64 protein-coding genes, 5 tRNA genes and 1 riboswitch (1 of these 70 only partly in view) are annotated in these 56,894 nt (G+C 45.7%); of the genes, 18 read left to right on the top strand and 51 right to left on the bottom strand.

The genetic code is table 11. The annotated features are described in order from the left end of the window. The 12 genes from AXG56_RS06860 to AXG56_RS06915 form a co-directional block, all read right to left on the bottom strand. Positions 1-115: the beginning of a SpoIIIAH-like family protein gene (locus AXG56_RS06860; protein WP_235601470.1), read on the bottom strand. Its footprint begins 431 nt before the window's first position; only the first 115 of its 546 coding nucleotides appear in the window; the start codon lies at positions 113-115; its stop codon lies beyond the left edge, outside the window. A 15-nt stretch (positions 116-130) separates the two neighbouring features. Further along, complete coding sequence (gene spoIIIAG / locus AXG56_RS06865; protein ID WP_008637064.1) at positions 131-760, bottom strand: stage III sporulation protein AG; 630 nt, start codon at positions 758-760, stop codon at positions 131-133. Further along, positions 753-1,355: a stage III sporulation protein AF gene (spoIIIAF, locus tag AXG56_RS06870; protein WP_008637063.1), complete on the bottom strand. Its 603-nt coding sequence runs from the start codon at positions 1,353-1,355 to the stop codon at positions 753-755. Before spoIIIAF ends, spoIIIAG begins: the two co-directional genes overlap by 8 nt. Positions 1,356-1,368: 13 nt before the next feature. Further along, positions 1,369-2,547, bottom strand: a complete 1,179-nt coding sequence (spoIIIAE, locus tag AXG56_RS06875; protein WP_062513746.1) for a stage III sporulation protein AE — start codon at positions 2,545-2,547, stop codon at positions 1,369-1,371. Positions 2,548-2,561: 14 nt separating this feature from the next. Further along, entirely contained in the window at positions 2,562-2,954 is a 393-nt protein-coding gene (gene spoIIIAD / locus AXG56_RS06880; RefSeq protein ID WP_008637061.1) for a stage III sporulation protein AD, read from the bottom strand. Positions 2,955-2,957: 3 nt separating this feature from the next. Next, complete coding sequence (gene spoIIIAC / locus AXG56_RS06885) at positions 2,958-3,164, bottom strand: stage III sporulation protein AC (protein WP_008637060.1); 207 nt, start codon at positions 3,162-3,164, stop codon at positions 2,958-2,960. 17 nt (positions 3,165-3,181) lie between these two features. Continuing rightward, complete coding sequence (gene spoIIIAB, locus AXG56_RS06890; protein ID WP_026577219.1) at positions 3,182-3,691, bottom strand: stage III sporulation protein SpoIIIAB; 510 nt, start codon at positions 3,689-3,691, stop codon at positions 3,182-3,184. Next, complete coding sequence (gene spoIIIAA / locus AXG56_RS06895; protein ID WP_062513748.1) at positions 3,636-4,613, bottom strand: stage III sporulation protein AA; 978 nt, start codon at positions 4,611-4,613, stop codon at positions 3,636-3,638. The genes spoIIIAB and spoIIIAA overlap by 56 nt, the downstream gene beginning before the upstream one ends. Before the next feature lie 156 nt (positions 4,614-4,769). Further along, positions 4,770-5,327 (bottom strand): elongation factor P, encoded by a 558-nt coding sequence (gene efp, locus AXG56_RS06900; protein ID WP_008637056.1) that lies wholly within the window; start codon positions 5,325-5,327, stop codon positions 4,770-4,772. An 18-nt stretch (positions 5,328-5,345) separates the two neighbouring features. Beyond that, positions 5,346-6,407, bottom strand: a complete 1,062-nt coding sequence (locus AXG56_RS06905) for a Xaa-Pro peptidase family protein (RefSeq protein WP_008637053.1) — start codon at positions 6,405-6,407, stop codon at positions 5,346-5,348. A gap of 2 nt (positions 6,408-6,409) precedes the next feature. Continuing rightward, on the bottom strand, positions 6,410-6,865 hold the full coding sequence (gene aroQ / locus AXG56_RS06910; protein WP_008637050.1) for a type II 3-dehydroquinate dehydratase: 456 nt from the start codon (positions 6,863-6,865) through the stop codon (positions 6,410-6,412). Positions 6,866-6,907: 42 nt separating this feature from the next. Continuing rightward, positions 6,908-7,423, bottom strand: a complete 516-nt coding sequence (locus AXG56_RS06915) for a YqhR family membrane protein (RefSeq protein ID WP_008637049.1) — start codon at positions 7,421-7,423, stop codon at positions 6,908-6,910. A gap of 313 nt (positions 7,424-7,736) precedes the next feature. On the opposite strand from AXG56_RS06915, the gene AXG56_RS06920 reads away from it, so the two are divergent. Further along, the gene (locus AXG56_RS06920) at positions 7,737-8,138 is read left to right on the top strand and encodes an SA1362 family protein (RefSeq protein ID WP_062513750.1); all 402 of its coding nucleotides are present in this window, start codon (positions 7,737-7,739) and stop codon (positions 8,136-8,138) included. Positions 8,139-8,165: 27 nt separating this feature from the next. Here AXG56_RS06920 and AXG56_RS06925 read toward each other — a convergent pair whose 3' ends face one another. The 3 genes from AXG56_RS06925 to AXG56_RS06935 form a co-directional block, all read right to left on the bottom strand. After that, the gene (locus AXG56_RS06925) at positions 8,166-9,053 is read right to left on the bottom strand and encodes a patatin-like phospholipase family protein (RefSeq protein ID WP_008637046.1); all 888 of its coding nucleotides are present in this window, start codon (positions 9,051-9,053) and stop codon (positions 8,166-8,168) included. Between the two features lie 120 nt (positions 9,054-9,173). Continuing rightward, complete coding sequence (mntR, locus tag AXG56_RS06930; protein WP_062513752.1) at positions 9,174-9,605, bottom strand: transcriptional regulator MntR; 432 nt, start codon at positions 9,603-9,605, stop codon at positions 9,174-9,176. A gap of 170 nt (positions 9,606-9,775) precedes the next feature. Next, complete coding sequence (locus AXG56_RS06935) at positions 9,776-12,349, bottom strand: vitamin B12-dependent ribonucleotide reductase (RefSeq protein ID WP_062513754.1); 2,574 nt, start codon at positions 12,347-12,349, stop codon at positions 9,776-9,778. Positions 12,350-12,703: 354 nt separating this feature from the next. Here AXG56_RS06935 and AXG56_RS06940 point away from each other — a divergent pair, with 354 nt between their 5' ends. Then, the gene (locus tag AXG56_RS06940; RefSeq protein WP_008637042.1) at positions 12,704-13,084 is read left to right on the top strand and encodes a rhodanese-like domain-containing protein; all 381 of its coding nucleotides are present in this window, start codon (positions 12,704-12,706) and stop codon (positions 13,082-13,084) included. 81 nt (positions 13,085-13,165) lie between these two features. On the opposite strand, the gene gcvPB is transcribed toward AXG56_RS06940, so the two are convergent. Genes gcvPB through gcvT form a run of 3 tightly spaced genes read right to left on the bottom strand, consistent with a single transcriptional unit; the run spans position 13,166 to position 17,094 of the window. Beyond that, positions 13,166-14,629 carry an aminomethyl-transferring glycine dehydrogenase subunit GcvPB gene (gcvPB, locus tag AXG56_RS06945; RefSeq protein ID WP_062513756.1) on the bottom strand — a complete coding sequence of 488 codons (1,464 nt, stop codon included), beginning with the start codon at positions 14,627-14,629 and terminating at the stop codon, positions 13,166-13,168. Continuing rightward, a complete protein-coding gene (gcvPA, locus tag AXG56_RS06950; RefSeq protein WP_026577217.1) occupies positions 14,622-15,971 on the bottom strand; it encodes an aminomethyl-transferring glycine dehydrogenase subunit GcvPA in 1,350 nt (449 codons plus the stop codon). Before gcvPA ends, gcvPB begins: the two co-directional genes overlap by 8 nt. Positions 15,972-15,993: 22 nt before the next feature. Then, positions 15,994-17,094, bottom strand: a complete 1,101-nt coding sequence (gene gcvT, locus AXG56_RS06955; protein WP_062513758.1) for a glycine cleavage system aminomethyltransferase GcvT — start codon at positions 17,092-17,094, stop codon at positions 15,994-15,996. A 165-nt stretch (positions 17,095-17,259) separates the two neighbouring features. Further along, a riboswitch (glycine riboswitch) is annotated at positions 17,260-17,348 on the bottom strand. A 177-nt stretch (positions 17,349-17,525) separates the two neighbouring features. Here gcvT and AXG56_RS06960 point away from each other — a divergent pair. Together AXG56_RS06960 and AXG56_RS06965 are read left to right on the top strand one after the other, a co-directional pair. Next, complete coding sequence (locus tag AXG56_RS06960; RefSeq protein ID WP_062513760.1) at positions 17,526-19,169, top strand: DEAD/DEAH box helicase; 1,644 nt, start codon at positions 17,526-17,528, stop codon at positions 19,167-19,169. Beyond that, the gene (locus tag AXG56_RS06965) at positions 19,166-19,972 is read left to right on the top strand and encodes a YqhG family protein (protein ID WP_062513763.1); all 807 of its coding nucleotides are present in this window, start codon (positions 19,166-19,168) and stop codon (positions 19,970-19,972) included. The genes AXG56_RS06960 and AXG56_RS06965 overlap by 4 nt, the downstream gene beginning before the upstream one ends. A gap of 202 nt (positions 19,973-20,174) precedes the next feature. On the opposite strand, the gene AXG56_RS06970 is transcribed toward AXG56_RS06965, so the two are convergent. Beyond that, positions 20,175-20,360 carry a YqzE family protein gene (locus AXG56_RS06970; RefSeq protein ID WP_008637028.1) on the bottom strand — a complete coding sequence of 62 codons (186 nt, stop codon included), beginning with the start codon at positions 20,358-20,360 and terminating at the stop codon, positions 20,175-20,177. A 49-nt stretch (positions 20,361-20,409) separates the two neighbouring features. Then, entirely contained in the window at positions 20,410-20,892 is a 483-nt protein-coding gene (locus tag AXG56_RS06975; RefSeq protein ID WP_008637026.1) for a shikimate kinase, read from the bottom strand. 98 nt (positions 20,893-20,990) lie between these two features. Here AXG56_RS06975 and comGA point away from each other — a divergent pair, with 98 nt between their 5' ends. From comGA to AXG56_RS07010, 7 genes are read left to right on the top strand one after another with little or no spacing between them, the layout of a single operon-like run. Then, a complete protein-coding gene (gene comGA / locus AXG56_RS06980; RefSeq protein ID WP_062513765.1) occupies positions 20,991-22,001 on the top strand; it encodes a competence type IV pilus ATPase ComGA in 1,011 nt (336 codons plus the stop codon). Beyond that, entirely contained in the window at positions 21,955-23,007 is a 1,053-nt protein-coding gene (locus AXG56_RS06985; RefSeq protein ID WP_062513767.1) for a type II secretion system F family protein, read from the top strand. Before comGA ends, AXG56_RS06985 begins: the two co-directional genes overlap by 47 nt. Before the next feature lie 20 nt (positions 23,008-23,027). Continuing rightward, positions 23,028-23,327, top strand: a complete 300-nt coding sequence (gene comGC, locus AXG56_RS06990; protein WP_026577216.1) for a competence type IV pilus major pilin ComGC — start codon at positions 23,028-23,030, stop codon at positions 23,325-23,327. Then, positions 23,314-23,760, top strand: a complete 447-nt coding sequence (gene comGD / locus AXG56_RS06995) for a competence type IV pilus minor pilin ComGD (protein WP_008637017.1) — start codon at positions 23,314-23,316, stop codon at positions 23,758-23,760. Before comGC ends, comGD begins: the two co-directional genes overlap by 14 nt. After that, on the top strand, positions 23,750-24,076 hold the full coding sequence (locus AXG56_RS07000; RefSeq protein ID WP_008637016.1) for a type II secretion system protein: 327 nt from the start codon (positions 23,750-23,752) through the stop codon (positions 24,074-24,076). Before comGD ends, AXG56_RS07000 begins: the two co-directional genes overlap by 11 nt. Further along, the gene (locus AXG56_RS07005) at positions 24,060-24,476 is read left to right on the top strand and encodes a ComGF family competence protein (protein ID WP_062513770.1); all 417 of its coding nucleotides are present in this window, start codon (positions 24,060-24,062) and stop codon (positions 24,474-24,476) included. Before AXG56_RS07000 ends, AXG56_RS07005 begins: the two co-directional genes overlap by 17 nt. Next, positions 24,436-24,834, top strand: a complete 399-nt coding sequence (locus AXG56_RS07010; protein WP_062513772.1) for a hypothetical protein — start codon at positions 24,436-24,438, stop codon at positions 24,832-24,834. Before AXG56_RS07005 ends, AXG56_RS07010 begins: the two co-directional genes overlap by 41 nt. A gap of 149 nt (positions 24,835-24,983) precedes the next feature. Here the strand turns inward: AXG56_RS07010 and AXG56_RS07015 are convergent, their stop codons facing one another. Then, positions 24,984-25,367, bottom strand: a complete 384-nt coding sequence (locus tag AXG56_RS07015) for a Spx/MgsR family RNA polymerase-binding regulatory protein (protein ID WP_008637011.1) — start codon at positions 25,365-25,367, stop codon at positions 24,984-24,986. 242 nt (positions 25,368-25,609) lie between these two features. On the opposite strand from AXG56_RS07015, the gene AXG56_RS07020 reads away from it, so the two are divergent. After that, positions 25,610-25,855 (top strand): DUF2626 domain-containing protein, encoded by a 246-nt coding sequence (locus AXG56_RS07020; RefSeq protein ID WP_008637009.1) that lies wholly within the window; start codon positions 25,610-25,612, stop codon positions 25,853-25,855. Positions 25,856-25,905: 50 nt separating this feature from the next. Here AXG56_RS07020 and AXG56_RS07025 read toward each other — a convergent pair whose 3' ends face one another. Further along, a complete protein-coding gene (locus tag AXG56_RS07025; protein ID WP_062513774.1) occupies positions 25,906-26,529 on the bottom strand; it encodes an MBL fold metallo-hydrolase in 624 nt (207 codons plus the stop codon). 159 nt (positions 26,530-26,688) lie between these two features. On the opposite strand from AXG56_RS07025, the gene AXG56_RS19010 reads away from it, so the two are divergent. Continuing rightward, positions 26,689-26,856, top strand: coding sequence for a DUF2759 family protein (locus AXG56_RS19010; protein WP_008637004.1), 168 nt, complete (start codon positions 26,689-26,691; stop codon positions 26,854-26,856). 49 nt (positions 26,857-26,905) lie between these two features. On the opposite strand, the gene fetB is transcribed toward AXG56_RS19010, so the two are convergent. From fetB to AXG56_RS07055, 6 genes are all read right to left on the bottom strand, one after another. After that, complete coding sequence (fetB, locus tag AXG56_RS07030) at positions 26,906-27,694, bottom strand: iron export ABC transporter permease subunit FetB (RefSeq protein ID WP_008637003.1); 789 nt, start codon at positions 27,692-27,694, stop codon at positions 26,906-26,908. Between the two features lie 14 nt (positions 27,695-27,708). After that, the gene (locus AXG56_RS07035) at positions 27,709-28,395 is read right to left on the bottom strand and encodes an ATP-binding cassette domain-containing protein (protein ID WP_026577212.1); all 687 of its coding nucleotides are present in this window, start codon (positions 28,393-28,395) and stop codon (positions 27,709-27,711) included. A gap of 139 nt (positions 28,396-28,534) precedes the next feature. After that, complete coding sequence (locus AXG56_RS07040) at positions 28,535-30,415, bottom strand: LTA synthase family protein (RefSeq protein ID WP_026577211.1); 1,881 nt, start codon at positions 30,413-30,415, stop codon at positions 28,535-28,537. Between the two features lie 289 nt (positions 30,416-30,704). Continuing rightward, on the bottom strand, positions 30,705-31,664 hold the full coding sequence (locus AXG56_RS07045) for an ROK family glucokinase (RefSeq protein WP_008637000.1): 960 nt from the start codon (positions 31,662-31,664) through the stop codon (positions 30,705-30,707). After that, entirely contained in the window at positions 31,661-31,879 is a 219-nt protein-coding gene (locus AXG56_RS07050) for a YqgQ family protein (protein WP_026577210.1), read from the bottom strand. The genes AXG56_RS07045 and AXG56_RS07050 overlap by 4 nt, the downstream gene beginning before the upstream one ends. 66 nt (positions 31,880-31,945) lie before the next feature. After that, complete coding sequence (locus AXG56_RS07055) at positions 31,946-33,349, bottom strand: spore germination protein (RefSeq protein WP_051348876.1); 1,404 nt, start codon at positions 33,347-33,349, stop codon at positions 31,946-31,948. Positions 33,350-33,551: 202 nt separating this feature from the next. Between AXG56_RS07055 and AXG56_RS07060 the strand changes: the two genes are divergently transcribed. After that, positions 33,552-34,412 (top strand): hypothetical protein, encoded by an 861-nt coding sequence (locus tag AXG56_RS07060; RefSeq protein ID WP_062513776.1) that lies wholly within the window; start codon positions 33,552-33,554, stop codon positions 34,410-34,412. On the opposite strand, the gene AXG56_RS07065 is transcribed toward AXG56_RS07060, so the two are convergent. The 4 genes from AXG56_RS07065 to rpmG form a co-directional block, all read right to left on the bottom strand. Next, positions 34,406-35,938: a rhomboid family intramembrane serine protease gene (locus tag AXG56_RS07065; RefSeq protein ID WP_062513778.1), complete on the bottom strand. Its 1,533-nt coding sequence runs from the start codon at positions 35,936-35,938 to the stop codon at positions 34,406-34,408. The two genes, AXG56_RS07060 and AXG56_RS07065, sit on opposite strands and share 7 nt — an antisense overlap. 95 nt (positions 35,939-36,033) lie before the next feature. Beyond that, complete coding sequence (locus AXG56_RS07070; RefSeq protein ID WP_008636994.1) at positions 36,034-36,225, bottom strand: hypothetical protein; 192 nt, start codon at positions 36,223-36,225, stop codon at positions 36,034-36,036. A gap of 81 nt (positions 36,226-36,306) precedes the next feature. Beyond that, complete coding sequence (locus AXG56_RS07075) at positions 36,307-36,876, bottom strand: 5-formyltetrahydrofolate cyclo-ligase (RefSeq protein ID WP_062513780.1); 570 nt, start codon at positions 36,874-36,876, stop codon at positions 36,307-36,309. A gap of 55 nt (positions 36,877-36,931) precedes the next feature. Continuing rightward, positions 36,932-37,081 carry a 50S ribosomal protein L33 gene (rpmG, locus tag AXG56_RS07080; protein WP_008636983.1) on the bottom strand — a complete coding sequence of 50 codons (150 nt, stop codon included), beginning with the start codon at positions 37,079-37,081 and terminating at the stop codon, positions 36,932-36,934. A 180-nt stretch (positions 37,082-37,261) separates the two neighbouring features. On the opposite strand from rpmG, the gene AXG56_RS07085 reads away from it, so the two are divergent. Together AXG56_RS07085 and AXG56_RS07090 are read left to right on the top strand one after the other, a co-directional pair. After that, entirely contained in the window at positions 37,262-37,648 is a 387-nt protein-coding gene (locus AXG56_RS07085) for a response regulator transcription factor (protein ID WP_008636981.1), read from the top strand. Next, positions 37,645-38,088: a hypothetical protein gene (locus tag AXG56_RS07090; RefSeq protein ID WP_008636979.1), complete on the top strand. Its 444-nt coding sequence runs from the start codon at positions 37,645-37,647 to the stop codon at positions 38,086-38,088. The genes AXG56_RS07085 and AXG56_RS07090 overlap by 4 nt, the downstream gene beginning before the upstream one ends. A gap of 31 nt (positions 38,089-38,119) precedes the next feature. Here AXG56_RS07090 and phoU read toward each other — a convergent pair whose 3' ends face one another. From phoU to AXG56_RS07170, 16 genes are all read right to left on the bottom strand, one after another. Further along, positions 38,120-38,779 carry a phosphate signaling complex protein PhoU gene (gene phoU / locus AXG56_RS07095; RefSeq protein WP_008636976.1) on the bottom strand — a complete coding sequence of 220 codons (660 nt, stop codon included), beginning with the start codon at positions 38,777-38,779 and terminating at the stop codon, positions 38,120-38,122. A 19-nt stretch (positions 38,780-38,798) separates the two neighbouring features. Beyond that, positions 38,799-39,554 carry a phosphate ABC transporter ATP-binding protein PstB gene (gene pstB, locus AXG56_RS07100; RefSeq protein WP_008636974.1) on the bottom strand — a complete coding sequence of 252 codons (756 nt, stop codon included), beginning with the start codon at positions 39,552-39,554 and terminating at the stop codon, positions 38,799-38,801. A 105-nt stretch (positions 39,555-39,659) separates the two neighbouring features. Then, a complete protein-coding gene (gene pstA, locus AXG56_RS07105) occupies positions 39,660-40,538 on the bottom strand; it encodes a phosphate ABC transporter permease PstA (protein ID WP_062513782.1) in 879 nt (292 codons plus the stop codon). Next, entirely contained in the window at positions 40,538-41,485 is a 948-nt protein-coding gene (gene pstC, locus AXG56_RS07110; protein ID WP_062513785.1) for a phosphate ABC transporter permease subunit PstC, read from the bottom strand. The genes pstA and pstC overlap by 1 nt, the downstream gene beginning before the upstream one ends. Before the next feature lie 79 nt (positions 41,486-41,564). Continuing rightward, the gene (locus tag AXG56_RS07115; RefSeq protein ID WP_062513787.1) at positions 41,565-42,539 is read right to left on the bottom strand and encodes a PstS family phosphate ABC transporter substrate-binding protein; all 975 of its coding nucleotides are present in this window, start codon (positions 42,537-42,539) and stop codon (positions 41,565-41,567) included. Positions 42,540-42,681: 142 nt separating this feature from the next. Then, positions 42,682-44,850: a penicillin-binding protein 2 gene (locus AXG56_RS07120; RefSeq protein WP_062513789.1), complete on the bottom strand. Its 2,169-nt coding sequence runs from the start codon at positions 44,848-44,850 to the stop codon at positions 42,682-42,684. An 84-nt stretch (positions 44,851-44,934) separates the two neighbouring features. Continuing rightward, positions 44,935-46,170 carry an MFS transporter gene (locus tag AXG56_RS07125; RefSeq protein ID WP_008636964.1) on the bottom strand — a complete coding sequence of 412 codons (1,236 nt, stop codon included), beginning with the start codon at positions 46,168-46,170 and terminating at the stop codon, positions 44,935-44,937. 103 nt (positions 46,171-46,273) lie between these two features. Next, positions 46,274-46,888 (bottom strand): superoxide dismutase, encoded by a 615-nt coding sequence (locus AXG56_RS07130; protein ID WP_008636963.1) that lies wholly within the window; start codon positions 46,886-46,888, stop codon positions 46,274-46,276. Positions 46,889-47,197: 309 nt separating this feature from the next. Continuing rightward, positions 47,198-47,270 (bottom strand) — tRNA-Phe (locus AXG56_RS07135). 16 nt (positions 47,271-47,286) lie between these two features. Further along, positions 47,287-47,379: transfer RNA gene (locus tag AXG56_RS07140), tRNA-Ser, on the bottom strand. Positions 47,380-47,391: 12 nt separating this feature from the next. Then, positions 47,392-47,468: transfer RNA gene (locus tag AXG56_RS07145), tRNA-Ile, on the bottom strand. Between the two features lie 3 nt (positions 47,469-47,471). Next, positions 47,472-47,547 (bottom strand) — tRNA-His (locus AXG56_RS07150). A gap of 21 nt (positions 47,548-47,568) precedes the next feature. Then, positions 47,569-47,645, bottom strand: a tRNA-Met gene (locus AXG56_RS07155). Between the two features lie 193 nt (positions 47,646-47,838). Continuing rightward, the gene (locus tag AXG56_RS07160) at positions 47,839-49,476 is read right to left on the bottom strand and encodes a Na/Pi cotransporter family protein (RefSeq protein WP_008638221.1); all 1,638 of its coding nucleotides are present in this window, start codon (positions 49,474-49,476) and stop codon (positions 47,839-47,841) included. A 209-nt stretch (positions 49,477-49,685) separates the two neighbouring features. Further along, positions 49,686-51,461, bottom strand: a complete 1,776-nt coding sequence (locus AXG56_RS07165; protein WP_062513791.1) for a methyl-accepting chemotaxis protein — start codon at positions 51,459-51,461, stop codon at positions 49,686-49,688. A gap of 93 nt (positions 51,462-51,554) precedes the next feature. Next, the gene (locus AXG56_RS07170) at positions 51,555-52,175 is read right to left on the bottom strand and encodes an NfeD family protein (RefSeq protein ID WP_235601471.1); all 621 of its coding nucleotides are present in this window, start codon (positions 52,173-52,175) and stop codon (positions 51,555-51,557) included. Between the two features lie 258 nt (positions 52,176-52,433). Between AXG56_RS07170 and ispG the strand changes: the two genes are divergently transcribed. Next, positions 52,434-53,540: a flavodoxin-dependent (E)-4-hydroxy-3-methylbut-2-enyl-diphosphate synthase gene (gene ispG / locus AXG56_RS07175; protein WP_193743888.1), complete on the top strand. Its 1,107-nt coding sequence runs from the start codon at positions 52,434-52,436 to the stop codon at positions 53,538-53,540. 38 nt (positions 53,541-53,578) lie between these two features. On the opposite strand, the gene AXG56_RS07180 is transcribed toward ispG, so the two are convergent. After that, positions 53,579-54,115: a hypothetical protein gene (locus AXG56_RS07180; protein WP_062513793.1), complete on the bottom strand. Its 537-nt coding sequence runs from the start codon at positions 54,113-54,115 to the stop codon at positions 53,579-53,581. Positions 54,116-54,323: 208 nt separating this feature from the next. Between AXG56_RS07180 and AXG56_RS07185 the strand changes: the two genes are divergently transcribed. Beyond that, on the top strand, positions 54,324-54,608 hold the full coding sequence (locus AXG56_RS07185) for a DUF2624 domain-containing protein (protein WP_008638227.1): 285 nt from the start codon (positions 54,324-54,326) through the stop codon (positions 54,606-54,608). Positions 54,609-54,646: 38 nt separating this feature from the next. Here AXG56_RS07185 and AXG56_RS07190 read toward each other — a convergent pair whose 3' ends face one another. Next, positions 54,647-55,540 (bottom strand): deoxyribonuclease IV, encoded by an 894-nt coding sequence (locus AXG56_RS07190; RefSeq protein WP_062513799.1) that lies wholly within the window; start codon positions 55,538-55,540, stop codon positions 54,647-54,649. A gap of 17 nt (positions 55,541-55,557) precedes the next feature. Then, the gene (locus tag AXG56_RS07195) at positions 55,558-56,877 is read right to left on the bottom strand and encodes a DEAD/DEAH box helicase (RefSeq protein ID WP_008638231.1); all 1,320 of its coding nucleotides are present in this window, start codon (positions 56,875-56,877) and stop codon (positions 55,558-55,560) included. Between the last annotated feature and the right edge of the window lie 17 nt (positions 56,878-56,894).

Consider the following 56,894-nt stretch of genomic DNA (forward strand, 5'->3'; position numbering starts at 1 on the left):
ATTCATCTTCCTGAATAAATGCCATTTCACCATTATCCGGGGAGGTCATGTAGTAGACGCTCAGGACGATCAACAAGCTCAACATCGTTAACAACCATACTGTTTGTTTTTTCACCAAGGGAATCCCTCCTTATTTTTTAGGCAGCACCGAAATACGGTGGGTAGGAACATCCAATACTTTAGAGACCGCCTCCACAACCCAGGCTTTCACTTTCATTTGATCCACCCCTTCAGCGGTCACAAATACGCCGCTTACTTCCGGTTTGGATGTCTGGGTGAGCAGCGGTACTTCCCGGTCTCCTTGCCTCACGAGCACTAGCTGCTGTTCACGAGAATAATCCTCAATTTCCCTTTCGCCTCCGTTCTTATCGTTTTCTTTCGTCGTCTGCTTCCCGATGATCAAGTTCTTGTCATACACTTTTTTATGAGTGGAGGATAAATTGATCATAATATCAACATTGCTCACCCCTTGAATATTTTCGAGCAGCGGAAGGAGCTGCTTCTCATATTCCGTCTCCAGTTGTGTGATGGAATCGGTCATTTCTGCCCCTTCCGCAGCCGCCTGACCGGTACCTGCCTGCTGGGCTGTACTCTGCTCCAGATCGCCGGGAGACGGCTGGTCCGAAGACTGAAACCAGTTGCTCGTCAGGATGATCAACACCCCGATAATTCCGAGAGCGATCAAATATTTGGGCTTATGGAGCTTTCTCCCTTCTTTACTAGACAAAGGTTGCAACAGCTTCTTCCACCATTTATCCATTCTCTTCCTCCCAGCGGATATCAATTTGTTCTTTGTCCAAGTCTAATTGTTCGGCCACCCATTGTTGAATTTCTTCATCGTTTCCCCGAGCTTCCGTTTGCTTTTCCTCTTTGATTGAAATGTCCACCTCTTCCACCGCTTCTCTTTCCTTTTCACTGGAAAGAGTTAAGGTCAACTTGTCCAACGTCTCCATGCCGTAGGGCTCCTGATAAAAGCTCATTTCCACATCAGCGAGAGTCATTTGATAGTTTTCCTCCAACGGTTGTTCCAGCTCGGCAGATAAAGCTTGGGTAACTTGTTCTAATTTATATGCATCTTGTCCCTCGAGTATTTCCTTTTTCTTCGATTCTATTTCTTCATCAAGCATCTCTCCATCCACTTGTTCGTCAAGCGCTGCATTCGTCTCCCTCATCAACACTTCAGGATCGACGTTCAATAACCGGAAAAGAGGCCCGAGGAAGATCAGCAGCAGAAGGATGGACATGACGAGCCTGGCATACTTCTTCATGACCCCGGAAGGCAAGAGCGCATCTGCTACAATCGCCAGAATAAGAAACAGCACAATTCTCGTAATCCATTCTACGAAAGCTTCCAAACTTAAAGCCCCCTTACCTGATCATCATCGTTATATTACTAGCTGCAACCATAATGACAATTACAAGAAAGAACATCATCGAAACCATCAGCAATGCTGCAAATATATAAAAAATGTGCCGGCTTACAACAGCCATCGCCTCAATAACGGGACCATCTCCAAGCGGTTGCAGAAGTGCGGCAGCAATTTTGTAAATAATAGCAATGGCGAGTACCTTCAAGGCCGGGAAAATGGCAATTCCAAGCAGAATAACCACTCCGGCAATTCCTAACGTATTCTTCAGCACAAGGGATGCGCCTAAGATCGTGTCCGTAGCATCTGTAAACAGACGGCCGATTACCGGGACGAAATTACCGGTAACGAACCTTGCCGTCTTCATAGTAATTCCGTCCTGCACAGCGGTAACCGTCCCCTGTACAGAAATGACACCTAGAAAGATAGTTAAAAACACGCCCATGACAGCAAGCCCCGTTTTCCTAAGCAGTTCTGCAAGCTGATCGACCTTGTAATCATCATTCAACGTACCTACAATAAGCAGGAGGGCAGAGGATGCAAACAAAGGGATCAACAAATATTTCACAAGCAGTCCGCTTGATTGCACAAGTGCAATAATGATCGGATGAAAGAAAGATATAGACATAAGGTTCGTGAATGAAGCCATGATCCCGAGCAACAGAGGCAGTAGACCAATCATGAAACTGCTCATCCGTTCGATTGTATCCAGCGTATAAGTAATCACCTGCCGAAAGCTCTCCAAAGCCAGCGTGATAAGCACAAGATATATGACCATGTAAGCAATTCTGCTGACAACAGAGTTCTCGAAGGCCGACTGAATGGACCGAAGCAGGGTACTGAATAACGTAAGGAATAACAACGTTGCCAAGAGCTTCCCATTGACCATCAATTCCTGAAAAAAGAACTTCAAAATACCGGAATACCATTTCGACGCTTCGATTGTGCTCTCTTTGTCAATGAAATCCCTGAAATTCTCCCCGTTGAAAGCCGGGAGATACTCCCCATACTGCCGTTGAACATCCAGCCAGTTCTGTTCGAGCTCGTCCACCGATAAGTGATCAAGCATATCCGACCCATCATCCGTTTCTACCGAGGATGGAGAGGGGGATGCAGAGGAAACAACAGGGAAGCTCCCCCAACATAGACAAAGGAAAATCACGGCAATTATCTGTTTCATTGCACCCCTCCTCTTCATGCCCCTGGAATGAATCCGATAATCGTCTCAATAACGGCCGTGATGATCGGGATGGCCAGCATTAGAATGAACAACTTTCCAGCCAGTTCTACTTTGGATGCCAGGGCGTTTAATCCTGCGTCGCGAATCAACTGGGCACCGAATTCCGCAATATAGGCGATGCCGATTATTTTCAGGATGGTTTTGAAATAAACCGGCTCTACCTGCGCCTGGTTGGCCATATAGGATAACAGAGAGAAAATGTGCTGTATTTGATCAAGGATCGTCAGAAAAATAATGAGGACCGTAAATAATAACAGCAGGAAAGCAATCGTCGATTTGTGTTCCTGAAGCAGGATGATCAAGAGTGCCGCGACCAGTCCTAAAGCAACGACTTGAATAATATCCATGACCTACCCTTGATATAGAAATACCGATTTGATTTGCTGAAAAAGATCGGCCAAACGATGGAGAACGATAAATAATACGATAATGAAACCGGTCAGCGTGACAGCTTGCGCGATTTCCTCTTTCCCCATCTGTTTTAAAATACTGTGAATCATTGCTACGATTATCCCGACACCGGCTATTTGAAAAAGGATCGTTGCATCCTGAAGCACAATGTTTCGTCCTCCTTTTACATAATTAAGATTATGACTAACAGACCACTCAAAACTCCCATCCCTCTTGCCATCTTCTGGTACTGCTCCACCCCTTCCATTGCCTCATGAAGCTCTCTGTCTAGATGATGAAGGGTCAGCTGAATCTGTTTCTGCTGCTGCTCCAAGTCATGCTGTCCAAGTGTCCTTCCAAACTGATGAAGAATTTCCAGTTCCGTCTTACCAAGTGCATTCTGTGACCAGTGCCTTTGAAGATGTCCTGACCACCATGAAGGAAAATCATCGCAGTCATCTATATTCTCCACCATTTCTTGAAAGAACCGAGCGATCGGGTCCGGCAGCTGTTTCGATAAGTTCTCACATACTTCCCACAAAGACGAATGTCCGAAGACCATTTCTGCTTCTATCATCTGAAGAGCACTCTTCCACTGTCTGATTTGGCCGGGCCGCTTACGAAAACGAGAGGCGATGTCAAACCCTGTCCACGTGGTGACAGTCAGAATAATGACGGCTCCGATCCACTGCACGATCATCCCATCCTTTCCATCCCGCCAGCTTTTTGCCGGATTCATCCAGAATCACTACGCCTCCATTTCTTTCCGGAGACATTCGTTCCAACACAACATACCGTTCAAAGACTTGTTCCTCGACCAAGCTTCGTGCCGAAGGGCGTTTCCTCACGCCATCCAACGTCCGGCCATGTATACTGCAAATGACTTGTACACCGGTGTAAGAAGCTTCCCTGACGGCATCCGCATCCTCCAGACCGCCGATTTCATCGACGATGAGGACGTCGGGCGACATGGAACGGATCATCATCATCATTCCGGCTGCTTTCGGACAGCCGTCCATGACGTCCGTTCTGACTCCTACCTCCAACTGGGGGACGCCTCTTAAACTTGCAGCAATTTCAGAACGCTCGTCCACGACTGCCACCTTGCACCCCCGGTATCCCGTATGATCCGAACCAATCCATTTGCTTAAGGCCCGGAGCAGGGTCGTTTTTCCTGAATGGGGAGGGCCGATAATCATCGTGCTTTTCCACCTTCCATCTGCATATAAAAACGGGAGGAGATAAGAGACCTGTCCAGCCACTTCTCTAGCGACTCGGATGTTCATGAAAGTGATATGCTTTAATGTATCGATCCGGTGTCCGGAAGTGTTCACCTTCCCTGCCAGACCGACTCTATGTCCACCTTCAATCGTCAAGAACCCTTCTTTCAGTTCATCTTGGAGCCGATAGAGAGAAAATTGGCTGATCTGGTTGAGCACAAAGGCAAGGTGTTCCGCTGTAACGATAATTCCTTTCACACTGGTATGGCTTGCTCCATCTAACACTTCTAATGGATGATTGACCCTCAAGCGAATTTCCTGCACCTTCCCCCAGGAAACATCATTCATCAGAAATCGTTGGAAAGAAGGAGGAAACAATCGGACAATCTCTTTCATTCCTCTCCCTCCTTTAATTGGTTTACTTCATATGTATGCCTATACTTCCGGGTTATGACAGGTGAGAGAAGAAAAAATAGAGGTTTAATAGAGGATTCTGATAGAGCTTAAGGAACAAAAAAAACCCTTCCCGCATGGGAAGGGCTGCAGCATGCATTAAGCACGCGAAACGTATTTACCTTCAGTTGTGCTGATAAGCAGTACATCTCCTTCATTGATGAAGAAAGGTACTTGTACGGACAATCCGGTTTCCAGCGTAGCCGGCTTCGTACCGCCGCTTGCTGTGTCCCCTTTGATACCAGGTTCCGTTTCAGTTACCGTCAGTTCAACGTTCTTCGGAAGCTCTACTCCGATCACTTCACTCTGGTAGGACTGAATTTGGACTTCCATGTTTTCTTTCAAATAGTTTAGTTCTGTTTCAATCGTTGCACCAGGAATCTCGACTTGCTCATATGTTTCCATATCCATAAACGCATGCATGTTCCCATTTGCATAGAGATACTGCATTTTTCGGTTTTCAATATGAGCACGCTCTACTTTTTCTCCACCACGGAACGTTTTCTCCGTAATGTTGCCGTTACGAAGGTTACGGAGTTTTGAGCGGACGAATGCGGCACCTTTTCCAGGCTTGACGTGCTGGAACTCCATAACCTGCCAGATATTACCATCCACTTCGATTGTTAATCCTGTTCGAAAATCGTTTACTGAAATCATGATGATTCCTCCTTTAAATTACAACGTGATCAATTCTTTGGTTGTGGTGTTCAGGCGTTCATTACCGGTCGCAGTGACGATCAGATCATCTTCAATCCGACATCCACCTACCTCAGGAATATAAATACCAGGTTCCACCGTAACGACCATGCCCTCTTCGAGAATCTGATCCGAACGGAAGGAAAGCCCCGGCCCTTCATGGACATCAAGACCTATTCCATGACCTGTCGAGTGTCCGAAGTAATCGCCGTATCCTTTTTCCTTAATATAATCACGACACAATGCGTCTGCCTGTCTACCGGTTATGCCTGCTTTTATTCCTTTCATACCTCTAAGCTGCGCCTCTAAAACTGTATCATAAATGTCTCTTAGCTTATCGCTGATTTCACCGACAGCGACTGTCCGTGTCATATCTGAGCTGTAACCTTTGTATACAGCCCCGAAATCAAGAGTGACCAGCTCCCCGGATTGAATCGTCTTCTCAGAAGCCGCTCCGTGCGGTAATGCGGAACGGTAGCCGGATGCGACGATGATATCGAAGCTTGAGGAAGCTGCTCCCTGTTTACGCATGAAGAACTCGAGTTCATTTGATACATCTATTTCTTTGACACCAGGCTTTATGTAATTGAGGATATGTTCAAAGGCATCATCCGCAATCTTGACGGCATCCTTTAATATACTAATCTCCTCATCCGTCTTTATCAAGCGTAATTTTTCAATCAACCCGGAAGTCGGAACTAGTTCCGCGCTTAATGCTTGTTTATACTGCTCATATTGACTATATGTAACATAATCTTTTTCAAAGGCGATTTTATGAAGGTTTAACTGCTGGGATAGTTCCGCAACCGCCTCGTGGAGCGGTTTCTTATGTTCAACGATACGAAAATCAGGCGCTTCGTTCCCTGCCTGTTCCGTATATCGGAAGTCCGTGACAAGAACGGACTCTTGTGCTGTAATCAGTAGCGCTCCTGACGACCCCGTAAACCCAGACAAGTATCGTCTGTTCATTTCACTCATGACAAGAATCCCGTCTAATTCCCGGGAGGCAACAGCCTTCCTTAGACTTGACAACTTACTCATAATTAATTTCTCCCTTCCTTTTCTATCTTGTCAATAATCCCCATTACGGCAAGGCGATATCCATCGATACCGAATCCGACGATTTGACCCGCACAAACAGGAGCCAGCATGGATGTGTGCCGAAACGTCTCACGGCTGTGTACATTGGATATATGAATTTCAATCACAGGAGGGGTAATAGCACTGATCGCATCCCTCAGGGCAATACTTGTGTGTGTATAAGCAGCCGGATTAATGATGATCCCCGCAGCCTTTTCCTCAGCAAGCTGTATGCGATCAACCAACTCTCCCTCGTGATTCGACTGAAAGTCCTCTACTTCATACCCGGCTTCCCATGCCGTGTCCTTCACTAATTGAACGACATCCTCCAGCGTGTCGTGCCCGTAAGTATCGGGCTCTCTCTTGCCGAGCATGTTCAAGTTCGGACCGTTGATCAAGAAGATTCGTTTATTCCCCATTCCTAGACCCCCACTAAACGATTCAATTACAGTTCCAGTTTATCACACTCTCCCCTGCTTTGAATAAGATTTCGAAGTCTCGCTCGACTCTCTATACTCATAAGAAATGGAATACCCTATGAATACGCCGTATAAAATAAATAAACAGCCCGTCGTCACCCACGTATCGCTGTCCATCTCCAAAAAGGTTGGCACCGCCGGAAAGACCGGTGTCAGAACGAGGAATACTACGGCCCAGATTATCCCTCCGTACAACATCCCCGGCCAAAGTCCATTTTTGTTTTTAAGTAAAAAATAATAGACCAGCGCGGTTAGAATGGATAGGATGCCTGTAAGCAGGATGGCAAGTACTTCCGAGAGCCACGTCCCCGTCCAGTCCGTTTGAAAAAAAGACCGAAAGAAGAAGGAAGCGGCGGACACTTCGGCGAAATGGAAGTAATAAGCAATTGTTCCCAATCCACTCCACAATATTCCCGCTACAAAACCTGTAATCAACGCTTTTCCTAACACACTCTGCTGTGGTTCTTGCTGTCTTTGATCTTTCTGTTTATCTGCCATTTCTCATACCTCCTATACTCATTTTAACCAACCGCTATTATTTCATGCCTGAGCACGGGCAAATGCTGGAGATTAAGGGAGGAATGTTATAAAATAAAGGTACGACCCTCCATTGGAAAACCCTGAATGTACAGATGAATAAGGCAGACAATATTTGCATAAAACGATGAAATAAGGAAACAATTTGAATAACACATATAAGCACACAAGAAAGCATTTTCCATGATAAAGATGTCCCTGTTTAGGGTATAGACAATCAACGGGTGTTTCAGAAGATGACCCATGACCCTTATATTAGAAAGGAGGAACATATATGCGTAAGTGGATGACTCCTGTCATGTACACGCTCATCGGCCTTGCTGTCTTCTTCGTGGCTGTCCAGCTGTTCACCAACACATCCAGCTTTCTGAACTCCATCCTGATGATGGTCGGTTTCGCCGTATTGATCTATGGTGCTATTTATTTCCTTTTCCTCCGCAACCGAGGATTTGGAGGCGGCGGGAACCGTAATGAGATGAAGAAATATAAACAAGCGGTTAAACAATCCAAACAAAAGTATAAACAGCCTGCTCCTGTAGTTAAGAAGAAAACAGTAGTCAAAGCACAAAGCAAGCCTTCCCCTTTAGGTAAGCGCGGAAGAAAAAGAAGCAGCGGTCCACAGCTTCGCGTTATAGAAGGAAATAAGAGCAAAGACAAAAATCGAGCCACTTTTTAATGGCTCGATTTTTTCATGTATTCTTATTCATCTGCTCCAACGCTTAAGGAACTTCCGCGCATGGACATGCCCGAGTTCAATTAGAGCTTCCTTCTCCGCGTCCGATAAATGGAAATCAGTGGTTTCCACATCATTTACCGGAATGAAAATAACGTCTTTGCTCATCGTTTTGGAAATGTAGCGTGCATCATGTGCCTGCTGCATCGTCTTAAAAAGGGCGTGGAACATTTGTATCGCATTGCTGATTTGCTGCTCCGGCAGTTTATCCGGTTCGTCACTCAGCTTCATTCCGATGATAGGCCTCGTACGGCATCCGTCGGCTTTTTCCCATATCCATAATGGAAAGTTGCTCAAAACCCCTCCGTCAATAATAAAAGACTTCCCCCGTTTGCCATGAATCTTGACAGGAATGAAAAAATAAGGGAGGCCTGAACTCATCCGAACGGCTTTCGCTACAGAAAAGGTGGCAGGATCAATCCCATAGACTTTCTTTAGATCATCGGGCAGAACTACAATCCTTCCAAGGGTCAAGTCGGAACAGATGACCTTCAGGGAACCTTCAGGGAGGTCTGCGAACGTCCGTATTCCTTTCTCCTCCAGCCATTCAGACAGTAGCGCTTCCAGCTTGTTCCCCTTATATAACCCCATCCGGAAATAGAGAAGCAGCCACTTCAAGAAGGGGAAGAGCCGGTCTGTAATCGACACATCTACCAATTGTTCAAAAGAGAGTTTCTCCACTCGTTGCCTTATTTCTGTCGAAGTGAATCCAGCTGCTGTCAGCGATGCCAGAATCGCTCCGGCGGAGGTACCGGCCAGACGACGGAATTTGTACCCTTGTTCCTCGAGCTCTTCCAAGGCCCCGATAAACGCCAGAGCCTTTATGCCGCCTCCCGAAAATACTCCATCCACTTTCATACTGCCTCACCCCACTTTAGTTCATTATAAACGCGACAAATGGAATTTAGAACAACCGGGACCTAATCCCTATGTAATAAAAAAAGACGCATGGAATCTTTCCAAGCGTCTCTTGATGTCTTATTCTTCATTTTGTTCTTCATTCTTCTTCTGCACTTCACGGAGGGCCTTCATACGTTCAGGGTTTTCATCAAAGTACTGCACCAAATCTCCAATCCTGTCGATTGAATTCCAGCTCATATGGTGCTCAATCCCTTCCACATCCTCGTAAATGTTCTCATGATCGACCCCTATGATTTCAAGAAACTGCTCCAGTAATTCATGTCTGTACACCAGTCTCTTTCCTACTTTTTTCCCTTTAGACGTCAGAATCAAACCCCGGTATTTTTCGTAATTCAAGTAGTGATCGCGGTCCAGTTTCTGCACCATTTTGGTGACGGATGACGGGTGAACCTGGAGATTCTCTGCGATATCCGACACGCGGGCATATCCTTTTTCTTCTATTAATATATATATTTGTTCAATATAGTCTTCCATGCTTGGTGTTGGCATGATGAACCCCCAATTACCATTGTATGTACAAATGGGCACGACCCTACCGATAATGGTCTGGTGATCTGTTTCCCAATATAAAATGATACACTAGTTTAACCTGAGTGACAAGGAATGCTGCACCCAGAAAAAAGGAAGCATCGGACAGCCTGTCCGATGCTTCTTCCATTTTACAGTCCGCACTTCAATTGCGCATTACAGTTCGTGCACGTATTGCATCCGCCGATGTCTTCTACCGTTCCTTGACGGCAGACCGGGCAGGTGTCACCGACTTCCGATCCAATCGTCACATTTGTTTTGTCGAGCTCCTGAATCGTATCCATGAGAACGACACGCGGCGTCTTCTCCTCTTCTTCAAAGAGTTCTGTCTGTTCGCCGTCGAAATCATTCTCTTCTGCTTTCAACGTGAGCACCTGGCTGTCACGGCTTCCATCCACATACACCGTACCGCCTTTCGCTCCCCCGCGGTATAGGCGTTGATAGACGCTCTCTACCTGTTCGACCGTGTATCCTTTCGGTGCGTTTACCGTCTTGGAAATACTGCTGTCGACCCAGCGTTGGATAATGCACTGCGTATCTGCATGTGCTTCGGGGCTGAGAGTCATTGCGGTTACGAACCATTCTGGAAGCTCGTTTGGATCCTGTTCCGGGTGTTCATCCAAATATTCCTGAAGAATATCTGCTTTCACTTCAATAAACTTACCTAGACGTCCGCTTCGGTAGTAAGAGAAGGAGAAATAAGGTTCCAGACCAGTACTAACGCCCACCATTGTGCCTGTACTACCTGTCGGAGCAACAGTCAACAAATGGGAGTTGCGGATACCGTAAGTCAATACATCTTTACGGATATCCTCAGGCATGTCTTTCATATAACCTGTGTTGATAAAACGCTCACGAAGCTCCTTTGTTTCTTCTTCTGTCTCTCCGATCAGAAACGGGAAACTTCCTTTCTCTTTCGCGAGTTCAATCGATGCACGATAAGCCGTGGTCGCAATGGTTTCAAAGATTTCATCGACAAGTTTATTTCCTTCTTCGGAACCGTAGACGGATTCACAGTAAATAAGGAGATCGTGGAGCCCCATTACCCCTAATCCAATACGACGTTCACCAAGAGCCTGCTTCTTATTCTCTTCCAGGAAGTATGGCGTTGCGTCAATAACGTTATCCTGCATACGCACACCACGCTCGACCGTTTGTTTCAGCTTAGCGAAATCGACCTGCTTGTTAGCCTTATCGGCGACACTGGCCAAGTTTACGGCAGCAAGGTTACAAACGCTGAACGGCGCTAACGGCTGCTCTCCACAAGGGTTTGTCGCAACGACTTTTTGACCATAAGCGGTCGCATTAGTTTTCTCATTGGCATTGTCGATGAAGAAGATACCCGGCTCTGCTGAGTACGTAGCACAAATATTAATCAAGTTCCAAAGTTCTTTCGCCTTGACTGTACGGTACGTACGGACTCCAAAACCACGTTCCTCCCATTCACGGACGTCGCCGCTGTTGTGCCATTCTTCGTTATACACACGCATTTCCTCTTCTGTGTAATTCTCCACGTCCGGGAATCGCAGTTCGTAGGCAGCGTCCTGATCGACAGCTTCCATAAATTCTTTTGTGACACAGACGGAGATATTGGCTCCCGTCAAAAACTCGGAATTATGAACGGTATAAGTGCCGCCGATTTGAAGCTTTTCTTCTGCTTCGCGGATGCTTTGGTCCGTAAAGCCCCCTTGTCCTTGGATATGCTTGTAATTCACGACGCTCTGATAGAGATCTTTCTCCGTCTCCGTAAGTGGGGTGAATTTAAGCTTGTCCTTGGCAAGCTGCTTAATTTGTTCATCTTCTGTATTTTCGATCAGGTAACGCAGGATTCGTGGATTCTGCATTTTAGAAATGATGAATTCAAGAATATCCGGATGCCAGTCTGAAAGCATAATCATCTGCGCACCGCGTCTCGATCCACCTTGTTCAACCAAGTGCGTTAATTTCGCAATGTCATCAAGCCAGGAAACGGAACCGGATGATTTACCGTTCACTCCACGGGCCAGCGTATTGCGTGGGCGCAGTGTGGAACCATTCGTACCGACACCGCCTCCTCGTGACATAATTTCCATCACCTGTTTTCTGTGATCGGATATGCCTTCCCTGGAATCCTGGATATAAGGCATCACGTAACAGTTGAAATACGTAACATCCGTTTGGGAACCGGCACCATAAAGCACACGGCCGGCCGGGATGAAATTCATATCAGAAAGTTCTTCGTAGAATTTCTCGAAACTTTCCTGTTTCTTAAGCGGATCTGTTTCCACTTCGGACAGGCCTGTCGCATTCCGAAGAGCGATCTGTTCGTAATATACCTCTAACGGTTTATCAATCGTGTCAAGGTTTCTGCGGATCAATCCTGACTCCTGCTCTTCCGGTCTGTCAAGGACGCTTAGGAATTCATCTTCGACACGGACAACAGCTTCGTGCTTCTCCCAATCAATCTCATGAATGAAGCCAAAGCCTCGAGCCGGGAACTTAGGATCGTCTTTGACCGTGAGAACAACAAAGTCTCCCTCCGACAATGTAAGTTTCTCTGTATCTTTGAATGCATAGCGGTCCAACATGACAAGCCGGGACACGCCTTTGTGTGTAATAGACATGTTTTCTGTAATTTCATGTACTTGCGGAAACTGACGGATATCTGCGTTCAGTCTTTCCACATTAATCTTTGTATGGACATCGGTGGAGGTTGACGTCTGCATCTTGCATCTCTCCCTTACTAAATAAAAAATCGATATAAGTAACATACCACATTTTCAAAAATATAATCAATATCTTGTGCCCTTTTTCAGAATATATTCAATATCTTGTGTTTTGAACAAAAAGGTAGAAATTTGTCAATCTAATAATATTACGAGCGAAGCCGATTTGAAAAGCAATCCGAAGCAAAAACAGCCGATTATCCTTCTTTTCCATTTATTCATCTGTTGCATTCCCACTTCCATCGGAAAACCATGATGGCGCATGTTTTTGCTTAAACACGGAAAAATATTTTTGAAATGCAAACGATTCCCTCCTATAATAGATAGAGAAAGAGAGAAAAGGGGGAGGCACATATGGATTTATGGATTTTAATCGGTGCACTGGTCTTGATCATTGCTTTTGGATTATATAGATACTTCAAAGCTAGAAAAATCATGACGACACTGACGGAAGAACAGTTCCGCGAAGGATACAGAAAAGCCCAGCTCATCGACGTCCGGGAACCGAAAGAATACGAAGGCGGACATATACTGGGCGCGAGAAATATTCCACTATCGCAGCTGCGCAATCGTCTTGTTGAAATCCGCAAAGATAAGCCGGTGTACCTGTACTGCCAAAGCGGTGCCAGGTCTGCACGTGCAGCTATGCTGCTGCATAAAAACGGCTACAAAGATTTGAACATGCTGCAGAGCGGATTCAAAAAATGGTCCGGAAAGATCAAAACGAAGAAGTAATATCCTGCCGGGAGATTACTCATTATCCCAATCATGATAGAAAAAAGCAAACCGGAGTCCTTGAAGGGACTCCGGTTATTTTCATTCGCCTTTCCGGTATCTCAATACCGGTTTCCTTGCCGCCTGTGTTTCATCCATGCGGCTCACGATTGTCGTATGAGGAGCTTCCTGAACAATTTCAGGATTCTCTTCTGCTTCTTTGGCTATTTGAATCATCACATCGATAAAGCCGTCCAGCGTTTCCTTGGATTCGGTTTCCGTCGGTTCGATCATCATTGCTTCCTCGACGTTAATCGGGAAATAGATGGTCGGTGGATGGTACCCAAAATCAAGCAGGCGTTTTGCTATGTCCAACGTCCGTACTCCGAGCTTCTTCTGACGTCTGCCAGATAAAATAAATTCATGCTTACAATGACGGTCAAATGGAAGGTCATAATACTCCTGAAGGCGGCGCATCATGTAGTTGGCATTGATGACAGCATACTCACTTACCTTCTTCAAGCCTTCCGCCCCCATTGTACGTATATACGTGTAGGCACGAACGTTGATGCCGAAATTACCGTAATACGGCTTCACCCGGCCGATAGAATCCGGTCGATCATAATCAAAGATGTACTGACCGCCCTGTTTCACCAGAATCGGCTTAGGCAGGTACGCCGCCAGTTCTGCAGTTACCCCTACAGGCCCGGAACCAGGTCCTCCCCCGCCGTGTGGACCTGTAAACGTCTTATGCAGATTCAAGTGGACGACGTCAAATCCCATATCCCCGGGGCGGGCATAACCTAAAACAGCATTCAGATTGGCACCGTCATAATAAAGCTTTCCGCCTGCTTCATGAACGATCGATGCCATTTCTTCAATATCCTCTTCAAACAGACCAAGCGTGTTCGGGTTTGTCAGCATTAAGGCGGCCGTCTCTTCATCGACCACACGTTTTAAATCTTCCAGATCGACGAGCCCGCGATCATCGGATTTAACGGTTACAGCTTCAAATCCTGCGACTGTTGCGGAGGCTGGGTTCGTTCCATGCGCAGAATCCGGAACGATAACTTTCGTACGGTTGTAATCCCCATTCGCTTCATGGTAGGCACGAATCATCATTAATCCCGTCCACTCTCCATGCGCACCTGCTGCCGGTTGCAGAGTGACGGTATCCATCCCGGTTATAGCAGCAAGCGATTCTTGAAGGTCGTACATTAAATGCAGGGCACCTTGTACCGTCTCCTCCGGCTGATACGGGTGGATGTGGCTGAAGCCAGGAAAGCGGGCAACATCTTCATTCATTTTAGGATTATACTTCATCGTACAGGAGCCGAGTGGATAAAAACCGGAGTCGACCCCGTGATTCCGTTTAGAAAGTCCCGTATAATGCCTTATAATTTGAAGTTCACTTACTTCCGGGAGATCCGGTTCCTGTTTCCGAACATATTTCTCGCCGATCATACCTTCCACGTCCACTTCCGGTACATCCAACTCCGGAAGACTGAATCCGGTACGGCTTTCTTGACTCAATTCAAAAATTAACGGAAAGTCCTGATTAGCCACGAATATCCCCCATTTCCTTAACAAATTGATCAATTTCTTCTTTTGTCCTGATTTCTGTAACAGCAAGCAGCATGTGTTCAGACAATCCTTCTGACATCCGACCGAGATCGTACCCTCCGATGAAACCTTTCGCAAGGAGTTTTTTGTTTACTTCCGCAATATTACGGCCGACGTTTACAACGACCTCATTAAAGAAAGCGTCCTTGTATGGAAGTTCAAAACCCGCTGCCTCCAACTGGTTTTTCATATAGGCAGCTTTCTGTATATTCATCCGCGCCATCTTCTTCAAGCCCTGCTTGCCCAGGGAGCTCATCGCTACAGATGCTGCCAGAGCGTTTAGTGCCTGATTCGAACAGATGTTGGAAGTAGCTTTGTCCCTCCGGATATGCTGCTCCCGAGCCTGAAGCGTGAGCACAAAGCCACGTCTGCCATCTTCATCTACCGTCTGGCCGACCAGTCTGCCAGGTACTTTGCGCATCAGTTTCTTCGTCGTGGCGAAGTATCCGCAGTGTGGGCCCCCAAACTGAGCAGGGATACCAAATACCTGCGCATCACCAACAACGATATCTGCTCCAAATTCACCAGGAGGTGTCAGATAACCCAGCGCAAGAGGATTGCTGGAAGCAATAAGCATCGCTTTTTTCTCCTGATCCACAATGGAGCGGATCTCGGCTAAGGGTTCTATTTGACCGAAGAAGTTCGGATATTGAACGACGACACTGGCTACATTCTCATCTAATTCTCTCTCCAGCTGTTCCAAATCTGTCTTTCCTTCTTTGTGATCGATTTCAATGACTTCAAGGCCGGGACCTTTCACATAAGATCGAATAACGTCAAGGGATTCCGGATGGATCGCTTTCGATACGAGCACTTTCTTTTTCTTCGTCTGGCCGGCTGATAAGTTTACGGCTTCTGCAAGTGCCGTTCCGCCGTCATACATAGAAGAGTTCGCTACATCCATCCCCGTCAATTCACTGATCATTGTTTGAAACTCAAAAATTGCCTGGAGTTCACCTTGAGAAATCTCCGGCTGGTACGGTGTATAGGCCGTATAAAATTCAGAACGGGAAATAACATGATCGACGATCGACGGGATATAGTGATCGTAGACTCCCGCACCCAAGAAGGAAACATGGGATTTCAAATGAACGTTTTGTTCTGCGAGATTGGACAGCTCTTTCGTCAATTGGAACTCATTCTTCGGATCCTTTATATCGAGGTCTCCTTTGAAACGTACACTTTCCGGTATATCGGAAAACAGCTCATCGGAGTGCTCCACTCCGATTGCTGCAAGCATTTCTTTCTTATCCTTCTCCGTCATGGGCAGGTAACGAAATTCCATACGTAGTTCCCCCTTCATTTAATTATCGTTTATAAAATGGTGTAGTGACGACTTTCGCCTTTAAACGGCGTTTCCGCACTTGGACAATGACTTCCGTGCCAGGTTCTGTAAACTCTTTCTTCAATAAGGCAAGTCCAATGTTTTTTCCTAAAGTCGGAGACTGGGTACCTGTCGTTACAAAACCGATATTCTCTTCTCCGACGAACACTTCATAATGCGTACGCGGTATGCCTTTATCGATCATTTCAATTCCTACAAGCTTCCTTTGAGGGCCGTTTCCCTTCTGTTCTTTCAACACGTTCTTTCCTATGAAGTCCGCATCCTTGTTCACTTTTACCGCAAAGCCAAGACCTGCTTCCATCGGAGTAATATCCGCACTTAACTCCTGGCCGTATAACGCCAGATTCGCTTCAAATCGAAGCGTATCCCTCGCCCCCAGCCCGATCGGCTGTAATCCGTGCGGCTCACCGGCAGTAAGAAGCGCCTGCCATAGCTCCCTTCCAGCTTCTGCAGGAAGGTATATTTCAAACCCATCCTCGCCGGTGTATCCGGTCCGTGAGACAATAGCTTCTTTTGATACACCTTTCAAGCGGACATCGGATAGAAAACGAAAGAACTTAATGGAAGAAACGTCGCTGTCCGTCAATGTCTGCATGATCTCTTCTGCTTTGGGACCCTGGACAGCAAGTTGAACGTATTCATCCGATACATCCTGGATTGTCACATCGCCTGTCTGGTGATCTTTCAACCACTGATAGTCCTTTTCTCTGTTCGCTGCATTGACGACGAGCAAGTATTTCGCTTCGTCCAGATGATAGACGATCAAATCATCGACCGTCCCACCGTTCTCATAGCACATGATCGTATACTGGGCCTTCCCCGGTTCCAATTTAGAAACATCATTCGTCAACATTTTCTGTAGAAAAGGAAGACTGCCCGGTCCTTCCACCATCACTTCTCCCATATGGGATACATCGAACAACCCGGCAGCCGTTCGTGTAGCCTCATGCTCCTCCTTGATACTCGTAAATTGGACAGGTAAATCCCAACCTCCGAAATCAATCGTTTTTGCTCCGAGTTCTTTGTATTCAGGGAACAAAGGGGTACGCTTCAACTCTGTCATCCAAACCACTCCTTATGCAATGTGATCATCCATAAAAAAAGAGACTCCTCCTGTAATCAAGGGAGTCTCTGTCCATGTAAGCCAGAAAGTTTCACGTACGGATTCCTATATCCGTCCGCTTGCTTCTTGGGCGGTCTGCTTCTTCGCAGACGCTCTCCAGAGTTGCGTCCTGTAAAGGTCTTTTTGCCTGAGAGATTCACAAAGATTGTTTGCTCCTTCGGCGCCACGGTAGTAGTCTCTCCCATTACAGTCATCCGCTTTCGTATTTTATTAGATTGCAGCGGGCATACTATTTTATAGCTTATGGATGCGGTTTTCACTTCAAATTCAGCTACATTATATCACGCATTCTTTACAAAAGACATGGGAATTCAACAAATTATTCACAATCTTTACGAAAGGCAAACTATTAGAAAAAGGAGCGATTCCATATGATTCAAATTCATCCAGATGAAGCGTTTTTACACACATTATCCGGTCATTTGGACTCTTCGGAAAGACTGAGTTCCTGGGAGGGATTCAAACTTGCCTATAAAGCGGCACAGTTCCAAACGGTCCCACACTTTGATGGTCTGCTTTCCCTTGAACACCTTCCCCATATCGACTTCATGGAACATCAGATAGAAGCTGCCTCCAAGGTCATCCACCATATGCATGGCAGGGCGATTCTGGCTGATGAAGTGGGGCTCGGTAAGACACTGGAAGCAGGGCTGATTTTGAAAGAGCTTATGATCAGAGGGCGGGCGAAGAAAGTATTGATTCTCACGCCTGCATCTCTCGTGAACCAATGGATACAGGAATTGAACGAGAAATTCTATATTCAGGCCGCTTCTCCCAGAAAAAAACATGCATCGTGGAAAGAATGGGAAATAACGGTCACATCGATTGATATGGCGAAAAGAGAACAGCATAAAGAGGAAATACTTAGTATTGATTACGACCTGGTGATCATTGATGAGGCACATAAACTGAAGAATCACCAGACGAAGAACTATCAATTTGTCCAGTCGCTGAAAAAGACTTACTGCCTGTTACTCACGGCAACACCGATACAGAACAAACTGAGCGACCTGTTCAATCTCGTCTCCATATTGAAACCAGGATATTTGGGAAACCTGACAGATTTCAAAAAGAAATACCAGAAGAATGCCGATCAAGACGAACGTACAGAACACATTCATTCTCTTGTTGGAAAATTAATGATTCGGAACCGGCGGAAGGATACAGGACTGGATGCTTCCAAGCGGAAAGTGACGAATGAACGCCTGGAATTCTCCGAGGAAGAGGCAAAAGTCTACCAAAGCCTCGAGACATTGAAAGCTTCACACCCTTCGTTTACGTGGCTGACCCTTGCGAAAGAATTATGTTCTTCCAGAGAAGCCTGTTTCCTGTCGCTTCAAGAATTAAAGAAGAAAGCACCGGAAGAGAAAAGCGCCTTGTATGATGACATCATGGAGGCGGTCGGTAGTCTTCCCCACCATGTGAAAGCGAAGCGAATGATCGAAAAAATTGAACAGACAAAAGAAAAGTTCATTATTTTCACAGAGTATCGGGCAACCCAGTTCTATCTCCAGTGGTACCTGCAGCAGCACGGAATTACCTCGGTCCCATTCAGCGGAAAGTTCAATAAAGGGAAGCGGGACTGGATGAAGCAGTTGTTCAGAGATAAGGCTCAAGTCATGGTAGCAACCGAAGCGGGCGGAGAAGGTATTAATCTGCAGTTCTGTCACCACATGATCAACTACGACCTGCCTTGGAACCCGATGCGCCTCGAACAAAGAATCGGCAGGATTCACCGGTTCGGTCAAGAAAACGACGTCAAGATTTATAACTTTGCCATCAAAAATACGATTGAAGACCATATCATGAATATGCTTTATGAGAAAATTGAAGTCTTTAAGAATGCGGTCGGAGACCTGGATCACATTCTGGAGCAAATACCTGGAGGGTCATTCGATCAGCAGATACAGTCGATCCTTAAGCAGTCGGAGAGTCAGGGCGAAGTGAATATAAAACTGAACAATCTGGTCAGCTACGTAGAATACAGCGTAAATGAGAGGAGAGAATCCAGTTGAATGAAACAAACCCGCACGAAAGTTTCGTCCAATCTTTCTTTGAAACATACGGTTGTTCCATTATAGACAAAGCTAAAGGACATTTTACGGTCCAGCTGACCAGTGAAATGGATGAAGAGATTATGAACCGCCCGTTCTATTGGCATTATATGAAGAAAATGAACCGGGATGGAAACCCGATGCAGTTGACCTTCACCGATACCAACCATACAGAAAAAGAAGGAATTTATCTTCATGCCGGCACTCCGAAGCTGCACTCGCTCTATCATACAGCCATTAAGAAAGGGAAGACGGCTCGTTTGTACGAAGTCATCGATACCCCTGGCACAAACAGGGCGATGAGTCCATGGCTCATCTTAAACCTGCAGCTCCAATACAGAGGAAAACAAGCTAAGGACGAACCTTTATCCATTGGTATAAACCTCATTCACGGGACGCTTATGGTCGGAATGATGGAGCGGATCATGCCGCTGCGGTTTGAATCAACCGTATCCGACTATACGTTCCCGATGACACCTGTGATTTCCTTGAAGAACGCCTATGTACGCATACAAAAGCATCTGGAACAGCATATTCAAACGAGAACGAATAAATGGGCGGAAGAATCCATTTTAGAATGGAATAAAGAGAGAGAGTTGTTAGAAACATTTTATCAGTCGGAAGACATTGACCTCGATTCTTTCACAAGGGAAAGAGAACAGCTCGACATCCGCTACAAACCGAGAATTGAGTGGGACGTTATAAACGGCGGTCTTTTTTACCTATCGCAGAATACGAGTGCCGAGTGGCTGACCAAACGATAACAAAACAGTCGGCGGAAGAGAAGAACCTCTCATCTGCCGCGTCTGCGTTTGGCGAGCGGGAATCCACAAACGGATAAGACATAGAGAAAAGGCATACGGGCCAGTGGAAGCGCTCATTTTACTTGATTCGCCTTCCCTTCCTGCATATCACTTCTTCAACAAGCTGAAAAAAGCCGCTGATTTCTCAGCGGCTTTTTCGGTTTCAAGGATTTGTAATCCTTCTTTTTCTTTTAAACAACTTCCAAGCAAAGGGAAGAATGCCGAACCAATACGAGGATGATTTCTTGGAAGGTTTCTCTTCCTTCCTCAACCTTTTTTCTTCTTTAGACAAATGCATGTACTTGACCATTTCTTCTGTCAAAAATTTCACATAATCATTCTTGTCCATTTGAATCCCTCTTTTTTAACCGTTTGGTTCTAGTATGTACCTATCACCATTATTTTAGACGCAATTGTATTTCCTCCGCTATTACCTGTGGTGATTTCTTATCTACATCAATGGTGATATCCGCCACTTCCTTATAATAAGGAAGGCGTTCTTGAAACCGCTTCTGCTTGTCAGAAGATGCACCGGACCACAAAGGACGATTTTTATCGCCGGCGAGACGTGCTGTGATCGTCTCCCACTCCGCCCTTAAATAAACGACGGTTCCTTCTGCAAGAATTCTTCGATTTTCCTCCTGGAGAATGACGCCTCCCCCGGTGGAAACAATGCCGTCCCCGTGAAGCCCTTTTAGAAAACGCGTTTCCGCAGAACGGAAATACGCTTCTCCGTATCGCTCGAACATCTCAGGAATCGTCATCCCTTCCAGACGTTCGATTTCTCTGTCCATCTCCACCGCTTTGTACCCGGTTGCTTCTCCAAGCTGTTCTGCTACGGTCGTTTTTCCGCTTCCCATGAAACCTACGATAAAAATCATTGACGGGCCCCCTTTTTATTTTTTCCTGAAGCAGGATTTACTCGATCATTGTCGAATATAATTCTATGTATAAATTTAGAAATGAGGTGATTATTCATTTGAACTCCGTCGCCACCCGCGCAAACGACCTCGTCCTCTCCGCGATTCAGCAGTCTGCCTCCGATATCCATTTCACACCTTACTCCGAGAACGCGAACGTCCATTTCCGCATCCATGGGGAACGAATTTTCCACTCGAAACTTCCACTGCCTATGTATCAGAAAATCCTTTCCTATTACAAGTTCACTTCCGGTATGGACATTGGTGAACAGAAGCGCCCCCAGAACGGCACCATCCCTTACAGAAACAACCACTCGATTTTCGATCTCCGTCTCTCCACTCTTCCCATTACCGGAACGGAGAGTCTCGCCATTCGCATACTGAATCCGATGAACCATATGCCACTCGAACAACTCTTCCTCTTCCCTCATCAGCGGAACCGTCTGGAATCCTGGCTTCGTCACCGAAGCGGAATGATCCTGTTTACCGGACCGACAGGGAGTGGAAAAACAACCACCCTGTACGCCTTGATTCAATCCCTCATGACACAGAGCTCCTTCCAGGCCATCACGCTTGAAGATCCCATCGAGAAGAATCTGAACAACATCATTCAGGTCCAGGTAAATGAACGGGCCGGTGTTACCTATGACACCGGTCTCAAAGCGGCACTTCGTCATGATCCTGATCTATTGATGGTCGGAGAAATCAGGGACCAGGCAACAGCAAAATTCGCTTTTCGAGCAGCGCTCAGCGGGCACCTCGTCATCAGTACGATTCACGCAATGAATGCCTATGGAACCATTCACCGTTTGAAGGAGATGGACATCCAGCAGGCGGAATTGGAGCAGTCCCTCATTGCTATCGCCGCTCAGCAGCTCGTTCCAATTACGGCAAACAAACAGCTGCCGAAACGAGCGGCTATTCTCGAAATGCTTGAAGGAGAGCTCCTACGCCGGGCGATGCTCGGGACCGCACCTTCCCCACATCTTTTTCATTCATTCCAGAAACTGAGGAGGAAAGCCTATGCTCTCGGCTTTATTGAGAAAAAGGAAGCAGGTCCGCTCCTCTGATCGAAGGCTGCCGGATCATTTGCAAATCCTGTTCCTTCATAGACTCAGTCATATCCTCAGTAAGGGATATCCTCTGCTTGAGGCTTTAAGAATGACCGGTTGGGACGCACGGTTAAAGCCTGTCGCAGAGTCACTGATTACAGCACTTGGAAGAGGAGATACGATTGATCAGGCCTATAAACACGCCTGCTTCTCAAAAACCGTAACCAACTTTCTATATTTCAGCAACATCCACTTCGACCTGCCTCACATCTTCCGTCAGACCAAACAGCTTATGGAAATGAAGAAAGAATACAAAGAAAGAATCACCCGCGTCCTCCGATACCCTCTTCTGCTCTTAGTTTTCCTCATTGGTGCTTTTACAATCATGAAAAGGACCGTCTTGCCTAATTTCATCCAACTCTTTGAAGGAGAATCCACCAGCACTTTGTGGCTGCTGATGGGGGTCGATTATTTCATGACCGGAATGGTAATCATTTTCCTGCTCCTGGGCGGTTCTCTTGTATCTCTCCTGTTTATATTACCGAGGATGTCCGTACAAAACAAGTTGGATTTCTATCAGCGTTTTCCAGTACTGCGCGTTTATTACTCCTATTCTGCCTCCTATTCCTTCACTACCCACCTTCACTCCTTACTGCGTGCGGGATTGACCTTAAAGCAATCGATGGAAACGATGCGGGACCATCACGGGGATGAGGTTTTGTGCACTTACAGTAAAGAGATCCTCCTTCAGCTGGGCGAGGGAAAGTCTTTTGGACAGGCATTACACAGCTGCCCGTTATTCCGAACAGAGCTGACTGATATCTTCCACCACACCAACGATGTGGAAGCACTGCAAAGCGAACTGGAAATACTGGCTGAATTTTTCATTGAACATATTCAGAGTAAGATTACGACTTGGATCCAGAGAATACAGCCGATATTTTTCGTTCTGGTAGCTGTGGTGATCATAAGTATTTATGCATCCATCATGCTTCCTCTATATGGATGGATGAATCAACTATAACGAAAAGGAGTCGTTCAAACATGAAAAATGAAAAAGGATTCACACTAATCGAGATGCTTATCGTGCTGCTGGTCATTTCCGTACTGCTTATCATCACGATTCCAAACATGACCAAGAATAGTCAGAATATCCGCGACAAAGGATGCGAGGCACTCACAGCGACGGCGGAAGCCCAGGCAGAAGCCTATTTTCTTGATAATGATGCCTATCCAACGACGATAGACGTATTAAAAACCGAGGGATATTTGAAAGAAACAAAGTGTCCGAATGGAGATACCTTAACGATTACAGACGGCAAAGTTGATCATGCCCCTTCCTAATTCACAGAGCGGTTACACGTTTACAGAAACAGTCCTCGTCCTGTTATCATGGTCCATCCTCCTCCTCTGTATCGCACCTCTGCACCATCACACCCTCCACCACGTTCAAGAAAAGCTTTTTCTGCAGCAATTCCAGGAAGACGTCCTGTTATCCCAGCAGCTGACTCAATATAAACACCCCTACTTCACCCTTTACTTCTATGAAACGAACAATCAGTACGCTTTATATGACAGCAAGGAAAAACGAATGGTATTTCAGCGCACATTACCAGCTGATTGGAGAATCAATATGCTGACACTCAAGCCCCAAGTAAAGTTTAATCAAAGAGGAATCATTCAATCCCCGGGAACCATGAAGTTCACCTCTCGAGACACGTCATACAAAGTCACCTTTCCATTCGGAACGAGCAGGGTGAGAATAGATGAAGAATGAAGGTTTTACGCTCCTTGAAACAATCGCCGCTTTCAGCACGGTCATGGTCATCTGTCTTACCGTCCTGCCTGCTCTGACTCAACTCCGCTCTGATCAAAAAGAGCTTGCCATGGAAAGAGAAATGGCAGTCCGACTATATGATGAACTTCAGCTGCATACAGATGAAAAACCTCTTTCCTTTCATTATACCGGAACACAGCCGACCGCTTATGAAATCCAATTATGGAAAAGCGATTCCACCCTGACCGGCTGTATTACCTGGCAAAGGAAAGATAAAGAGACTAAGGAGTTTTGCTTACATGCCCCGTCTTCATGAGTCTAATGGGTTTACTTTTATGGAGGCACTGTTCAGCCTCACTATCATTACCATCATCCTTTTCTTATCGACTCCTATACTCACTTCTATCCGCAACCCTTCTTACTATGAAGAACAGGCTTCGCTCCACCTGTTTCACTTCATACAGGAAGAGATCAATGCCTCTAAAAGCTTCTCTTTAAACGGCAACACCCTTCAAATTGTTTCTTGGGATGACCGGATCATTCAAATTGAGCAATACGGCACCATCGTACGTAGAACCGTAAATGGAACAGGTCACGAAACATTACTCACTCCAGTTGAATCTTTCACTATACACGATAATGGTCCATCCACCCTTACTTTGGAGGTACAGATCCATGAGGACAGTAGGTTTCAACGACTCATACATCTGCCTTAAAGAAAAACGAGAGGAAGGAGTCATCTTTCCATGGGCATTGTTAATATGCCTGGTGCTTTGCTCCGCCTTACTGACGACAACAGCCATGTATAAGAACCAGCTTAGCAATACAGAGATGACCAAACGCGCCCTCACCTCCCAATACCTTGTGCAGTCGACACAGAGCATTTTAAACGATGCACTTGTTTCTACTCCAGACCGTGAATCAACCTATACATTCGTTCGACAGCTTCCCGAGGGGGAAATCAAATCGGTCTGCACAAAAGATCAGATAGGCGGGTGGATTTGCAACTGGACCATTTCCCTATCAGACGAATCTGTAAAATCAGTAGTCACCTATCAAGACCCCTCCAAATGAGGAACGGGGCCGGTGTTCCCTCTTTATTTCTTTGCTGCAGAACATGTACATGCACATTTGAATGATGGTCCCTCCTTATGGATTAGGGATACTTTTACAAACAAAAAGAGCGCTTTTCTATTTAGAAAGGCGCTCTTTTTGTATATGGTTTATGAAATGATAGCCGTATATTCCAAACGATTATTGGTAATTCCTCTCAAACCATCGAGGTCATAGCCGATAACCAATTTTTCTCCGTTGGTTAGGATCGGTCTTCTAAGCAGTTTAGGCTTTTCTGTAACAAGTTCGAGAAATTCGTTTAATGTCATATCCTCTACATCCATGTTCAACATTTTATATTCCTTGCTGCGTTTAGCCAGTATTTCATCAATTCCATGGGTCGTCAGTGCTAGTATTCTCTTCAATTCATCCTTTGTAGGAGTCTCACGAAATAGGTGCTGTTCGTTAAAATCCACCCCTTGGCTCTTCAACCATGACTTAGTCCGTCTACAAGATGTACAACTTGGGTATGTGTAGAATTTTAACTCTTCCATTTTTTTCGCTCCTCGCTTTTTTTGGTACGCCTCTATTGTATAGTACCTGTATAACCTTTGTACAATATTTGAAACCTATTTCGACATAAAATTCGAAAATAATTTTAATTTTGAGTGAATATGCCGACGAAAAATGCACAAACTGAAAGAAGGTATTTATGTATGCGTTTTATTTACAATTTTTACTGGTTCGGATATAATTACAGTTGATACTCTAACGCGCGAGAAGGAGGGGGAAAAGCATGGACCGTATGTTCCGGGTGCTGGCTTTCTGGACAGGGATCTTCACTGTCATGTTCTTTGCCGGCGATATGATGGAAGCAGCACTATTGTCACTTGCTCAAACGGCATTTTTCCTTACTATTGGTTATCTGAAGCTGTCTGAACGTATGTATGTCTACATATTCTTCTCATACTTGACAGTCTTTATGATCGGTTTCACGTATTATACTTCATTCATTCTCGTACCAACATTCGGAGGGCACTGAAAAAAACCTGTTATCCAGTTGAGGATAACAGGTTTTTTTCATAGTGCGATTCATTTAAGGAACGGATTGGTGCCTAATTCTTCTCCAACGGTCGTCGGCATCCCGTGTCCCGGGAAGATTCTCATATCATTTCGAAGAGTGAGCAATTGATCTTGTATACTGCGATTCAACAAGGAACGATCGCCTCCCGGAAGATCTGTCCTGCCGATTCCGCCCTGGAATAAGGTGTCCCCGGCAATTGTCAGTCGCTGGTTCCGAAAAACATAGGAGACGCTCCCCGGAGAATGACCGGGAGTATGTCGGACCTCAAAAGGCATGCCCGCAATCTCCATTGGACCCACTTCGATAAACTGATCGGCAGGTGCTGCTGTTATCTCTCCCAATCCGAACAGCTTCGATCCGTTCTTATCAGGATTCTGCAGCCAGTCCGCCTCTTCCTTATGTACATAAACAGGGGCATGATAGGCTTCTCTCAGTTGATCAACGGCACCTATATGGTCGAAATGAGCGTGAGTGAGAAGGATAGCCTCTACCTCGAGTTCCCGCTCTTTCAAGTAATCATCCAACTTATTGAAATCTCCACCAGGATCAAAAACAACTGCTTTTTTGTTTTCATGAATGATATAAGCGTTGGTAGCCACCGGACCCAGTGGTAATCTGGAAATTTTAATCAAAACATACACCTCACTGATAATTTTCAAAATACACAGAATGCAACTCGACTTTTTCAAAATTTTCCTATAAAATGAAAGATAGAATATACTCGATACATATAGTATAACATCCATGCCTAGTGGATGATAATAAAGAAAAGAGCTTTGGAGGTGCTGATCATGGTAACAGCTATACTTCTTTTACTCGCAACTATCTTATGTATCTTCGCAGTCTTAAGAGAGCTGAAAACAAAGAACTTTTTCGCTGTCGTCTTTGCAGGTGCATCCGCGTTGGTTTTTGGATGGTTCTCCGTCATGACGATTTGGCACAACCTTTTTGTGGCATGAACGACAAATAGGCGGCCTTCCCAATGGAAGGCCGCTTATTTGTGCTTAATCAGGATCGGTTGTTACGTATCTCCTCTTCTGTTTCAAGCAGCTGTTTATTCTGATTGAAGAAGTAACGGTACATGGCAAGTGTAATGAACATCGCACTAAGGGAGACAGATGAAAAGATACTTAGCGATATGACGAGCTGATACTTTATAGCCATTACCGGTGAGACTCCCCCAAGGATTAGTCCGGTCATCATCCCCGGCAGTTGAACAAGACCTATCGTTTTTAAACGATCCACGTTTGGAATGAGAGAGGCGTGCAGCGTTTTTTGGACGATCATATGGGAAGCCTGCTTTGGTTCAGCCCCGAGGGACAACGCTGCAAGGATCCGTCCGTTGTTTTCTTTGTATTCCTCCTTCATTCGTTCGAGCGCGAGTCCCATTGCTGTCATGCTGTTTCCAATAACCATCCCGCTCATTGGTACGACCTCCGAGGGTTCAAAATTGATCATATCAAACACCAGCCAAAGTGTTAATACTCCAACCTCAATAACCAAAAGCCCGAAAAATAGGATGAAACCTACATAAGGGAGCTCCTTTCCCCTCTGTCTGGCATGAAATGTAGCGATGATAATCATAACGGTCAACATGAAGGGAATGCCGTATGCGGCAGGGAGATCGAATAAATAAGTCAGGATATAGCCGATGGCAAACAGTTGAACCGTCCCGCGAAGCGTCGACCAAATGACACTTTTACTGACACCCAGTTGATAATAATAAGATAAGGCAAGTGGAACGATCACAAAAATAATCAGGAATAGCAAAGATTGGTTAGATATCTCAGGCGTCAAAAGTACTCACATCCTTAATCTTCAAGAAATTGAGAAAGTTTTTCTGTTTTCGGATGGTCCAGCATATCCGGGAAGGGGCCGTCTTCCTGCAGATGTCCATCTGCAATAAAAAGACCACGGTCTCCCAGGCGGCGTGCCTGAGAGAGATTGTGTGTAACCATCAGCATCGTTAAAGAATGTTCATGAATCAATTCCTCCAGCACCTCTTCGATCTCTTCCGCCGTCCGGTAATCCAGAGCACTGGTCGGCTCATCCAGAAGCAGAACGTCCGGAGAATTCGCGAGGGTTCTAGCAAGAGACACGCGCTGCATTTCACCGCCGGACAGCTGTTCCACGTCCCGATTGAGATAGCTGGATGGCAGCTGCACATACTCCATCAGCTTTTTCCCCTCTTTATCATTCCATTCTCCAGACAGACTTGGTCCATATTTAATATTGTCAAGAACCGTTCCTGGAAAAAGGTTCGGAGATTGAAGAACAAGTCCTACTTCTTTACGAAGTTTAGTTATCGAATAATTCTCAATCGGTTCTCCTTTGAAATAAATTTCTCCTTTTTGCGGATCGCTCAAGCGGTTCAGCAGGAACAGCAGAGTGCTTTTCCCTGCACCTGAAGGTCCGAAGAGAATGACTTTTTCATTCTTCTCCATCGTGAAGTTGATGTCTTCCAAAGGATCTTGATACACATGCTTCAATTGGAACATAAGGCTTCCCCCATTTCTTAAATCACTATGTATATATGTAACCATACCCCCATATGCACAAAAATATGTAGACAAACCACCCCGCGCAGAATTTCACATAAAAAACCCCTACTCCCATAGGGAATAAGGGTTTGTCATATCATTTTCCGGTCTTCTGAAAATCGTAAAAACGGAACAAATCTCCATAGATAATATTATCAGAATAACTTAATTCTTTATTCACTGCCTCTTTTGTTTGATCACATGCGTCCTTCTGATTTTCCGGAAGAGGTTCTCCCGTTTCCCTGTCATAGCATGTTTCACTTGCATAGACGTAATCATTCGTCACGAAGCTTCCATCTCTCATTGCGACAAAATCTTTTTTCCTTTCCCCGAACATGTTGTCTCCAAAGGTCATATCCTCCGAAGCATCGATACCGAGAAGGTGAAGCAATGTCGGCTTGACATCGATTTGGCCGACCACTTTCTCATTGATCCCACCTTGTTCATACCCGGGAATATGGACCATGAAAGGGACACGCTGGAGTTGAGTCTGGACATAAGGAGTCACTTCCTCTCCCAGGAACTGTCCCATGGCTTTGTTATGGAAATCACTGATACCATAATGATCCCCCATAAGAACAATAATGGAGTCTTCATATATCCCTGAATCCTTTAGCTGTTGAAAGAATTGCTCCAGGGCCTCATCCGTATAACGAGCCGTCTGCACATAGGCATTAAGGGTGTTTGAATTGGAATCGTATGGGTCGATATGTGCTTTTTCTTCCGGCAGTTCGAAAGGAAAATGGTGCGTAAGTGTAATGAACTTACTGTAAAACGGCTTCTCCTGCGCTTGTAAATACTTGATTGACTGCTCAAAGAAAGCTTTGTCTTCCAGCCCCCATCCGAACGAATTGTCCGGTGTGATCTGGTAGGAATTCTCATCGTAAAATTCGTCATATCCGATGTTGTCGTACATGACATCCCTGTTCCAGAAGCTGGCGTTGTTTGCATGAAAAACAGACGTTTCATACCCGTTATTGTTCAGTATTTCCGGTAAAGCGTGGTATTCATTATCGGCATTGGTGAAGTAGACCGCTCCTCTTCCCAAAGGATAAAGGGAGTTTTCAACGATGAATTCAGAATCCGATGTTTTTCCCTGTGCGGTTTGATGATAGAAATTATTAAAGAATATGGTATCATCCTGTTCTTTCAATTCATCAAGGAAAGGCGTAATCTCTTTCCCGTTCACTTCCGAATCAAGCAGGAAATTCTGGAAAGATTCCACACTGACGAAAATGACATTTTTATTTTCAGCGATACCAAAAAGCTCATCTTTCTTATCCACCGTATCCGGCGAAGTCTCCTCAATGTAGGATTCAATCTCACTGATTTCACTTCCATCGGCGAATACGCGCTGGGCCTTGGTCTTCGTCTGCATCGTCGCGTCATAAAGATGATAGTTATAAATCCCGATGTTCTTCACCAGGTATTCTCTGTCAAACGTCCTCACGAACAGCATGGGCCTTTCAATTTCAGCAAGAACCACGTTGCCGGCGAGCAGCAGGAACGTAATCGCTGTTGCTGCAATCTTGCCGTTCTTTGGAAGTCTGACGGTCAAATCGAACTTTTTCGTACTCAAATACCAGACAACCGCCACATCAAGGAACAGAAAGATATCTTCCCAGTGGATCAGTGTCAGGATGCTTCCTGACAAATCGGCTGCGTTATTTCCTTGGAATAATACCGGGAGGGTAATGAAGTCCGTGAAATTTCTATAAAAAATCAGATTAAAAAACAATACTAAAGTACCGAGTAACGTGGTCCATCTCAAATATTTCCGCTGGCTATTAGGCTTAAACCAAACACTGACAGCGAAAACGAGATAGGCGCTTGCAATCGGGTTAAAGAACAAGATGAATTCCTGCATCGGATTTTCTATTGATAAATCAAAAAAGAACCGATAAACCAGGTAGGTTTTCAGCCCGAACAGTAATGTCGCAATCACAAAAAGCGGAATGCGATTATTTCTTACCTGCATGATGGCTCCTCCTCTATAGCAATAGCGGTTCTGCACGTTGTTATCGTGCCCCGCATGATCCTTTAGCTTATTCCACTCCATAAGATTATTAAACAGCTTCGTCTTATATGACGAGTATCATACGCTAAAAGTTTCAAAAAAATATTTTTCCATCATTTGTAACCGAACATAATCCATCTCCTATCATAATAAAGGAAAACTAAAAATGGAAGCCTTATCCCTCTAATTTTGAAAGGAAAAATTTGTTTTATAAAAAGAAAAAGGAGCTGATCACTCAGCTCCTTTTTCTTTATCGATTTTTTTTGACTAAATAGGCACCACCGATTACTCCTGCATCATTCCCTAATTGGGCGATACCGAAGGACGAAGCTTGCGCCGTCCGCTTCAGTGCATATTTTCTATACGCTTCCTCCAGCGGCTTGAGCAGAATGTCGCCGGCTTTGGAAACGCCCCCGCCAATGACGATTTTCTCCGGATTAATGGCAATGGCCAGGTTGGCGATGGCCATCCCCAGGGTCTCTGTCACTTCATGCACGACTTGGGCAGCTGAAGCATCTTTATTTGCTGCTGCTTCAAAGACTGCTTTCGCAGATAGTTCCCCTTTATTGATAAGATCGTTCAATATAGAAGTCTTGTCCTTATTGGCAGCAATCGTTGCTTTACGAACAATTCCAGTAGCAGATGTTTCCGTTTCCAAACAGCCGGTCTTTCCACAGTTACATGGCGCCCCGCCTGAAGGCAGGACGGTCACATGGCCGAGTTCAGCCGCTGTTCCATTTGCGCCGTTTAAGATATTGCCGTTCGCAATAATGCCGCCACCGACGCCGGTTCCGATCGTTACTGCAATCAATTCTTTGCATCCCTGCCCGGCTCCGAGCCAATTTTCCCCGAGAGCGGCCAGGTTGGCATCATTATCGACCCAGACAGGTAAACCAGTCAATTCCTTCAAGTGCATACCGAAATCGAAATCTTTCCAGCCGATATTGACCGCTTCATGTATGAAGCCGGTTTCTGTATCAACAAAACCGGGAGCTCCTGCACCTATACCGGCTACCTGTTCCCTGTCAATTCCGCTTTCCTGCAATTTGGAAGCGATTGCTTCTGCAATATCAGCAGGTATAGATGCCCCCATGTCTGTGGTGTTCGTAGGTATCTCCCATTTCGTAAGAATGTCGCCGTCCTCTTTAATAACAGCCAGTTTTACGGTCGTGCCTCCGATATCCGCACCTATGTAATAGGTTTGTGTCATGATGTTCCCTCTCCCCTCAATCGTTCTCTCTCTTCTGCCATTTCACTACGCAGCAGTAAAATGGCCATTTGGTAATCATGGGAGGACATGCATTGGGCCTTATACAACTCCCTGATTTCCTCTTCCATCAACTCGAGATCGGCAATACGATCTCCGATATAAATAAATGTTCCAAACTTTTTTAAGTATTGCTGAATATCATAAATCGTTTTCACGAAGCATCACCTTTATCCATTATACCAAGTCCATCGCATTCTGAAAATAATAAAACCCCGATACCATTAACGGTCGGGGTCTTGGGGATGCAGGAACGCAGGCCGTCTGTTTTTGAGAGGGATCGGTGAACGGAGCAGGACATCCCGCAACGGCTTCCAGGCGAAAGGAAGAAACGGCCACAAATAAGGAGTCTTAAAGGTCTGCATGTTCGCAAGATACAATATCCAAAACGTCACACCTATGACATACCCTTTCACTCCGAACACACCGGTAAACAACAACAGCGCCATTCGTGAGAGTCTGTCTGCGAGACCGATTTCATAGCTCGGTGTTGCAAACGTACCCACGGCAGCGAGTGCTAAATAGAGGACGACTTCACTCGAGAACAAGCCGACTTCGACGGCAACCTGTCCGATTAAGATCGCCGCTACAAGACCAAGTGCTGTCCCGAGCGATGATGGTGTATGGATGGCCGCCATACGCAGCATGTCAATACCGATCTCGGCAATCAGGAACTGGATGATCAGCGGAATGATTCCCGCCTCTGATGGACCAATAAATGACAATAATTCCGGCAGTAATTCCGGCTGTTTAGAGAAAAGGAAATATAAAGGTAATACAAAGATAGACGCAAAGAATGCAAAGAAACGAACCCAGCGCAAATATGCGCCGACAAGCGGTTTCTGCCGGTATTCCTCCGCGTGCTGCAAGTGATGAAAAAAAGTAGCCGGCGTAATCATTACACTTGGTGATCCGTCAATGATGACCAGAATATGCCCTTCATATAGATGGGCGGCGGCTGTATCCGGTCTTTCCGTATATCGAATGACAGGGTAAGGATTCCAATATCTCCCACTGATATATTCTTCGATCGTTTTCTCCGCCATTGGAAGAGCATCCGTATCGATCTCTTTCAACACACGCTGGAGGTGCTCGACGCGTTCTGTGTCTGCGATGTCTTTAATATAGCAGATACACACATCCGTTTGGGAACGTCTTCCAATCTGCAAGTACTCCATCCGAAGGGAGCGATCCCTCACTCTTCTCCGTGTTAGTGCCGTATTAAAAACGATCGTCTCAACAAAACCGTCCCTGGATCCTCGAACCACCCGCTCTAAATCGGGCTCCTGGGGGCCGCGTACCGGATACGTCCTGGCATCGATGAGTATGACTTCATCCACACCTTCCACGACAAGCGCCGTTGGTCCTGCCAATACCGTATCTGCTGCTTTATTTAAATCCTTTTGCTTATCCAGTTCTATATAAGGAAGGTGTGTTCGAAGCAGGCGTTCCAGCGGATCAGGCTCAAGCTGATCTTTATCAAGCTCCGATAGTAACTTCATTAAATAGTGGAGTATATCATCTTTCACAAAGCCGTCGACCATGAACAGGGACATGCCCCTGCCTGCGTAGACGAGATCAAGGTGGATCATGTCAAAGCTCTCATCCACACCGAGCCGCTCTTTCATATAGGAAACATTTTTTGAGTAGTCCTGAAATAACCGTTGTTCCTCCACAGCATTTCCTCCTTCTTCCTTGCTACCGGTTAGTTTTTTCCAAACAAGAGGAATCATGCATGGACGATCAAGGAATTCACAGGCATGTCCCGGAGAAAAACATCATATCCTCCCTATATAGAATAGCTTTCAGCCTTCAAGGGAGTTGGTAGTGGTGAAGAAGGTATGGATTTATTGGGTGCTGGGTTTGCTCGTATTAGCCGCCACCATCGCTGTGTTCACACAATCTTACACGGAAGAAGCAGTCATTAAATATTTCCCGCTGGATGAGACAACGGCATTCAAATCTTTTGGGACGAGTCTGGAATTTTCCGGCCAGGAAGACGAAGATGAATATGAAGTGGTTTGGGAAGTTTCTTCCGAGAGCGAAAAACCGATGTATCTGCGTCAGGATGTTTCCCTTCTATATGTAAATGGAAGACTAAAAGGAGTGGTGAGCAAATGGGAGGAGAACGCGTCCATCATCAAGAAGAAAACGAGCATCCACGGAGAGGACAGTCAGAAATATCAAGCGGTATCGTTCCATCACGGTGAGCTTCATCAAGGGGAGGAAGCAATCAGGAGCATTCAGGCAACATCCGGAGATGAGCTCTACGTCATCGATTCTCCGCATACGAAGCGCACCTCTTTTACATCCCCGGAAACACCGGAGGAAGAAGAGTGGAAACAACGGCTTGATCATACCATTAATCAACAGATCCGCGCCCAGTGGGATGAGCTTCTCGCTCACTTTCAAGTGAAAGAAAGCGACTATACCGCTGTTCCCCTCACACGCCTGGCAGACTTTGAAGATAAAGAACTTCCAGGAGTTCCTAAAGGGCAGTCAGAGAGGATTAAGGGACAGCTTTGGGAAGGATTGTATAAGAACTACATTCTGGGTATCCATGATACGAAATCCAGCCACCCGATCCAAAGCTATATCCCTCTCCTTCTCTTCGATAAAAAGGGGAAGCATGTAATGGTTCTGTATGAAGACGACACAGGTAAGAAACATCAGCTGCTCCAATATTATTGATTGAGTTCCTGATAAAACCGATGGAAATCTTCATTGCCGGGAACCAAATGGGCAGCCTCTCTCGCATGAGAGGCTGCTTTCTCTATATCTCCCTGCTCTTCATACAGAAGAGCGAGATTATAATGAGCTTCGGCCATCTCCGGAGCTAGATCTACGACTTTATTCAGATCCTTCTCTGCAAGAGCGGTCTCCCCTTCTTGAAAATACGCATAAGAACGGTTAAACAAAAGCTCCGCTTCATACAAGTCAGGGGCCTCCAACGCATCTGTCGTACGATCGATGACCTCCTGAAACTCCCCTTGTTCATTTAGTTCCTGCGTTTTCTGTACTTCCGAAAAGACCTGGCCGCCGTTGAATGTGCCATTCCATCCGAGAAGGACCATCGCCCCAAGAGCTGCTGCAAATACGAGCACCGACACCGTCCGCAGCCCTGGCCGCTTCTGTTTCGGCAGCTGACTGATCGCCGCTGCGATAAAACCGCCGATTAACCCACCCATATGAGCTCCGTTATCAATTTGTGGAACAAATAGTCCGAAAGCGATGTTCAGTCCAATAATGAACAGCAGATTCCAGCCCATCGTCTGAAAGAACAACCGTCTGTTCCAAACTCCGAAATACAGCAGGGCACCAAACAATCCGAATATCGCCCCGGAAGCACCTGCGGAGACTTGTGGGTTAAGCATAAAGCTGGCAACACTTCCGAATACTCCGGCAAGCAGATAGATAATGATATAACGCCACGATCCGTAAATACGCTCCACTGCCGTTCCTATATAATAGAGCGCAAGCATGTTCATCATCAAGTGGATAAGACCAATATGAAGGAACATGGAAGTCACGAGCCTCCACCATTCCCCCTCCATGATTGCAGGATTAAATTTCGCTCCATACTCAATGAGGGTTTCCACGTTTGTACTTCCCCCCGCCCACTCCAGTAAAAGAAACAGGGCGACGTTCACAGCCAAAAGCAGATAAGTGACGAACGGCTTTCCATTTCCGAACAGCTCTTGTACTTCCTGTTTCTTTCTTTCATGATGAGCTACAATCTGACGCTGCAGCTGAGGAATGGCAGCCTCTTTCTGATCTGCATCCCGATCTCCGGTCTCTTCCATCGGCGTCAAGCCTAAGTGATCATAGAATTTTGCTGTCCCTTCCCTCTTGTTCTCATCATGGAGATAGTAGAGCTCCGTCGTCGTCTTAAATGAGGACGTGATTTCGGACACATCCTCCCAATCATCAACCGGCGGATGCTCGGATATATAAATGGAATGAAAGACGACTTTCGCCCCGCGGAACAGCTGTTTATTTTGATTAAGCTGGGTGAGGGTGATTTCCAAATCTCTTTTCCATTCACTTCTCCAATTGATTTGTTTATGTTTCATGCGGACGACATGATTTTTCCGTTTGTATTGTTTCTCAAGCCAGACTTCCCCTGCTTGAGTATTCATATGTAAAACTTGGAAACCTTTGTTTAACACTAAATCATAGGTCATTTTCCATAAGTGAAACTCCTGTTCGATAAACACAACCGATTCCCTCCTCTTCCCGTTCATCATACCATGACGGCATTCAAGCGGGCTAATGGCGTGCACAAAAAAAGCCATCAGGGAACCTGACAGCTTTACTCTCCACCTCTTCGAAACATTTGGCTCAGCATTCTTTCTCTGATCCAAGGAATGTTCATCGAGAAACGGACCAGTATTCTCCTTAATACAGGGACCTTCGCCACCACATCGAGAACCATATACCGGTAGCGATACAGCGTACTGATCATGGTGCTCACGAAAACCGCCCAACGGAAGAAACGGCGCATCCAAACCACCTCGACTCTTTTCTGTGATATCCCTATTTTCCGCGGGCGGATGTAGTCTTATTCATGAAAAGTTAAGTTCCTTCACTTTTCCACTGTGGAACGGATGCCTGACTCTGTCAGAATATAATGGACAGGCTGATCATAAGATTCGATGGGAAGCCTTTCCTGCTGCTGCATTTCCGCTGCCATCATCATCGTAGTCCCGCGGAAATCCTCCAGGAAACGATCATAATAGCCCCCTCCGTACCCAATCCGGTATCCTTCCGCGTCATACAACAGCCCTGGTACGAGAAGAAGATCGATCTGCATTTTGTCGACCATTTCGGCTCGCTCGGGATTCGGCTCTAAAAGACCGAAATACACTTTTTCCAGCTGGTCGTAATCTTCCAGGCGGTAAAATGCCATCTGTTTCGTATCAGGGAAGCACTTCGGTATAACAATCGTTTTGTCATCCCGCCACCCTTCCTCAATGATCCCCTTAGTCGACCATTCGTGAGCCTGGGAGAGCGTCACCCCTATGACGTCGGCTGTCTTCCATAAAGAACTGCGGAACAGGTTCTCCTGCATAGATGCCTCCAGCTTCTCCCTATCCCCGGCACCAATCCCTTTAAGCAGACGCTTTCCTCTGAAACGTAGCTCCGTCTTGTCCACAACGTCCTCTCCCTTCTTTTGATACAAAAAAAACAGTAGGAAAAAATCCTACTGCTTACTTCGTTTCACGGTGAAGCGTGTGTTTACCTAGGCGTGGGCTGTATTTCATAAGCTCCAGACGCTCTGTGTTTTTACGCTTGTTTTTCGTAGTAATATAATTGCGGTCACCAGTTTCAGTGCAAGCAAGTGTAATATTTACGCGCATGTGTATTCCTCCTAATCATCATCGAATTCACTGTCTATCCTTCACTATCAGACTTAATCATAATAACAAAAAGAAACTTTCCTTTCAAGTATATATTCACGGAAAACATCGGAAAACCCATAGTCACCGGAGACCATCTATGATATAACTAATTTTGGAGAAAAAAAAGGAGTGGTTTTTATGATATCCATCATTAGTACCATCGTCATCATTGCCGCGGTCCTGTTCATCCTCTCTTTTTTCATGAAAGATCGTGTGAAGGAAGTAGAGAAGCAGGTAGAGCAGGTCTCTCTTACGATGATGCAGAACAATTATCAAATGAAAAAGAAAATGAAGGTCCTGGAAGAAGAACTTTTAAGTGATCATATAGTGGAAGATAAAGCTCCGCGCCCGGCTTCCCCGCGTCCGTCCGCGCCTGTTCCCGAAGACCTTCCGGCTGAAGAAACCGTACTGCATATGTACAGAAAAGGCTATAAGACACATTACATAGCGAAACAGACAAAACTCAGTGAACATACGGTGGAGTCCTTGATTGAGGAAGAGAAAGCGGCAGGTGTGAAGCAATGAAGACGTCACTCAGAGCCTTCTCCCTGGGATTGATGACTTCCGCTCTTATCCTTGCAGGATTCCTTTGGATTACGGACGAACCGGTTAAGAAAGTGGAGAGCAGGCAGCTGCCTGCGAAAGAGGAAATGATCAGCCAGCTGGAAGATGATGGATATGCCGTTATGACCAGCGACGAAAGGGCTGCCCTTACTGCTGAACAGCCTGTGGAAGCTGCCAAGCCTGATACAGCTGTCCACACATTTTCCCTTGATATAACAGCAGGAACTACGCTCCCTGATATTATTGAGAAACTGGCCCGAACAAACATCCTTCAAGACCCGGACGCTCTCTCCGACTACATGGAGGAGAACGATTACAGCCGATATATACGCCAGGGTACCGTTACCGTCAATTCCAACATGTCTATGGAAGAAATAGCGGAAGCCATCTCTACTAAATAATGAAAAAGGCCGCCTTTTGGCGGCCTTTTCATTATTTATTCAAATCAAGCGTCTTCCCTTTAACCAGGTAATAAATGTTCTCTCCAATGTTCGTGATATGATCAGCGAAACGCTCGATATACCGCGCCACATAGGAAACCTGCATGATATGCTGGATCTGTTCCGGGTTAATCGCCGTCAATTCAAGTGTTTCTCGTGTAATTTTCCCGTATTTGTCATCCACGATATCATCCATTTCCTGAAGCTTCCTCGCAAGAGAAATATCTTCGTACTCGAAAGCCTTGATGGCGAGGTCAACCATGTCCATCGCCATGACCGCCATTTCCCTAAGTTCCGGGTTGATAGCTATCCCATGATTTTCACCAAGATGAAGCGTTGCCTTCGCAATGTTCGTGGAATGGTCTGCCATTCTTTCCAAATCTGCAGATATCTTGATGGAAATGATGATCTTACGCAGATCCCTGGCAACAGGCTGCTGCTTTGCCAGCATAAGAATCGCTTCGTCATTGATTTTTTCTTCTTTTAAATCAATCCATTCATCCTCTTCCATGATCTTCCTTGCTCCCTCCAGGTCTCCCTCGTAGAAAACATGGATAGCCGTGTCCAAAGATTCTTTCGTCGATAAAGCCAAATCCTGAATCTGTTTCTTTAAACCATCAAGTGCTTCTTCAAAGTGTGTTCGTGTCGTCATAGTATCCCCCTTTTGTTTCTTAACCGAAACGGCCTGTAATGTAATCTTCTGTACGTTTATCTCTAGGGGTTTGGAACAGGTCATCCGTAGCGGCATATTCGATTAATTCCCCGTTTAGGAAGAAAGCTGTCTTGTCAGATATACGCGCAGCCTGCTGCATATTGTGAGTGACGATGATGATGCTGTATTTCTTCTTCAACTCCTGAACGAGCTCTTCGACCTTAGCCGTAGAAATAGGGTCCAGGGCGGAAGTCGGCTCATCCATTAAAATGACATCCGGTTCCACGGCAAGAGCACGGGCAATACATACACGCTGCTGCTGACCACCGGACAAACCATAGGCATTTTCGTTCAGACGATCTTTAAGCTCATCCCAAATAGCAGCGCCCTTTAAACTTTTTTCTACGATTTCGTCCAGCACCGCTTTCTTCTTGATTCCATGGATACGCGGTCCGTAAGCAACGTTGTCATAGATGGATTTTGGAAAAGGGTTCGGCTTTTGGAAAACCATACCGACTTTCGTCCGCAAGTATTCCTTCTTGAATTTACTGTTGAATATTTCTTCATCCCGGTATTTAATACTTCCGGATGTCTTTACAATCGGCACCATTTCCACCATACGGTTCAACGTTTTCAGGAATGTAGATTTCCCACAACCCGATGGGCCGATAATTGCCGTCACATTTCGTTCCGGAATCTCCATATTCACATCGTACAGTGCTTGGTCTGATCCGTACCAAAGGTTCAAATTCTCCACTTCCATGATGTTCTTCATGCTTTCCTTGCTACCATGGTCCGCAGTCTGATCCACCGCTGGTGTCGTTTGGTTCTTTTTTGTTTTATCCATGACTTTCATCATGAGAAACCCTCCTCATCCAAGTTAAAAACGTTTTTGATATTTGTTTCTGATTACAACGGCAATAGAGTTCATGAGCAGCAATACGGCAAGAAGAATGATGATCCCGGCCCCTGCAACAAACTGCCATTCTTCCTGCGGGCGGCCCGTCCAGTTATAAATTTGAATCGGCATGACCGTGTACTTCGCAAGCAGCGATTCCGGCAGCGTATAGATCGCTGTGGCCGCTCCGACGATGATGAGCGGAGCCGTTTCTCCGATGGCTCTGGAAAGGGCGATGATTGTTCCCGTCAGAATACCAGGTACGGCAGCCGGCAGGATTACCCGCTGAATCGTCTGCCATTTGGAAGCTCCCATTCCGTATGACGCTTCTTTAATTTCCGCCGGTACAGACCGGATGGATTCCTGCGCAGCTACAACGATGACCGGAAGAATCAAGAGAGCCATCGTCAATCCTCCAGCAAGCAAGGTATAACCGAAGCTGAACATGTAAACGAAAAATGTCAGACCCAGTAGACCGAACACGATAGATGGAACGCCGGCAAGGTTCTGGATATTGACACGGATGAAATCCGTCATCTTATTCTTCGGTGCATATTCCTCTAAATAAATGGCCGTAGCCACGCCTATGACCACTGATACAATCGCAACGATGATCATAAGAAAGATCGAACCGATGAGACCGGCATAAATTCCTGCTTCTTCCGGATAGGGAGCAGGAAAGTTAGAAATGTAATCCCAGCTTAAATAGCCAATTCCTTGAGTCAATACACGATAAAAGAGCAGGACGAGGAAGACGAGTCCTACAGCGGTCGCAAGCCCGAACAGTGCCATCATGATTTTATTGACAGCTACTCTTCCTTCCATTCGTCTCTTTATGGTTTGTTCCTTTTGTCCAAGCATCAATATTCCTCCCTGAACCTGCGTGATATAAATTGTGCAATTAGGTTCATGACAAGCGTAAAGACGAACAACGTCATTCCTACAGCATAAAGGCTGTAATAGATTGTAGATCCAAACGTCGTATCACCCGTTGCCGCCTGCACAATAAACGCCGTCATCGTCTGAATGGATTCCGTAGGGTTGAATGTCATATTAGGGGTGGCACCTGCCGCAATCGTTACAATCATCGTTTCTCCAATGGCCCGCGATACAGCGAGAACGACGGAAGCGACAATTCCAGAGAATGCAGCTGGAAGGACCACTTTGAAGACAACTTCCAACTTGGTTGCACCGAGTCCATACGCACCTTCCCGAAGCGCGTTCGGCACGGAATTCATTGCATCTTCCGACAAAGAGGCGATCATGGGAATAATCATAATTCCAACGACGACACCTGCACTCATGGCGTTGAATATTCCTAAGTTAGGAATGAAGGACTGAAACAAAGGTGTAATGAACGTCAATGCGAAATATCCATAAACGACCGTAGGAATACCAGCCAACACTTCCAGAATCGGCTTGATAATCCTTCTTACTCGATCACTTGCGTACTCACTCAAGAAAATAGCGGACATTAATCCGAGCGGAACTGCTACAACTGTAGCGATCAATGTAATCAAAAGCGTTCCACCGATCAATGGGGCAATGCCATATTCCCCGGACCACGGGGACCACTGGGTTCCTGTATAAAAATCAAAGAGATTCACCTCGGAGAAAAATCCGATAGACTCCCGTAACAATGTGAACAAAATACCTGCTGTTGTCAGTACACTAACGGCTGCACACAATAGAAGGAAGAACGGGATGACACGTTCCATACGCTCCCCCATGGTTTTCTTTCTTTTGTTCTCTTCTATCATCTGTTGGACATCAATCATTTTCCCCTCTGATTGCAATCCTTTGTCCATCTTCAAAACTCCTCTCATCCATAAGGCAAGGTGAGACCGGAATCAGTCTCACCTCTCCTTGTTCAGTTTTCCAAATTTATTATTCCGTCCAGCCTTTTACTGTTTCCAGCTGTTCTTGATACTTCTCTTCAGGCAGAGCTACATAACCAACTTCTTCTGCTGCCTTACCGGCATTCTCAAGCAGGTATGTTGTGAAATCCTGAACCTGCTCCTTCTCTTTGTATGCATCCACGTTTACGTAAGTGAACAATGGACGGGAAAGCGGTGTGTAAGAACCATCCTGAATCGTTTCTGGATTCGGTTTAACTGCTTCTCCACCATCTTCAGAGATACCAAGGACTTTAAGCTTGTCTTCATTCTCTGCATAGTAAGCGTATCCGAAGAATCCGATTGCATTTGGATCATTTTCAATTCCGCGTACAAGTACGTTGTCGTCTTCAGAAAGGGTCGTGTTCTTGCCTTCTTTCATCGGCTCTTCTTCAAGAATGACTTCATTGAAGTAGTCGAACGTACCGGAATCGTGACCAGGGCTGAAGATTTTGATTTGCTCATCCGGCCATTCCGGATTGATGTCAGACCAAGTTTGTGCATCAGAAGAATCAAGGAAGATCTGCTTCAGCTGATCGATTGTCAATTCGTCTACGAAGTCGTTTTCTTTACTTACTACGACGGAAAGACCATCATAGGCAAGTTCAAGCTCTTCCAACTGTACATCGTTTTCTTCTGCTGCAGCCATCTCTTCTTCCTTAATAGGACGGGAAGCATTGCTCAAGTCGATTTCTCCGACCGTTGATTTCTTGAATCCGCCGCCTGATCCGGAAGCGTTAACTGTCACATTGACATCCGGATTGTCCTGGTTATACGTATATGTCAGGTTTTCCATGATTGGAAATACAGTAGATGAACCGTCAATGGCGATTGGACCGGATACTCCGTCTCCATTTTCGGAATCAGAACCTTCTGCAGATGAATCGTTGTCCAACCCACATGCCGCTAATACACCCAGTACAAGCATTAATACAGAAAGTAGTGCAAACTTCTTCAAGTTCTTCATTTCTTTTCTCCCCCTATATCTTTTCAGATCTATGTAGGCGGCCCCGGCCGACCCACAACTACATCATAACGGGGGTATTTTAAGGACATATGAACTATACGTAAAGGTTTTGTAAATAGAAAAAAAGAGCGATGCTTTCGCATCACTCTTCTTCGGTCGTCTGCTCTTCTTCTGTTCCTTGTGCCTGTTCTTCATCTCCACTCATCGTCAAGCCCTTCTCTGCGCGCTCTTCCTTCAGATCGAAGTAGGCTTTGCCGATCCGGGCACCTATATTGTTACTGACATTGAACGTACTGTTGGCGTCTTCACCGACGTGCGGGGTAACGACGGAAAAGGCGATTTCCGGATCATCGTAAGGCGCATACCCTACCAGCACTTTGTTCAATAATTCCTTTACATAGGTATTGCCGCCCTGGCCGTCCGGGACGGAAGCTGGTGCTTGGGCCGTTCCAGTTTTCCCTGCCATTTTATACTTTTTATAAGCAGGACTGGAGAACACGCTGCTCGCCGTTCCCCCGCTCGTCTGGAATACTTGGCGGAATCCTTCCTGCACCCGTTCGATATAGGAGGGATCCATATCGATACGATTCAAGACCTTCGGTTCATAGTCTTTGTATATCGGTCCCAGTCCCTCCTGTTGGGAAGGGTCGTGAATGCTCTTCACAAGATGCGGCTGAATCCGATAACCGTCGTTCGCGATGGTGGATACATACTGATTGAGCTGCATCGCCGTATAACTGCTGAACTGCCCGATGGAGAAGTCGAGAATCTCCCCGGGTTGCGTAATTTCCCCTTCTACTCCAACCGATTCATAAGGGAAATCAATGCCTGTTTCTACACCTAACCCGAACTGATTGAAATTATAGACGAATTTATCGAACGTTCCCTCTTTTAACGAGAGTCCAGGCATCCTGTAATTCATGCCGTAGTCCCCGCCCAGTCGTCGAGCTAGGAAGAACATGTACACGTTCGAAGATTTCTGCAGGGCGGTAATGTCACTGACCGTTCCGTTATTCTGCGATAAGGAAGCCTTTCTTTTACGGGCAATATACATTGGTTTGTCAAAGAATGTCTGCCCGGGCTGAATTGCTCCTTCATGTAAACCGGTCAAAATCGTCGCTCCCTTAATAGAGGACCCCGGGGTGTACGAGTTGTACACCGCCTGGTGGGAAACGTCGGTGAACCGCGAGCCGCCCTCTTCGATGACGCGGTTATACTGCTGGCCGGATATGGCAAGAATCTCGCCGGTCTTCGGATTGGAGACGACAGCCATGGAGGACCTTAAATGACGGTTCTGTCCCGGCGCCTTCTGAATGGCAGCCGCCAGCTCCTCCTGGACGATTTTATCGACTTGTTCCTGTAATTCCGCATCGATTGTCAGAACGAGATCTTTCCCCCGCTCTCCTTCTCTCACGACTTTCGTGTTGACAACGTTGTTGCGGCTGTCAGTTTCGTATTGGACTTTCTCTTTTGTTCCTCTTAAGACGTCCTCATACTGCTGTTCGAGGCCGCTGACGCCGACACGGTCGTTCCGACTGTAATCGAGCGACATGAGACGATCCATCTGATCTTTCGGGATACCTTCTTTGCTTGACGTGATGCCTCCGATGTAGCTGCGGAACAGGGACTCGTAAGGATAGTCGCGTTCCCAGTCTGCGGTTACGTTAATACCGGGAAGCATCTCCAAGTTTTCCGCTACAGCAGAATACTCCTTCTCCGATATATCTGCATTTTTCACCACGTGCGGAGCAAGCGCGTAGGCCTGGTCCAGTTCTTTCTTAATCGCGATGACTTCCTTCGTCTGATCATCATAGCCGGAAATTTCGTCATCTTTAATGCTGTCCAGCTGAACCTGGTACACTTCGCCATTATCCATATCATCATCGACTTTGTCTTCGACCCGCTCGGTAATCTCTTCTTCATGTAATAAGAAGAAATACTCTTTCAGATCCCGATCGGTCAAATTATCATGGTCCATATCGATGTACGCGGCAAGCTTCTCTGCCAGTTCCAATTTATCCGTCGCCTGTACCCCTTTGGACGGCGTGTATGTAATGGAATACAGCGGCTTATTATCGACGACTACCCTTCCATAGCGATCATACATTTCCCCGCGGGGGACCGGTATGGTCGTAGTCGTATTCTCTGTTCGGTCAATTTCATCCTGTGCTTCTTCCCCGTTGAGTATCTGTACGACACCCAGCTGCAGAATGATCGCTGCAAATAGGACAAAGACAACAAAAAACACGATGTTCAAACGGAAAGGAAGATGTGAATTCTGACTGTACTTATTCTTGTTTTTCTTCCCCATGGACTCCTCTCCTTCTTAAAAAAATCCTTCCATCATTATAGCATTTTTCCTGTTATGAAGGATAGGAGAACATGGGATTATGTTTCAATTATGTGACGCTCTGGACACCCTCGTATCAATCCCTTTAATGAAGAAGTAAATGAAGAAATGTCCTCCACCTACAATCAAAAGAATATAAGGAATTCCCGTTTCCGGAGATATGAGCGCAATCGCCAGAAGGAAAATGATAATCGATACGACACGGCCGATATTCAAGAAAATTTCGCGCACAACGATGTATTCGATCCTCATTTCGGCAGCGTTCCAGGACTTCCCTATCACATCATAGGTCAGGGAGACATAGGGAACATATAACAGCGGGAAGAACATTCCGGCAATGGCACCGTATAAAAGGAGGAGCGGCATCGTATCACTGATGAGCAAAAGCAGGACATTCAAATATAAGACAAGCCCCGATATGAAGATGGCCTTTTTTCTGTTATAAGGCTTCACTATTTTACTTACAAGGAAGTAAAAAAGGAAGGAGAAGCCGGAATAAACCAGGTTGAAAACGCCAAGCGACAGCTCATTCTGGGTCATTAGAAAAATCCAGATGGTGACAGCAAACAAGAAGATCCCTTCCCGGAAGCCCTGAGATACGTGGGCATGAAGGATTTTCCGCCAATTGCCGTTTCGCTTTCTCTCCCTTACAATCTGCCTGAAAGAAAATACCCCCGCCGCCTTCCTTCTGGATAAACCGAAGCTTACAAGCACCGCTACGATAAATAAGCTGAAAGATATCGTAAAGATGACGGTGTATCCTGTAAAATTATTCAGCCGGGAAATGATGAAACCAGCAAGCAGTGGTCCACTCATTCCACCAAGGGACTGTAGAACCCCTAGAAATCCGTTGAAGAAGTCCCTCGTTTCCGGTTCCGTAATTTCAAAGGTCAAGACATTATAGGCAAGCCAGTAAAAGCCATAGCCGATACCAAGCAGTGCGCCGAGCATAATATTGAACTCGGCCGCCCGTTCCCCTACAATCAATACCGTCATAAAGAAAAGAGATAAAACGGTCACCCCGGCTCTAAGCACAATGACTCTGTCGATTCGTTTGGCACACTTTCCAGCAAAGATGAATGTCAATGGCTGCATGACATAAATGGCCAAATTATACATGGCTATATCTGTATAGCTGTTGGATTGCTTCCACAAATATATGTTCACAAATGTACTGGATAAGAAGATGCCAAGCGAGTATAAGCCTCCGATCAAAAGCAACAACAACAAATCTTTCGGTACGTCTTCGCGGCCGAGCCACGTTCGCAAGCTGCTCACCATAAATCCACGTCTCCTTTGTGTTCCTCTTTAGTGTTATCAGAACAAAAGGAGATATACAAAAAGAAGGGTACGGATATAAATCCGTACCCTTCTCCTCATTTAGTTATTTTGCAGCGTCGAAGCGCTTCGATACTTCATCCCAGTTGACAACGTTCCAAAATGCGGAAACATAGTCAGGACGACGGTTTTGGTAGTTCAGGTAGTATGCATGCTCCCAAACGTCAAGACCTAGGATTGGAGTTTTTCCTTCCATAATCGGTGAATCCTGGTTAAGGGTATCGATTACTTCAAGGTTGCCATTATTGACTACTAGCCAAGCCCAACCGGAACCGAAACGGCCTGTTGCTGCGGATTCGAATTCTTCTTTGAACTTGTCAAAGCTTCCGAACGTATCATTGATCTTCGTAGCAAGATCTCCTGCCGGCTCACCGCCGCCATTCGGAGAAAGAATTGTCCAGAACAAGCTGTGGTTGGCATGTCCACCACCGTTGCGGCGAACAGCTGTACGAATTTCTTCCGGTACGACAGAAAGGTTATTGGCAAGCAATTCCTCAAGAGATTTGTCCTGAAGATCCGCGTGACCTTCCAACGCGCCGTTCAGTTTCGTAACGTAGCCGTTGTGGTGCTTCGTATGGTGGATGTTCATTGTTTCCTTATCGATTGTTGGTTCTAGTGCATCATAGGCGTAAGGTAGTTCTGGTAGTTCAAATTTAGCCATAATGTAACTCCTCCTTTAAATTAATATGTAAGAACAGAAGCCTCGCTTCTCATCTTACATTATCAAACCGCAAAATGACATGCAAATTTTTTGCATCCGGAAGAAAGCTATTTCTCTTCCGGTATTAAGAATTCCCCCTGAATAGAAATTCAAACATGAAATTTTCACGTCCTATTCTTCATCCTACGAAGAATACATCCGCATAAAATTACGGAGAGAAGAAGCTTGGTGTCGGAATCATCGGAACAGGGGAGACTCGGCTGTTGCTAAAAAAAAGAACAAGCCTTAAGGCTTGTTCTTTTTCAAAAGTGGCTCGGGACGGAATCGAACCGCCGACACACGGATTTTCAGTCCGTTGCTCTACCGACTGAGCTACCGAGCCGTATCATTATGTATGATGGCGGAGGAGGAGGGATTCGAACCCCCGCGAGCCGTAAAGCCCCTGGCGGTTTTCAAGACCGCTCCCTTCAGCCAAACTTGGGTACTCCTCCGTATCATGTATGTGGTGGACCCTGCAGGACTCGAACCTGCGACCGATCGGTTATGAGCCGATAGCTCTAACCAGCTGAGCTAAGGGTCCACATGGGGCGGCTGATGGGAATCGAACCCACGAATGCCGGAACCACAATCCGGTGCGTTAACCACTTCGCCACAACCGCCATGTTTCTATTTAATATGTATGGTAGCGGCGGAGGGGATCGAACCCCCGACCTCACGGGTATGAACCGTACGCTCTAGCCAGCTGAGCTACACCGCCATGATATCGCTTGAAGCGACTTTATTAATATAACATTTACGAACTGTAATGTCAACAAGTTTTTTCGGTGTCGTTTTTGGCGACAAGAATAATATACCATCCTGTCCAGAATAGTTCAAGGGTTTTTTTAAAGAAAAGTATTTCATGGATAAAAAAAAGATAAACGGCCATTATAAATGGCCGTTTATACTAATTACAGGCTTTCTTTTTCACCAAGAACTTCTTCCGCAATGTTCACGGCATGGTCGCCGATACGTTCCAGGTTGCTGATCATATCTACAAAGACGATACCGGCCTGTCCTGTACAGACGCCTTCATTCAAACGAATGATATGCTTCTTGCGGTAGCTTCTTTCCATACGATCCAACTCATTCTCTTTCTGAACAACGGCGAGCGCTTCTTCTCTGCTCATTGTTTCCAGAGATTTAATGGACTGTTTCACCGTCATCAAAGTCAAATCAATCATCGTATTTAAATCTTCGATTGCCTGCGGTGTCAAATTCACCTTGTTGGAGTTCTTGTAATCGATCAGCTCGATAATGTTCTCGAAGTGATCTCCCATACGCTCGATATCCCGGACAGAATCCATAAGGGTGGAGTGTTTCTTACTCTCTTCGTCCGTTAAGGAAGCTTGGGAAAGATCGACAAGATAGTCGGTAATCTTCCGATCGAGATTGTTCAAGGCTTCTTCGATCTGCAAAGCAATTTCTGAGTGTTTCTGCTGTTTACTGTTCAAGTAAAGGCTCGTTTCCTCCAAGCCTTTATATGCATACTCTCCCATGCGGACCACTTCTTCTTTGGCCTGGTCGAGCGCAAGAGATGGAGACTGTTCAATAAAGATCGGATCCAAATGCTGCGGCTTATGGTCGATCAAAGAGTCATCTCCAGGTACCAGCTTCACAACCAGCCAAGCAAGGAAAGCTACGAACGGGAACTGCACGATCGTGTTAGCAATGTTGAAAGATCCGTGGGCAAAAGCAATGGTCATTTCTGGTCCCAGATTAAATTTATCCTGAAGCCAGCCGACATAAAGCGTAAACGGATGAAGAAGGATTAAGAATACCGTTGCTCCAATTACGTTGAATATAACGTGGACGGTAGCCGCACGCTTCGCTCCGACACTGGCACCGATAGCTGCGATGACAGCAGTAATCGTCGTTCCGATGTTATCCCCGAAAAGCACAGGAAGAGCTGCCTTTAAATCGACCAGACCTTCCCCGAACAGCCCTTGCAGAATTCCAATTGTTGCACTGGAACTCTGAACAATAACGGTGAACAATGTACCGATGACGACACCGAGGATCGGGTTTTCACTCATGCTTAACGTCAATTCGTGGAAAGCTTCCAAGGATCGGAGAGGCTTCATTCCACCGCTCATGAGCTCCAGTCCGAAGAACAGAGATCCCAGACCGAAGACGGTTTGTCCAATATTTGTTACTTTTTTATTCTTAAAGAAGAAAATCATCAGGGCACCGACTGCTAAGATCGGAAGACCGTAAGCTTTAATATCGATACCAATGATGAACGCTGTAAACGTCGTACCGATATTGGCCCCCATAATAACTCCGATTGCTTGTCGGAATGTCATAAAACCAGCGTTTACAAGTCCGACGGTCAAAACAGTAGTTGTCGAACTACTTTGAACGAGGATCGTTACGACCATACCAGCGATGACACCCATCAATGGATTACTGGTAAAGCGATCTAACAGTTCTCTCAGGCGGTCTCCAGCTACTTTCTGAAGCCCGTCCCCCATATACTTAATACCAAAAAGGAAAATACCGAGTCCGCCGATGAATTCAAATATCATCTGCTGCACGTTGATATCCAATTTTTCTCCACCCTTTCCTCATCCAAGTTGTACATTTTTATGTTTATCTATTAAAAACACCTCATTCATTATTAACGATGCGCTCTTTATTTGTAAAGGATAAAAATGAATCTTAACATTAAATTTACAAAGGACAATATTCTATACCCTCTTCCTTCCTGACAAACCCGACACAACAAAGGAGCACCTGTGTTTAAGGTGCTCCTTTGTTAAGATGCTATGCGGGACTTTGGCTTCTCAGAGCCCCGTCCGTCCGCCGGCTCATGTGTCTCCATTTCAACCTTCCATTGATTGGACAAAACCAAGGCCAACATTTCCTTTGTCATCTCTGTGATGCCGGTCTGAATCTCTTCTAAGTTTCTCATGTCTGTCTGATGATGTTTCATGATTTCGAAAAGGTCTTCGGTGTATGTGGATTGTTTATGTACGATATGGTCCATTCCATTCTGAGCGTCCGCCATTTTAGGAATGACTTCTTTACCTGTAATCAAATGACTTTCCGAAAGGTCCATATAGGCACGGAGGCTTTCCATCCCAGTCATAATTTCATGGAAGCTATCCTTTCCACTGTCGACGATCCTCTCCTGCGTTTCGATCTCTCTGCCTAAATCCTTACATTTATCGGAGAAGTATCTTCCTAAAGACAAAGCATCTTTCATACGCTGATCAATTTCTATCGCTGCCGACTTCGAACGATCGGCTAACTTTCGAATCTCTTCTGCTATGACGTGGAAGCCCCGACCTTCTCCTTCTGTTCTCCCTACTTCGATTGAAGCATTCAGTGCAAGCATTCTTGTCTGCTCTGCAATCGCTTGAATCAAAGAACCAGAATCTTTAATGGTGGACATATACCGCGCAAACGTTCCGACCCGTTTCCTCATTTCTTCTATTTCATCTTTTAACCGAAGAAAAGAACGGTCCATTGCATTCATCCCTTCCTGTCCAGTCATAATCGCACCCTTCATTGCCTCTTGTTGTTTCCACATTACTTCCAGTTCCTGTTGTAAGCTTTCAAACATCTCCGTTAAGTCTTGAAAAACTTCTTTTTCTTTATTGAGATGACAGATAGTTTGTCGGCTAGCTTTCCGTAAAAGTTCTGTGTCTTGAATGATTTTATTTCTAGACTGGTCCATCCCCTCAAAAGCTCTTCTTAAACCTTCTCCACCTTCTCCCAACCGGTGAGCGGCAGCAGTAACGGAGGACAAGATTCCAGTTATTTTGCTGATCAGTTTGCTGTAACTTTTTTTCAAGGACTGTATTTCCGGTATCGTTGTTTTCACCAAAGACGGGTCCTTCAACGTCCCTTCCCCGGCTTTATCCATCACGCCCTCCAAGCGGTTGAGCGGCCGGACTATCTTCTTCACGGCCCAATATACCACCAGAACGGTAAGGACAAATACCAGCACTCCTATAAAGAAGATATATGCGGCCAGATTGTTGATTTCCTCCATAATATCGGCAGCAGGTATACGGATGATGTATATGCCCTGCAACTCCTGAACGGGAGCAAAGGTGACTAGGATCTCCTCCCCATCCACTTTCCATGTTTTCGTACCACTTTCCGTTTCCTTTATTTTATCCAAATACTCTTCTGGAAAGATCTCCTCCCTATTGGAAGAATAAGTAATGATTCCAGAATCAGTAAGAAGATACATTTCAGCATCCAGGCCGTCCTGTACCAGTTGAGCTTGCTGAGCGTTGACATAGACCTGCATTCTTTTCTGAAACTGTTCCTCCTCTCCTACAAAGGCATACATGAGCTGCTTCGAAATATCCTGTATCATCACCAATTCCCTGTCCAGGCGGTCCTGGATAAACTGCATTTGACTTTCTTTCGCTTTTGAATAGGAAAGGAAACCAATAAGAATTACCGCTATTAACAAAAAGAGCGCAAGGACGAGCGATAATCTCCATTGAAAACTTAAAGATCGTCTTCTGCTCCCCATCCTGCGCTGTTTAAATTTCCTTCCAACATCATTTAACAAACCTCTCCACTCCCATACGTTGAATCATTCCATTCCAAAGTATGAAGGAGATTTGTTGAGCGAATATGAATGATGTATTAATGAATTGTAATTTTAAGTCTTTTCAACCAGTATTTTAGTCCCGTCCACAGCAGCCACCCTTATCGATTCTCCTTTGCCCAGCCACTTTCCATTGGATACGGCACTGTACTCTTTTCCATTCACACGGATCGTCCCTACAGGCCTCATGTCTGTCAACGTTGTTCCACTGCTGCCTACTAAATGACTGTAAGATTCGTTCATGGAATTGTATCCCATTTCCGATGTGAGCTGGTCATTCAACGTCATCTTCGTCCACATATCCCGACGTTTGAACACTTTAAGAAATACGAGCGAGGCAGCCCCGCCGATAATTACACCGATCACGCTGTATAGGCCGGCAACCCAGTTGGGGGCACTGAAACCGACGGCAATAATCATTGTAACGGCTCCAATAGTCGCAAGTGTCCCATCATTGACGACTTTTCCATCAATGATGATCAAGGCGATGCCGAGTAAATACACAAGCATCATAATGACGAACATCTCCGGCGCTAGATAACTGGAAAAATAAACGGTTATGAATCCGAGACCGATAACCGCGAAGACCCCCCGCATATTGACAAGGAGTTCTCCGATGAGGAACATCGTCCCGAGCAAGGTAATGAATAAGGCGACCCAGTCATAGGTTAACACGGCATTTCACTTCCTCTCCTTCTATGTTACTTTATACGTGCGAGCAGACGGATTCGTTTCAAACGTTATCCATTTTTTTAAATTCCACGGCATGGTATAATTCCATGGGTACCAATAATTACGAAGGGTTCCTGCCTTACCGGCATCTCTTTTGAGTGTCTATGCTTCTCTTTTCTGCCGGTAGCCCTTATAATGAAGGTTGGAAAATAACCTTGCATACCTTTTTGTTAATAAATAAAGGAGCGATTTTACATGCCAATTACGCACAGAAAAGATACCCGTCCCGTAAAAGTCGGCGACGTGACCATAGGTGGATCGGACGAAGTAGTCATCCAGTCCATGACCACAACCAAAACACACGATGTGGAAGCGACCGTTGCCGAAATCAAGCGTCTGGAAGAGGCAGGATGTCAAATTGTCCGTGTCGCCTGTCCGGATGACCGCGCAGCCGATGCCATTCCGGAAATCAAAAAACGCATCAACATCCCGTTGGTCGTCGACATTCATTTCGATTACAGAAAGGCATTAAAAGCGATCGAAGGCGGCGCGGATAAGATCCGCATCAATCCGGGAAATATCGGAAGCCGCGAGAAAGTGGAAGCTGTCGTAAAAGCAGCTAAAGAGAAAGGCATTCCCATCCGAATCGGTGTGAACGCCGGTTCCCTGGAACGTCATATCCTTGAGAAATATGGATATCCGACTGCGGATGGTATGGTGGAAAGCGCATTGCATCATATCAAAATCCTGGAAGATCTTGATTTTCATGATATTATTGTTTCCCTTAAAGCTTCGGATGTAAAACTGGCTATTGAAGCTTATGAGAAAGCGGCAGCAGCCTTCACTTATCCGATCCACTTGGGAATTACTGAATCAGGAACGCTTTTTGCCGGAACTGTAAAAAGTGCCGCCGGCCTTGGTGCGATCCTTAGTAAAGGAATCGGCAGCACAGTCCGCATCAGTTTGAGTGCCGACCCTGTCGAAGAAGTAAAAGTGGCGAAGGAACTGCTGAAATCCTTCGGTCTTGCTGCCAATGCAGCGACACTAATCTCTTGCCCGACGTGTGGACGTATTGAAATCGACTTGATTTCCATTGCCAATGAAGTCGAAGAATACATCCAGACGATCAAAGCCCCTATCAAAGTGGCCGTTCTCGGATGTGCCGTAAACGGACCGGGAGAAGCGAGAGAAGCGGATATTGGAATCGCTGGAGCAAGAGGCGAAGGACTATTGTTCCGTCACGGGGAAATCATCCGTAAGGTACCGGAAGATATCATGGTGGAAGAATTGAAGAAAGAAGTCGACAAACTCGCTGAAGAACATTATGAGAAAGAACGCTTGAAGAAAGAAGAACAGAAACAATCCTGACAAAAAGGGTGGACCATAAAGGTCCACCCTTTTCACATTCAGATCAAGTTAAAAAATGGAGCGAAGAACAACGAAAAGGCAATAGATACGATACTGATGATAATCGCCATATTTCCAAGCGTATCTGCACCACGTCGTTTCCCTATGGCACCGAAAATGATGCCTGTTACACCAAGTATGATTGGTGCAAAGAAGAAGGAGAGAATGGCAGCCGTGAGGCCGATCCAGCCCATACCGACTTTGACGTCTTCCTTTTCTTCCATAGTGGTTTCTTGTTCTCTATGGTTCATCGGTTCGTCTATACGGCCGATTGCCGCTTCTTGAGCGAACTCTTCTTCGTAACTGTCCCCGTAAACCGGCTGGTCCGGTCCACGTCCATGATCGTCCACATCTTCTGCACGCTCACGGTAACCGGCTTCCTGTCTGAAATCCTGCTCCTGCATCTCTGCAAAAGCTTCATTCAACACTTCATCGGTAGTCGGCTCATCTCCATTGTGCACTTGTTCTAATTCATCTCCGTGTCTCGGAGCTTTTTCTGTTTCCTGATTCTCAACAGGCTTCTTTGGATCATACATACGAACACCCTCACTTTCTGTTTGGAGAATCACGTTTAGTATGTGTGCCTGACGGTGATTTTAAGTGAGGGAGTTCATGGTAAATTCGTGTTGCCAGCGAGGCGTCACACCACTCACTTCTTCTTAGTTGGGGCCATTCAAAAAACACAAATCCTTCCCACTTTTCATACTGTGTTATAAATAGCGGGAAGAAGGGGAGTATCTGCCAATGATGAAGCATGTGGCCCAACAGTTCATTGCACAGAAGTTGAAAGAGATGACCGTTGATGACTTATTATCCTACAGTCGGAAGTACGGTATTCCAATCACTCGGCAGGAAGCGGAAAAAATCGTCAAAGAACTGAGGAAATCGAAGGAGAACCCCTTCGATCCTGAGGACCGGAAACGTATGCTTGGTAAACTGGCTAAAATCACTTCAAAAGAAACAGCGCTTTCCGTTCATCGTTTACTTAAAAAGGTTGCTAAAGAATACGGAGTCGAGCATTGGCTCTAATAAAAAAAGGCAGGGGAAAGATCCCCTGCCTTTTTTCCTTATTGTTCCATTATTTTCTCTTTTAAGCCTTCATCAAACGTACCCTCTTTGATCATATCGATTTCAAAGCGATACGGAGGTTTTTTATTCTTTTTGTCTTCTCCGACATAAGGCGTTTCGAGAATTTTTGGAAGATCCTTTAACTCCGAATGATGGACGACTTTATGAAGAGCATCAAAGCCGATATGTCCGAACCCGATGTTTTCATGACGGTCTTTCTGAGCGCCGCATACGTTCTTGCTGTCATTCACGTGTACAACCTTGAGGCGGTCAAGCCCTACGATCCGGTCGAAGTCTTCCAGCACTCCGTCAAAGTCGTTCACGACATCATAACCGGCATCGTGGATGTGGCACGTATCCATACATACGGACAGCTTTTCATTCAACGTTACGCCATCCATAATTTTTGCCAGTTCATCAAAACTTCTGCCGATCTCGGATCCTTTACCTGCCATCGTCTCCAGAGCGATCTGGACGTGCTGATCTTTGTGAAGCACTTCATTCAAACCTTCAATGATCTTTGGCAGCCCTTTATCTACTCCTTGTCCAACATGAGATCCTGGATGCAGGACAATCTGTCTTGCACCCAGAGCCTCTGTACGCTCGATTTCATTTCGAAGGAAATCAACCCCGAGTTCAAACGTTTCCGGTTTCGTTGTATTTCCTAAGTTAATGATATACGGGGCGTGAACAACGATATCATTAATACCGTGTTCTTTCATATGTTGCAGGCCCGCCTCGATATTCAATTCTTCGATCGGACGACGCCTCGTATTCTGGGGCGCACCTGTGTAGATCATAAACGTACCGGAGCCATAGGAAGCCGCTTCTTCACTGGCACCTAACAGCATCTTCTTCCCTTTCATCGATACGTGTGAACCGATTTTAAGCATGGAATCCCTTCCCTTTCTTATTTCCTCTTATAACTTTCCCGTTTCAATTTACGCAGATTCTTACTTGCTTCTTTTTTAATTTTCTTCTTATATCCTGGTTTAACTTTTTTCGGCTTCCGGACCATCTGTTTCGCTTTTCGCTCGATATCAGATGTTCGTCGTTCTCTGTTCTGACGCTCATTGTAGGCGTTGATCTCTTTCCATTCGCCATTCTTCACCTCATAAAACTCGAACGTAAGGCCTTTCTTCTCGAGCTTTTGAATCAGCGGCAAATCAGATTCTTTATACAGGTTGATTGCCGTTCCCTGAAGACCGGCACGGGCCGTTCTTCCGACGCGGTGCACATAGAACTCTTCTTCTTTCGGCATTTGGGCATTGATGACGTGACTCACACCCTGGATATCAATACCACGGGAAGCAAGGTCCGTTGCCACAATATACTGGTAGCGAAGACTTTGCAGTTCCTTCAGCATCCGCTTTCGTTCCCTTGGCGATAGTCCACCGTGCAGGACTCCTACCTCAAGACCACGGCTAATCAGATCATCTGCAAGCTGGTCTGCATGTTTCTTTCCGTTGGTGAAGATAATCGCTAGGTACGGCTGAATCGATTTGGATATTTCTATGATTACGTCTGCCGGTTCTTTATGACGGAGCGGTACTAAACGGTGCTCCATTGTTTCCGGTGACGGTTTATCATCTTCGATTTGAATGTGGACAGGATTCGTCAAATATTTTTTGAGGAACGGCTGTAAACGCTCCGGGATCGTTGCTGAGAATACAAGCATTTGGACGTTTTCATCCATCCGTACAAGGATTTGGTCGACTTCTTCAATGAAACCGAGATCAAGCATTAAGTCCGCTTCATCTAAGACAAAACCTTTCGCATGATAGAGGTCGACCGCCTCTTCCTTCACCATATCCAAAATACGACCCGGTGTTCCAACAACGATATGCGGCTTGCGGGAAGCAAGCTTATCGACCATCTTCTGCTTGTCCGTTCCGCCGATCAAAAGCTTGGACAACCATGCTTCTTCTTTACCAGCAAATCTTATTGCCTTTTTCACTTCCTCGTGAATTTGGATAGCTAGCTCCCTTGTGGGTGCTGTAATAACGAACTGCACTTCATCGAGCGATTCATCCATTTTGTTCAACAAAGGCAGCAGGTATGCATGGGTTTTTCCAGAGCCTGTGTGTGATTGACCGATCAGGCTCTCCCCTCTTAATGCAGGAGGCAGGACCTGCTGCTGAATTGGTGTCGGTGTCTTAAAGCCCAATCCTTCGACGATCCGACTAACTGTCGAAGTGATGGCGTATTGATCAAATGTATGCTTACTCATAACCGTTCTCCTTTAAT

The organism is Halobacillus sp. KGW1 (genome assembly GCF_001592845.1).
GTDB lineage: Bacteria > Bacillota > Bacilli > Bacillales > Halobacillaceae > Halobacillus.

Coding starts and splice junctions, on each gene's coding strand:
- spoIIIAG (WP_008637064.1), bottom strand. CDS start 760: ATGGATAAATGGTGGAAGAAGCTGTTGCAACCTTTGTCTAGTAAAGAA.
- spoIIIAE (WP_062513746.1), bottom strand. CDS start 2,547: ATGAAACAGATAATTGCCGTGATTTTCCTTTGTCTATGTTGGGGGAGC.
- spoIIIAD (WP_008637061.1), bottom strand. CDS start 2,954: ATGGATATTATTCAAGTCGTTGCTTTAGGACTGGTCGCGGCACTCTTG.
- spoIIIAA (WP_062513748.1), bottom strand. CDS start 4,613: ATGAAAGAGATTGTCCGATTGTTTCCTCCTTCTTTCCAACGATTTCTG.
- efp (WP_008637056.1), bottom strand. CDS start 5,327: ATGATTTCAGTAAACGATTTTCGAACAGGATTAACAATCGAAGTGGAT.
- AXG56_RS06905 (WP_008637053.1), bottom strand. CDS start 6,407: ATGAGTAAGTTGTCAAGTCTAAGGAAGGCTGTTGCCTCCCGGGAATTA.
- aroQ (WP_008637050.1), bottom strand. CDS start 6,865: ATGGGGAATAAACGAATCTTCTTGATCAACGGTCCGAACTTGAACATG.
- AXG56_RS06915 (WP_008637049.1), bottom strand. CDS start 7,423: ATGGCAGATAAACAGAAAGATCAAAGACAGCAAGAACCACAGCAGAGT.
- AXG56_RS06920 (WP_062513750.1), top strand. CDS start 7,737: ATGCGTAAGTGGATGACTCCTGTCATGTACACGCTCATCGGCCTTGCT.
- AXG56_RS06925 (WP_008637046.1), bottom strand. CDS start 9,053: ATGAAAGTGGATGGAGTATTTTCGGGAGGCGGCATAAAGGCTCTGGCG.
- mntR (WP_062513752.1), bottom strand. CDS start 9,605: ATGCCAACACCAAGCATGGAAGACTATATTGAACAAATATATATATTA.
- AXG56_RS06935 (WP_062513754.1), bottom strand. CDS start 12,349: ATGCAGACGTCAACCTCCACCGATGTCCATACAAAGATTAATGTGGAA.
- AXG56_RS06940 (WP_008637042.1), top strand. CDS start 12,704: ATGGATTTATGGATTTTAATCGGTGCACTGGTCTTGATCATTGCTTTT.
- gcvPA (WP_026577217.1), bottom strand. CDS start 15,971: ATGGAATTTCGTTACCTGCCCATGACGGAGAAGGATAAGAAAGAAATG.
- gcvT (WP_062513758.1), bottom strand. CDS start 17,094: ATGACAGAGTTGAAGCGTACCCCTTTGTTCCCTGAATACAAAGAACTC.
- AXG56_RS06960 (WP_062513760.1), top strand. CDS start 17,526: ATGATTCAAATTCATCCAGATGAAGCGTTTTTACACACATTATCCGGT.
- AXG56_RS06970 (WP_008637028.1), bottom strand. CDS start 20,360: ATGGACAAGAATGATTATGTGAAATTTTTGACAGAAGAAATGGTCAAG.
- AXG56_RS06975 (WP_008637026.1), bottom strand. CDS start 20,892: ATGATTTTTATCGTAGGTTTCATGGGAAGCGGAAAAACGACCGTAGCA.
- AXG56_RS06985 (WP_062513767.1), top strand. CDS start 21,955: ATGCTCTCGGCTTTATTGAGAAAAAGGAAGCAGGTCCGCTCCTCTGAT.
- comGC (WP_026577216.1), top strand. CDS start 23,028: ATGAAAAATGAAAAAGGATTCACACTAATCGAGATGCTTATCGTGCTG.
- comGD (WP_008637017.1), top strand. CDS start 23,314: ATGCCCCTTCCTAATTCACAGAGCGGTTACACGTTTACAGAAACAGTC.
- AXG56_RS07000 (WP_008637016.1), top strand. CDS start 23,750: ATGAAGAATGAAGGTTTTACGCTCCTTGAAACAATCGCCGCTTTCAGC.
- AXG56_RS07005 (WP_062513770.1), top strand. CDS start 24,060: ATGCCCCGTCTTCATGAGTCTAATGGGTTTACTTTTATGGAGGCACTG.
- AXG56_RS07010 (WP_062513772.1), top strand. CDS start 24,436: ATGAGGACAGTAGGTTTCAACGACTCATACATCTGCCTTAAAGAAAAA.
- AXG56_RS07015 (WP_008637011.1), bottom strand. CDS start 25,367: ATGGAAGAGTTAAAATTCTACACATACCCAAGTTGTACATCTTGTAGA.
- AXG56_RS07020 (WP_008637009.1), top strand. CDS start 25,610: ATGGACCGTATGTTCCGGGTGCTGGCTTTCTGGACAGGGATCTTCACT.
- AXG56_RS19010 (WP_008637004.1), top strand. CDS start 26,689: ATGGTAACAGCTATACTTCTTTTACTCGCAACTATCTTATGTATCTTC.
- AXG56_RS07035 (WP_026577212.1), bottom strand. CDS start 28,395: ATGTTCCAATTGAAGCATGTGTATCAAGATCCTTTGGAAGACATCAAC.
- AXG56_RS07040 (WP_026577211.1), bottom strand. CDS start 30,415: ATGCAGGTAAGAAATAATCGCATTCCGCTTTTTGTGATTGCGACATTA.
- AXG56_RS07045 (WP_008637000.1), bottom strand. CDS start 31,664: ATGACACAAACCTATTACATAGGTGCGGATATCGGAGGCACGACCGTA.
- AXG56_RS07055 (WP_051348876.1), bottom strand. CDS start 33,349: ATGAAAGAGCGGCTCGGTGTGGATGAGAGCTTTGACATGATCCACCTT.
- AXG56_RS07070 (WP_008636994.1), bottom strand. CDS start 36,225: ATGCGCCGTTTCTTCCGTTGGGCGGTTTTCGTGAGCACCATGATCAGT.
- rpmG (WP_008636983.1), bottom strand. CDS start 37,081: ATGCGCGTAAATATTACACTTGCTTGCACTGAAACTGGTGACCGCAAT.
- AXG56_RS07085 (WP_008636981.1), top strand. CDS start 37,262: ATGATATCCATCATTAGTACCATCGTCATCATTGCCGCGGTCCTGTTC.
- AXG56_RS07090 (WP_008636979.1), top strand. CDS start 37,645: ATGAAGACGTCACTCAGAGCCTTCTCCCTGGGATTGATGACTTCCGCT.
- phoU (WP_008636976.1), bottom strand. CDS start 38,779: ATGACGACACGAACACACTTTGAAGAAGCACTTGATGGTTTAAAGAAA.
- pstB (WP_008636974.1), bottom strand. CDS start 39,554: ATGAAGAACATCATGGAAGTGGAGAATTTGAACCTTTGGTACGGATCA.
- pstA (WP_062513782.1), bottom strand. CDS start 40,538: ATGCTTGGACAAAAGGAACAAACCATAAAGAGACGAATGGAAGGAAGA.
- pstC (WP_062513785.1), bottom strand. CDS start 41,485: ATGGACAAAGGATTGCAATCAGAGGGGAAAATGATTGATGTCCAACAG.
- AXG56_RS07115 (WP_062513787.1), bottom strand. CDS start 42,539: ATGAAGAACTTGAAGAAGTTTGCACTACTTTCTGTATTAATGCTTGTA.
- AXG56_RS07120 (WP_062513789.1), bottom strand. CDS start 44,850: ATGGGGAAGAAAAACAAGAATAAGTACAGTCAGAATTCACATCTTCCT.
- AXG56_RS07125 (WP_008636964.1), bottom strand. CDS start 46,170: ATGGTGAGCAGCTTGCGAACGTGGCTCGGCCGCGAAGACGTACCGAAA.
- AXG56_RS07130 (WP_008636963.1), bottom strand. CDS start 46,888: ATGGCTAAATTTGAACTACCAGAACTACCTTACGCCTATGATGCACTA.
- AXG56_RS07180 (WP_062513793.1), bottom strand. CDS start 54,115: ATGTATGATCCAAAGAAGCCTGTTGAGAATCAGGAAACAGAAAAAGCT.
- AXG56_RS07185 (WP_008638227.1), top strand. CDS start 54,324: ATGATGAAGCATGTGGCCCAACAGTTCATTGCACAGAAGTTGAAAGAG.
- AXG56_RS07190 (WP_062513799.1), bottom strand. CDS start 55,540: ATGCTTAAAATCGGTTCACACGTATCGATGAAAGGGAAGAAGATGCTG.
- AXG56_RS07195 (WP_008638231.1), bottom strand. CDS start 56,877: ATGAGTAAGCATACATTTGATCAATACGCCATCACTTCGACAGTTAGT.